This is a genomic window from Streptomyces sp. NPDC059895, from assembly GCF_042731035.1.
Taxonomy (GTDB): domain Bacteria; phylum Actinomycetota; class Actinomycetes; order Streptomycetales; family Streptomycetaceae; genus Streptomyces.
This window is the reverse complement of the sequence record NZ_JBHWKO010000028.1, coordinates 56096-113766: the sequence shown is the minus strand read 5'-3', so window position 1 is coordinate 113766 and position 57671 is coordinate 56096. Positions and strand designations below refer to the sequence as shown.

Sequence of the window (57671 nt, the reverse complement as noted above, 5' to 3'; positions counted from 1 at the left end):
GGGCGCCGTGCGGGCCCCGGCGACGGGGGGGCCGCCGGGCCCCTCTCGCGTGTTCGCCTACAGCGCGCCGAAACCCACCTTGCGCGGGGCCGGCTCGCCCAGCTCGACGTAGGCCAGGCGGTCCGCCGGGACCAGGACCTTGCGGCCGTGCTGGTCCACGAGGCTGAGCAGCTGCGACTTACCGGCCAGGGCCTCGGCCACTACCCGCTCGACCTCCTCGGGAGTCTGACCGCTCTCCAGAACGATCTCGCGGGGCGCGTGCTGCACGCCGATCTTGACCTCCACGGCTATGTCCCTCCGACGGTCAGTGGTGCGCGGGCGTCCGCGCCGTACGCTGCACACATTAGCCCGGTGAGGGGACGGACACGGCATGGCCGTCCACGCCACGAGCGAACAACGGGCGGGAACAAACAGCCGGCACGCGGCAACGGCTCAGTGCTGATCGGTGCCGTGCAGCGGGAAACCGGCGATGCCGCGCCAGGCCAGCGAGGCCAGCAGCTGCACCGCCTGGTCGCGCGGGACGCTGCGGTCGCTGTGCAGCCAGGAACGGGCCACCACCTGGGCGAGTCCGCCGAGACCCGAGGCCAGCAGCATCGACTCCGCGCGCGAGAGACCGGTGTCCTCGGCGATCACGTCGCAGATCGCCTCGGCGCACTCGTTGGTGACCTTGTCGACGCGTTCGCGCACCGCGGGCTCGTTCGTCAGGTCCGACTCGAAGACCAGCCGGAACGCCCCTCCGTCGTCCTCGACGTACGCGAAGTAGGCGTCCATCGTGGCGCGGACGCGCTGCTTGTTGTCCGTGGTCGACGCGAGCGCGCTGCGGACCGCCTGGATGAGTGACTCGCAGTGCTGGTCCAGCAGGGCGAGGTAGAGATCGAGCTTGCCCGGGAAGTGCTGGTAGAGCACCGGCTTGCTGACACCGGCGCGTTCGGCGATGTCGTCCATCGCGGCCGCGTGGTAGCCCTGTGCGACAAAGACTTCCTGGGCGGCGCCCAGCAGCTGGTTCCGTCGGGCACGGCGCGGCAGGCGCGTGCCTCGCGGGCGCGCCGCCTCAGTTTGCTCGATGGCTGTCACGCCGCCTCCCAAAGTCGTCCTCTTGCGGTGTGCCGCCGCGCCGCCATCGTACTTTTCGGTAACCCTGCTGTGCGCGGTGCGAGCGCAGAATTTCACGGACCGGACGGTGACAAAAGCCGTACGCAAGGTTTCAAAGCGGGGCGTTGTGGGCAGAATGCGGCCCCGTCCCAGGTCGGCGCGGGGTGGCGCGGCCGTGGATGGCCGTCGGTCCCCGGCGGTTCTGGGCCACTGTCTCCCGGTCCCTGACTCCGGGTCACCGTCCGTCAGCGGTAGTCGTCCTCGTCGAGCGAGACGACACGGGCCTGTTCGACGAGGTCGGCCTCGTTCGCCCGGGCGGGATCCACGCCCTCCAGGGGATCGTCGCGCTCCGGTGCGACGTCGGTGTGCTGCTGGGCGGCATCGTTCTCCGGGGCCTCGACGTCGAACTCCGCCGCTTCGTCCTCCGTGAACGTCTCGGGTTCGGTGGGGTCTATGGCCATGGCGGGCTCCCTTCCTACGAACGTCCCTGAAGATGCAGGGGCCACAGCGGGTGCCCTCTGTACGAGCCTAGGAGACACCCTTTTCGGACGCTATGCGATGTGCCCGGATTCCGTGCGGCCATCCGGACCCGGGTCATGGCTGTGACGCCGAACACACGGGCCCCGACGTGATCACCTCGTAACATTGCCGCATGTCTTCGACCGAGCTGCCGTCCGTGCCGCCCACCGACGTGCTTCCGGAGGCCGCGTCCGTCCGGATCGCCGAGGGCGAGCGGCTCCGGTCGGTCGGACTGCCGGGCGTCACCCTGAAGGTCCGCAGCAGGCCGCCCGCGCGCGAGGGGCTCGAACCGGCGCTGTACGTGCACGGGCTGGGCGGTTCCTCGCAGAACTGGTCCGCGCTGATGGCACTGCTCGACGGGGTCGTCGAGAGCGAGGCCGTCGACCTGCCCGGCTTCGGCGACTCGCCGCCGCCGGACGACGGCGACTACTCCGTCACGGCACACGCGCGTGCCGTCATCCGCTACCTCGACGCGTCCGCGCGCGGGCCCGTGCACCTCTTCGGCAACTCCCTCGGCGGCGCGGTGTCCACGCGCGTCGCCGCGGTCCGCCCCGACCTCGTCCGCACGCTCACGCTCGTCTCGCCCGCCCTGCCGGAGCTGCGTGTGCAGCGCACCGCGGTGCCGACGGGACTGCTCGGCCTGCCCGGGGTGGCCACGCTCTTCAACCGGTTCACCCGCGCGTGGACGGCCGAACAACGCGTCCGTGGCGTCACCGCCCTGTGCTACGGCGACCCCGGGCGGGTCTCGCCGGAGGCGTTCCGCCACGCGGTGGAGGAGATGGAGCGGCGGCTGCGGCTGCCGTACTTCTGGGACGCGATGACACGTTCCGCGCGCGGGCTGGTCAGCGCCTACACCCTGGGGGGCCAGCACGGGCTGTGGCGCCAGGCCGAACGCGTCCTCGCCCCCACTCTCCTCGTGTACGGCGGCCGCGACCAACTCGTCGGCTTCCGCATGGCCCAGCGGGCCGCACGGGCGTTCCGCGACTCCCGTCTGCTCACCCTGCCGGACGCCGGGCACGTGGCGATGATGGAGTATCCGGAGACGGTCGCGACGGCGTTCAGGGAGCTGCTGGCGGAGACCGGCGCGAGGACGCGTCCGGGAACCGGCCGGGACCGTGAAACGTTGTCCGAGCGGACCGGCGGGTCCGCGGACGCGGGGAGCTGAGGGGGGTCGTGGGACGCCACAGCCGACGGGGGCCCGCGCCCAAGAGCGCGTCGCAGAGCGGTTCGGGGGGTGCCTCACCCGCACCGGGGGCTCCGGCCGGGGACAGGGACACGGTGCGGGACAGTCGTGGGCGGGGGACCGCGGACCGGCCCGCCGACGGCACGCCGCCACACGGCACGCCCCGGCTTCCCGACGGGACTCCGCCCGGTGGTGTGCCCCGGTTCCCCGACGGGACTCCGCCCGGTGGTGTGCCCCGGGTCGCTCATGGCACTCCGGCCGGTGGTGTGCCCCGGGTCCCCGGGGGGCCGCCGGCCCAGGGCACGCCGAGGCTCTCCGGCGGGACGCCGGCTCACGGCACCCCCGGGGTCGTCGACGGCACGCCCGCCCGCGGCATGCCGAGGCTTCCCGACGGGACGCCCGCCCGTGGCGTCCCGCGGGTCCGTGGCGGTCATCCCCAGCAGCGTGAGACCGGGGGAGGCTGGGGCGAGCTGGGCGGGGGGCGCACGGCCGGTGATGCCGGGCCCGTGATCCCCCGTCAGCGGCCGGCGACCTCGGGCGGGCCGCGTCAGGAGTACCTCGACGCCTTCGCCGAGGACGGGGACGTCTCCGCGCGTCGCAGGCCCGTGCCCGTCGCCGCGTCCGCGCGCGCCAAGGACCCGTACGGCACCGACACCGACACCTTCAGCCCGCGGGATCCGGACGGCCGCCAGGACCCGGACGGCCGCCGGGATCCTCGCGGCTCCCTGGACCCGGACGACCCCCGGAGCCACCTCGGCGTGTCCGCTTCCGTCGCCGGTCCGGACGCGGACCGCCGCCCGGCCGGCGCCGCCGACGGCGCGCCCCCCACCGGTGAACCCACGACCGCCGCGAAGGGCGGCAGGGGGCGGGCGTTCACCGGGGTCGCGGCCGCCGCCGTCACCACCGTGCTGGCCGTCGTGGTGGCCGGGCAGGTCGCCGACTCGCGTGGGGGCGGGGACTCCGTCCGGTCGCAGTCCGCAGCCGACAAGGCCGGCCGTGACGTCCGTGACTCCTCCGGGCGCGGGGACGACCGGCCGAGCCCCTCCGCGTCGGCCGTGGCGGCACCGCTGACGTACGAGCAGAAGATGGCCCGGAAGTACGAGATCAGCGCCACGCTCGAAGGGTCGGGGACGTTCGAGGCGGTGCCGGGTGTCGACAAGGCGCCCGGCACCGGGCAGAAGTACACCTACCGCGTGGACGTCGAGGAGGGGCTGGGGCTCGACGCCGAGCTCTTCGCGCAGGCCGTGCAGACGACGCTGAACGACGACCGCAGCTGGGCGCACAACGGCGCGCGCACCTTCGAGCGGATCTACTCGGGCGATCCCGACTTCGTCATCACGCTCGCCAGCCCCGGCACCACCGCCGACTGGTGCGCGCGATCGGGCCTGGACACCACCGTGGACAACGTCTCCTGCGACTCGGCCGCCACCCAGCGCGTGATGATCAACGCCTACCGCTGGGCGCAGGGGTCCGAGACCTACGGCGACGCGATGCACTCCTACCGGCAGATGCTCATCAACCACGAGGTCGGCCACCGGCTCGGCTACGGCCATGTCACCTGCGACAAGGACGGGGATCTCGCGCCGGTCATGCAGCAGCAGACGAAATTCCTCGAGCACGACGGGATCAGCTGTCTGCCGAACGCCTGGCCCTACCCCGAAAGCTGACGAACGGGCCCGCCGTCCCGTCCGGCGTCCGCCCGGGCGGACCGAGGGCGTGACGTTTCGCGTTCGTGCGATCTCTTAGCGCGACGAAACGCGGCCCGCACGGGAAAGTTACGACCGTTCACCCCTTTTGGTGGCGCGACGGACAACCGTCCGTCGTGCCACCGCCTTGTCCGCATACGTTCTTCCCGCTGCGAGCCGCCGGGTCAACGGCGGCTCACCAAACGGGAGATCGGGGGTGCACGCGTGCGCATCGGACTGCTTACGGAGGGTGGCTATCCGTATGTGAACGGTGACGCCGGACTCTGGTGCGACCGGCTCGTGCGCGGGCTCGGGCAGCACGAGTTCGACCTCTACGCGCTCAGCCGCAGCGAGAGCCAGGAGGCCACCGGCCGGGTCGGACTGCCGCCGAACGTCGGCCGGGTGCATACCGCGCCACTGTGGAGGGCGCGCGACGACGGAGCGGCGCACGGCCGCCGCGCGCGCCGGCGCTTCACCGAGTGCTACGGCGAACTGGTGAGCGTCCTGTGCGAGGGAAGCCCCGCCGATGCCTCGAACGCCTCGCATGCCTCGAACGCCTCGGTGGACCGTTTCGCTTCTCAGGCGGACCGTTTCGGCAGTGCGCTGTACGGCCTCGCCGACCTCGCCCGCGACGAGGGCGGGCTGGTTGGCGCCCTCCGCTCGGAGAGCGCCGTGCGGACGTTGGAGCGCGCCTGCCGTGCGCCCGGCGCGCTGCGCACGGCGCGTGAGGCGCGCGTACCCGATCTGCTCGCCGTCGCCGCACACCTGGAACGCCTTCTGCGCCCCCTCTCGTTCGACTGGTACGCGGACCGCGGCGCCGACGGCCTCGGCTCCGTCGACCTGTGCCATGCGGCGTCGGGCGGTGCCGCCGCCCTGCCGGGGCTCGTGGCACGGCACTTCTTCGGGGTGCCCCTGGTGGTCACGGAGTACGGGGTGCGGTTACGGACCCACTACCTGAGCTCCGGTGCCGGGGCGGACGCCACGGGCTGCGAGGCCGCCTCGTCGCCGGCCGGCCCGTCCGCGGAACCGACCTCCGCCGTCCGCGCGCTGCTCGCCGCCCTCCACGGGCGGCTCGCCGCCGAGGTGTACCGGCAGGCGGCCTGTGTGACCTCCGGGAACGCGCACGCCCGTCGCTGGCAGGAGCGGTGCGGGGCCGACCGCACCGCGCTGCGCACCGTGTACCCCGGCATGGAGGCCGCCCGCTTCGCCGAGGCCGGCGACTCCCCGGACGGTGCCGACCCGCGCACCCTGGTCTGGATCGGCCGTGTGGAACCGGCCAAGGACCTGGTGTCCCTGCTGCACGCCTTCGCGCAGGTCCACACGGAGGAACCCGGAACCAGGCTGCGGATCATCGGAGCGCCGGCCGGGCCCGAAGGGCAGGCGTACCTCGGCCACTGCCGGATGCTGGCCGCGCAGCTCTTCCCCGACGAGGCGGACGGACCGCACGCCGTCGGGGACAACCCCGTCTCCTTCGAGGAGATCGGCGGCCCGGAGGCGCCCGGCCTCGCGGAGGCGTACGCGGCGGGTGCCGTCGTCGTTCTCTCCAGCGTCGTCGAGGGCTTCCCGGTCGGCCTGGTCGAGGCGATGTTCTGCGGCCGCGCGACGGTGTCCACCGACGTCGGGGCGATCGTCGAGGTCATCGGCGGTACGGGACTGGTCGTCCCACCGCGCAACCCGCGAGCACTCGCGAACGCGTGCGTGGCGCTGCTGCGGGACCCCGAGCGCCGTGCGCGCCTGGGCGCGGCCGCCCGCGCACGCGCCCTCGAACTCTTCACGGTCGAGCAGAATCTCGCCGCCTTCCACGGCATCTATCTGGAGACCGTCGCCCGCAGCCCGGTCCGTCGGATCGTCCTCGACGAGGCCGGCGAGCCCCGGCCCTTCGCCGCCCCGGCGGAGTCATGGATGCCGGGCCCCTGGACCGGACCCCGCGCACGGAACCAGGCCGGGCCCGGAGCCGCACGGGTGGCGGGAGCGTCGGGAGGGGACGCGCCGCCGGTGCGCGCTGCCTCACCGGCGTCCGGCCACTCACCGGTGCGGGCGGCGTCGGCGGTGCCTTTCGTGGCGTCGGGCGGTACGAGGGAGGGAGCGCGATGAGCGGCCTCGGTGAACTCTTCGGTGAACTGGACCGGCCCGGGACGCCGGGCAGCCCAGGAGCCTGGGACGAGCGGTCGGAAGGGTGGCTGGCGGGGGACAGCCGCGGAGTGGGGGAGCGCCGCGGAGTGGGAGAGCGTCCTCGGCCGGGGGGCCGTGAGCAGGCGGGCGGTGACACCGACCCCGGTGAGGGCCATGGCGATGTGCACGGCGAGGGACATGGTGAGGGCCACCGTGAGTGGCACGGTGGGGGCCACCGTGAGGGGGAGGAACGGGGGAGTGCCGGGGCCGGGGCCGGGGCCGGGGGCCGGAAGAGGGGCGTCGGCGCGCCTTCCTCCCCCCGAGCCGAAGCGGCGGCCCCCCGCGGCCCGGGTGCGCCCCGCCGAGCCGCCGCGGACCCCGTGAAGGTCCTGATGCACCGCCACCGCGCACTGTGCGAACGGGCCGTCGACCCCTTGGAGATCGCGGCCGCCCTGGAGGCCCACGGCATCACCGACCGGACCGCCGCCCGCTTCCGGCACCGGGACGTCTTCTCCCTCGCGGAGGAGATGTACGCCCGCGTACCCCGCGACGGCGACACGCCACCGCCACCGGCAGCGCCCGAGGCGCTCCCGAGGGCGCGCGCCGACTGGGCGCTGCTCACCCTGCTGCCGGGCGCCCTGTGCGCGGCGACGGTCGCGGGCGCACGCCTCACGCAGGGCCAGACGCGTTCGTCCGTCGTGGCCGCGGGCGCCCTGGCGGTGGTGCTCGCCCTGGGCGCGGCCCTCCGCCGGGGCCCGCTGGGTCCGCCGGACCGTCCGGACCCCGGCCCGCACCGGGCCGGCGGCTGGACCTGCTGGCTCCTCGCCTACGCGGCCCTCGGCGACGGCCTCCTGCGTGCCGCCGCCGACGGCGGGCCCGACGGCCTCCCCACCGGTGCCGCCGACGGGCCGTGGCCCCTCACCGCCGCACCCCTGGTCGCCCTCGCCCTGGCCTGCGCCCCCGCCGCCTGGTGCGCCCACCTCCTCGCCGTACACGCCCGGCGCCGCCTGAACGCCAGTCGCGGCCTGGAGGAGTTCGCCGCCTCCGTCCAGCCCCTGCTGCTCGGCACGTTCGCACTGTTCCTCTGCGCGCTGGCGGCGCTCACGGGCCTCTGCGCGACCGCCCTGGGCGAGCCCGCCGGTCTTGCGCAGGTCCTCACCCTGGGTGCGCTCCTCTACCTCGCACGCCTCCTCACCGTGCACGGCTTCCCCCACGCCCCGGCGCTCGCCCTCGGGGCCGTCGGCGCCGCCGAGGCGATCGCTCTGGCCTCCGTCTTCACGGCCCGGCTGCCCGGCTGCGGGTTCCTGGCCACCCCCGTCGACGCCCTCCTGGCCGCCTGGGGCCCGGCCGGCGTTCCCGCACTCTGCTGCGGAGCAGCCGCCCTGGCCCTGCTGGTCCACGCGACCCGCACACTCACCCGGGCCTCCGCCCACGCCCGCGCGGAGCAGCGGTGCTGACGCGCGGCCACCCGGCCGCGCCGCGGCAGCCGTCCTGGCCACGACCACCGCGCGCAGTGCCGCCCCCACCGTGCACGGACCGCACGAAGCCCGCGCTCCCCCACCCACGCAACACCCCCGAAGGAGAAACGAGATGACCACCTCCCGATCCGGAGCGACCGGAGCCACCGGGGCACCCGCGGTCGCGGGAGCCCTCGCGGTCACAGGAGCAGCCGAAGCGGTCGGGGCCCCGGAAACCGCCGCCTCGGTAACGGCCGCAGCGGCCGGAGTCACCGGAAGACGCGAAGTGACCAGGGCGGTCGGAGTGACCGGAGCCACCGGATCGGCCGGAGCCACCGGATCGGCCGGAGCCACCGGATCGGCCGGAGTACGCACCCCGGAGGCCGCACGATGAGGGTCCTGCTGATCGGAGCCAACGGTTACCTCGGCCGCTTCGTCGCCGACCGTCTGCTCGCCGACCCGGCCGTCCAGCTCACCGCGCTCGGCCGCGGCGACGACGCCGACGTCCGCTTCGACCTCGCGACCGGCAGCCCCGGCGCGCTCACCCGCTTCCTCGACGCGGTGCACCCCCAGGTCGTCGTCAACTGCGCGGGCGCCACCCGCGGCGGTGCCCGCGAACTCACCCGGCACAACACCGTCGCCGTCGCCACCGTCTGCGAGGCCCTGCGCCGCAGCGGCTGCGGCGCCCGTCTCGTCCAGATCGGGTGCGGCGCCGAGTACGGCCCGAGCCAGCCCGGTTCCTCCACGGCCGAGGACGCCGTGCCGCGCCCCGGCGGCCCGTACGGCGTCAGCAAGCTCGCCGCGACGGAACTGGTCCTCGGCTCGGGCCTGGACGCCGTCGTCCTCCGCGTCTTCTCCCCGGCCGGCCCCGGCACCCCCGCCGGCTCCCCGCTCGGGCGGCTCGCCGAGGCGATGCGCCGCGCCATGCAGTCCGGCGACGGCGAACTCAAACTCGGCGGCCTGGGCGCCCAGCGCGACTTCATCGATGTCCGCGACGTCGCCCGCGCCGTGCACGCCGCCTCGCTCTCCGCCGCGCAGGGCGTCATCAACATCGGCTCCGGCCGTGCCGTCCGCCTGCGCGACGCCGCCGGGATCCTCGCCCGCGTGGCGGGATACGGCGGCGCCCTCCACGAACTCGACGGTCCGCCCGGCGCCCACCTGCGGCCGGCCATCGGCCACCCCCGCGCCGACTCCGACCACGCGGCCCCCGTCGCGTACCCGTATCCGGACGGCTGCGGCAGCTGGCAGCAGGCCGACGTGCGCACCGCACGCGACCGGCTCGGCTGGCGGCCCCGGATCAACCTGGAGGAGTCCCTCGCCGACATCTGGATGGAGGCGGCGTGCCGTATCTGACGGGAACCCCGGCGGGTACCGCGCACGCCGGTACCACCGACGTCCGCACCGGCTTCGGCGTCCCCGGCATCGCCCACCCCCTCCTCGCGCCGGCCGAGTGGGGCGAACTCGCCCGTCCCGGCCGGCCCCTGCACTGGGTCGTCCTCGACGTGGCCGACGGACCCGGCACCCGCCCCGACCCGCACTGCCTGCAAGCCGTCGGCCGACTCCGCGCCGCGGGCGTCCGCGTCCTCGGCCGCCTCGACCTCGCCCGCGGTGCCCGCGCCCTCCCCGAAGTGATCTCCGATGCCCAGCGGTTCCTCGACTGGTACCGCGCCGACGGCTTCCTCCTGGACCGTTGTCCGGCGGACCGCGCGGACCTTCCCGGGGTCCGCCGCATCACCGGCACGCTGCGCACGCTCCACCGGGAGCCCCACCTCGTCCTCGGCCACGGCACCCACCCGTACCCCGGCTACGCCGAGAACGCCGACCAGCTCGTCACGTTCTCCGGATCCTGGAGCGACTACCGCTGGTCGCAGGTGGCCGAGTGGACCGCGGCCCATCCGCCCGAGCGCTTCTGCCACCTCGTGCACGGCGTTCCCCGCGGTCATCTGGAGGAGGCGCTGCGCATCGCCCGCTGGCAGGGCGCGGCGACGATCTGGTTCACCGACCGCACCGACCGCACCGACCGCGGCGGCTTCTTCGACCCCTGGGAGACGATGCCCGGTTACTGGGACGAAATCGTCTCGCGCATCGGAATGGGTGTCTCGGAATGAAGATGGCCATGGCAGTGTTACGGAGAGAACAACCGTAGTGATTGACCGACCAACGGAGTCCCCGTGTCGTTGCCACCCCTGGTCGAGCCCGCCTCCGAGCTCACCGTAGACGAGGTCCGCCGGTACTCCCGCCACCTGATCATCCCCGACGTCGGGATGGACGGGCAGAAGCGGCTGAAGAACGCCAAGGTGCTGTGTGTCGGCGCCGGCGGCCTGGGCTCGCCGGCGCTGATGTACCTGGCCGCGGCGGGCGTGGGCACGCTCGGCATCGTGGAGTTCGACGAGGTCGACGAGTCGAACCTCCAGCGTCAGATCATCCACAGCCAGGCCGACATCGGCCGCTCCAAGGCCGAGTCCGCTCGCGACAGCGTCAAGGGCATCAACCCGTACGTCGACGTGATCCTTCACGAGGAGCGGCTCGAGGCCGACAACGTGATGGACATCTTCAGCCAGTACGACCTGATCGTCGACGGCACGGACAACTTCGCGACCCGCTACCTGGTCAACGACGCGTGCGTACTGCTGAACAAGCCGTACGTGTGGGGTTCGATCTACCGCTTCGACGGTCAGGCCTCCGTCTTCTGGTCGGAGCACGGCCCCTGCTACCGCTGCCTCTACCCGGAGCCCCCGCCCCCCGGCATGGTCCCCTCCTGCGCCGAGGGCGGCGTCCTGGGCGTGCTGTGCGCGTCCATCGGCTCCATCCAGGTCAACGAGGCCATCAAGCTCCTCGCCGGCATCGGCGAACCACTGGTCGGCCGTCTGATGATCTACGACGCCCTGGAGATGCAGTACCGCCAGGTCAAGATCCGCAAGGACCCGAACTGCGCGGTCTGCGGCGAGAACCCGACCGTCACCGAGCTCATCGACTACGAGGCCTTCTGCGGCGTCGTCTCCGAGGAGGCCCAGGAGGCGGCCGCCGGCGCGACGATCACTCCCAAGCAGCTCAAGGAGTGGATCGACGACGGCGAGAACATCGAGATCATCGATGTCCGCGAGCCGAACGAGTACGAGATCGTCTCCATCCCGGGCGCCAGGCTCATCCCGAAGAACGAGTTCCTCCTGGGCACCGCCCTGGAGGGCCTGCCCCAGGACAAGAAGATCGTCTTGCACTGCAAGACGGGAGTCCGCAGTGCGGAAGTCCTCGCGGTGCTGAAGTCCGCGGGCTTCGCGGACGCGGTCCATGTCGGCGGCGGTGTGATCGGCTGGGTCAACCAGATCGAGCCGAGCAAGCCGGTCTACTGACCCGACCTGCCTGTCCGGACGGCGGGGGCCTCGCGCACCACGGGTGCCCGGAGTCCCCGCCGCCGTCATGAGCAGACGGTGCCGTCCTTCGGCACCGTGCCGTTCAGCAGGTAGCCGTCCACCGCCGAGTCGACGCAGTCGCTGCCGCTCCCGTACGCCCCGTGGCCCTCGCCCTTCCAGGTGAGCAGCACACCGACGTCCTTGCCGAGCTCGTCCGCCATCTTCCGCGCGCCCTCGTAGGGCGTCGCCGGGTCCCCGGTGTTGCCGACCAGCAGGATCGGCGCCGCGCCCGGCGCGCTCACCTCCGGGTCGTCGAACTGCCCCGCCACCGGCCAGTCGTGGCACCAGCCCGCCGTGTCCCAGCCCAGGAAGGCGCCGAACACGGGCGAGATCTGCTCGAACTCCGCAAGCAGCTTCTTCGTCTCCTCCACCGTCGGCCGCTGCTTGTCGTCCAAGCACGATATGACCCGTTGCGAGTGGGTCGTGGTGCCGTAGTGCCCCTGGGTGTCCCGCTCGTTGTAGGCGTCGGCGAGCGTCAGCAGTTCGGAGCCGTCGCCCTGTTCCGCCGACTCCAGGGCGCTGGTCAGGCTCGGCCAGTGCTGCTCGCTGTACAGCGGCAGGACGATGCCGGTCACCGCGAGGGTCTGGGTCAGCTTGCGCCCGGACGACGTCGGCAGGGGCTTGGTGTCGATCCGCTTCAGCAGGTCCGCGATCTTCGCGCTGCCCTGCTCGGGGTCCTGGCCGGTCGACTTCAGGTAGTTGTCGAGTGCCAGCTGGAAGCCCTTCGTCTGGTTCTTCGCATGGCCCACCGTGTCGGCGGCCGGGTCGACGACCGCGTCGAGGATCAGCCGTCCCACGTTCTTCGGGAAGAGGTGGGCGTAGACGCCGCCCAGTTCGGTGCCGTAGGAGATGCCGAAGTAGTGCAGCTGGTCGTCGCCGAGGACCTGGCGCATCAGGTCCAGGTCGCGTGCGGTGTCGGTGGTCGAGACGTGCGCCAGCAACGGGCCGGCCGCCTTCTCGCAGCCCTCGCCGAAGTCGGTGGCGTCCTCGAGGTAGGCCTGCTCCTCGGCCGAGGTGTCCGGGGTGGAGTCGACGGACTCGGCAGCCTGGATCTCCTTGTCGCTGCGGCAGCGGACGCCCTCGCTGGCGCCCACCCCCCGTGGGTCCCAGCTGACCAGGTCGTAGCGCTCGCGCAGCGAGGAGACCGTGGAGCCGTAGGACGGCAGGGTGGAGACGCCCGAGCCGCCCGGGCCGCCGAAGTTGAACAGCAGTGAGCCGATGCGCCGGTTCTCCGAGCCGCTCGTCCGCGCGCGGATCATCGCCAGGTCGATCGTCTCGCCGCCCGGCTTCGACCAGTCCAGCGGCACCTTCAGCGTCGCGCACTGCCATTCGCCGCTCGGCGCGGGGGAGTCGGCGCTGTCCTCGCACTGCCCCCAGTCGAGCTTCTGCCCGGTCAGCGAGGCGGGCAGCGCGGCTGCCGTGCCCGCCGTGTTCGAGGAGTCGGCCGACGGCCGCGCGTCCGTCGTGCTCCCCTTGCCGCCGCCCCCGTCCGACGTGCCGCTGCTGCAACCCGCCACCAGCAGCGCGGCAGCGGTGCCGAGTGCCGTCCACTGTACGAATCGCGCCATGTGCACTCCCCCTAGCGGACCGTCCGCATCGGGCGGCGGACGGCTGTCAGGCCATAGTAGGCGGATCGGCCCGCGACTGCCGGAGCCTGTGGATAACCCTCTGACCTCGGCTTTTGTCATGCCACGGATGTGATCGAAGGGCCTCCGGCGGGCCGGTCCCGCGGCGGGTCCCGCGGTCAGGTGTCCTCCGGCAGCCCGGCAGCCCGGCAGCCCGGCAGCCCGGCAGCCCGGCAGCCCGGCAGCCCGACGGTGCGGCAGCTCGGCAGCTCGGCAGCTCAGCAGCTCGGCAGCTCGGCAGCTCGGCAGCTCGGCAGCTCGGCTGTCCGGCGGTGCGGCTGTCCGGCGGTGCGGCCCGGTGGTCTCAGGAGCAGACCGTCCCGGCGGCCGGCACCTTCCCGTTCAGCAGATAGCCGTTCACGGCCGCCTGCACGCACGTGTTCTTGCTGTCGTAGGCGCCGTGCCCCTGGCCCCGGTACGTCAGCTCGACTCCGACGCCCTCGCCCAGCGCGGCCACCATCTTCCGCGCGCCCTCGTACGGGGTGGCCGGGTCGCCGGTGTTGCCGATCACGAGGATCGGCGCCGCACCGGGCGCGGACACGTCGGGATGGTCGGCGGCTCCCGGCACCGCCCAGTCGGTGCAGCTGAGCATGGACCAGGCCAGGAAGTCCCCGAACACGCTGGACGCGGCCCGGAACCGGGGCAGCTCGCGCTGCACGTCGGCGACGGAGTACCGGGGCCTGTCGTCCGAGCAGTTGATGGAGATGTTGGCCGCGGTGATGTTGCTGTACTCGCCGTTCTCGCTGCGGCCGTTCATCGCGTCGGACAGCAGCATCAGGATCCTGCCGTTACCGGCGTACGCCTCCTCCAGTCCCTCGGTGAGGTACTGCCAGAAGTCCTGTGAGTACAGCGACTGGGCGATGCCGTTGGTCGCGGCGGTCTGGGTCAGTTCACGCGGGAAGACGCCCGGGATCGGCTTGCGGTCGAGATCGCCGAGCAGCTTGGCGATCCGGTCCTTCACCTCCTGGGCCGTGTCCCCGACGGGGCAGTCCTCGACCTTCGACGTGCAGTCCTCGGCGAAGTTGTCCAGCGCCCGCTGGAAGCCCCCCGCCTGTCCGAGCGAGCCCTGCTCGGGTGTCTGCGTGGGGTCGACGACCGCGTCGAAGACGGCACGTCCCACGTTCTTCGGGAACAGGTGGGCGTAGACGCCGCCCAGTTCGGTGCCGTAGGAGATGCCGAAGTAGTGCAGCCTGTCGTCGCCGAGGACCTGGCGCATGAGGTCCATGTCGCGGGCCGCGTCGGTGGTCCGCACGTGCGGCAGGATCTCCTTGGAGTTCTTCTCGCAGGCGTCGTTGAACTTCTTGGTGTTGTCCGCGAGGGCCGTGCGCTCGGCGCTGTCGTCCGGTGTCATGTCCTGCTGGAAGTACGCGTCGAGCTGCTGGTCGTTCTCGCAGCGGACGGGTGCGCTGCGGCCGACCCCGCGCGGGTCGAAGCTCACCAGGTCGTACCGGGTGCGCAGGGCCGCGTAGTCCTCGCCGAACGCGGGCAGCGTGGTGACACCGGAGCCGCCCGGCCCCCCGAAGTTGAAGATCAGCGACCCGATCCGCCGGCTCTTGTCGCCGCTGGTTCCGGCCCGGATCAGTGCGATGCTGATGGTGTCCCCGTCGGGATCGTCCCAGTCCCGGGGCGCTTTCATCGTCGCGCACTGCCACGCGTCGCCGTCCGGCAGGGGAGAGGGCGCGCTGCCGCCGCCCTCGGCCTGGGACGGGGCCGGGCAGTCCGTCCATTCCAGCTTCTGCGCCGTCAGGTCCTCGTCCTCGGTGTCGTCGCCGCAACCGGCCGCCAGTGAGCACAGCAGGACGGCCGTGACGGCCAGGGCGAGAGCACGCGGGCGGGAAGGGTTCGGCATGATCCCATCCTGGGGCCGTGCCCGCCCGCGCGCGCGGGGCGCGGTCCGTACGAGGTACGGCCGCCGTGGCCCGTCTAGAGGGCGCCCTTGCGGGTCAGGTGGTTGAAGGCCAGCCAGCCCGGCAGGACCGGCAGCCACAGCGTCAGCAGCCGGTACAGCAGTACGGCGGGAGCGGCGACCTCCTTGGGGAGGCCGACGGCGATCAGACCGACGGTGAGGGTCGCCTCCACCGCGCCGACACCGCCGGGCGTGGGGGCGGCGGAGCCGAGCGCGTTTCCGGCGAGGAAGACGACGGCGACGCCGGCGATGCTGATCGACGTGGTCTCGTCGCCGAACGCGCGGATCGACGCGTCCAGGCACATCACGAAACAGGCGGTCAGCAGCAGCATGCCGCCGATGCCGGTGACCAGCTTCTGCGGCCGCTGGAGCACGTCCAGCATGCGCGGCACGACCCCCGCGAAGAGCGACCTCACGCGCGTGACGACGAACTTGCGCAGGAACGGCACCGAGGTCACCACGAGCACGAGCACGGCCACCGTCAGCAGACCCGCGATGACCGTGCGGGACGGCGACAGCGACGGCGTCTTCTCCGTGCCGGTCAGATAGCCGAAGGACAGCAGCATCAGGATGTGACAGCCGAGCCCGAACAGCTGAGAGGCGCCGACGCTCGCCACCGCGAGCCCCGGCCGGACCCCGGCGCGCTGGAGGAAGCGCGTGTTGAGCGCGACCCCGCCGACCGCGGCGGGCGCCACGATCTTCACGAACGACCCGGCGACCTGCGCGGCCACGGTCCGCGGGAAGGGAACCCGCTCCGGCACGAACCCCAGCAGGCTCATCGCCGCGGCGATGTAGCTGAGGGCCGAGAACAGCACGGCCGCGGCGACCCAGCCCCACTCGGCGTTGGCGATGAGCGGACCGAACTCGATGTGCGTGAGCTGGGTCAGCAGGAAGTACGCGCCGATGGCGCCGGCGATGAAGCTGATGAGGGTGCGTGGCCGCACCCGCTCCAGCCGGGCCGGCTCGACCGGCGCCTGCGGCCGGATCCGCAGCACCGCGTGCCGGATCTGCGTCAGCAGGTCCTCCTCGCGGGCCTCCTCCAGCGCCTCGTCGATGGCCCGCTTCTCGGCCCGTGCCTCGGCGCGTTCGGCCTTCTTGCCGGGCTTGTCGAGAGCCGGCTCCGCATCGGTCCCGGCGGCCTCGTGGCGGGCCTGCTTGGCCTGCCGGGACGCCTCCAGCACCGCCTCCCGCTCGCGCTCCGCGCGCTCGCGGCCCAGTCTGCGCAGCGTCGCGCGCGTGGAGCGGCTGAGCGCGATGGGTTGCAGCATCGGCAGGCAGTCCGCCACCGCGTCGGGCCCGAGCACGCTCACCGCCGAGGCGACCGCGCGCTCGGCGCCCACCCGCAGCCCCAGCGTCACGAGCAGCTGGGAGGTGTCCATGCGCAGCAGCAGGTCACCGGCCGCGATCTCGCCGACGCGCAGGTCGGTGAGGACCACGGTGCCGGAACGATCCACCACAATCGCGTCGCCCACCAGCCTGCGGTGCGCGATACGCCGGGACTGCAGGGCGCGCACCTGGTGCCAGGTGTCGTGCAGCAGATCGTCGGTGATCTCCTCGTCCGGAAGTGAGTCCAGGGTGCGGCCGCCGGTGTGCTCGTAGACCAGCATCACGGCGTCGGGGCCGAGCTCGGAGGTCGCGATCAGCTTGGGCGCGTTCGCGCCGGCGGCGATGGCGGCGTAGGCCAGCAGCGCCTCCTGCTCCAGCGCCTGGCGCAGCGACTGCAGGCTGCTGCGGGTGGCGAAGCCGCGCAGGGTGAGGTTGCGCCACGCGCGGTAGAAGAAGCCCTGGGCCTGTTGCTCGCGGTCGACCACCGTGACGTCCAGCGGAGGGCCGTCCTCCAGGGTGACGAAGTAGCGCCGGCCCCGGTCGCCGGCCTCCGCGGCGTCCGAGACCTCCTTGCGCGCGGCGCTCACCGGGCGGAAGCCGACGTGCCGCAGCCCCGCCATCAGCGTCCGTCCGGTGGGGCGGACGTTGGGCGAACCGACCGCGTACAGCGTTCCGTAGGCCACCGTCCAGCCGATCAGCACCGTCAGGATGATCGAGAACGGGGTCGTGTAACCGGTGACGAGCATCGAGAACGCGTCGAGGAGCAGCACGATCCACAGCACCGCGCGCCAGCGGGGTCTGCGCGACATGCCGACGGCCGTCATGTACGCGATGACCGGGGCGAGGTAGCCGTGCACGGGGTCGGTGAGGGCGTGGATGTCGCCGGGGGAGGGCTGGGTGAGTGCCTCCTGGATGGAGTCCGGGGCCGCCTTGGCCACCCAGAGGTCGGTGGCGAGGGTCACTCCGTGCGCCAGGACCGCCGCGAGGACGCCGTCGGCGATGCGCAGCCCGTCCCGTTTGATCAGCCGCTCGATCGCGAAGGCCACCGGCACGAGCAGGATCGCGATGCTGGACGCCAGCCCCGCGATCTTGATGAGCAGGTCGGGCGCCTGTCCGGTGCCCTTGTTGATGTCCTGCTCCAGGCCGGACGTCGTCCCGTGCGCGAACGCGGCGATGGCCAGCAGCACGACGACGCCGAGCACGCCCACGAGCAGGCGCATCAGGTCGGACGGACGGTGCACGCGCGCGGGGAGCAGCGGTTCGTCGCCCTCGACCTCGTCGATGGTCGTCACCTCGACGAGTTCCGCGTCCTGGTCCGCCGCGTCGGCGGGATCCGGGCGCGACGCAGCGTCAGAGGTGCCCTCCGCGTCCTCGGGATGCACACCCTGCTGCTTCATCGTCTCTTCTTGGTCTCGTATCACCGGTCACCGCCCGCACGATGGTGGCATGCCGCACCGACACACAGGGGCATCAGGGTGCAAACGCGGGGGCGGACAGTCTGCCCGAAGCACCGCCCGGGGGCGAGGCTCACGCACCGTCGCGGACCCGTCGCATTGTCGGTGGGGTGGGGCAGGATGGGGCGGATGAGCGAGCAGAGCCTTCCGGACGGCGCCCGCCCGGACCACGCCGTCGGGCCGCCGGAGGACGCGGGGACGCGGCGCGGGCACGCGGAGACAGCGCGCGAGTACGCGGACGCGCCGCCCGAGTACGCGGACGCGCTCCCGGAGTACGCCGAGCGGGTCCTCGACGTCGTCGAGCTGATCCCGCCCGGGCGGGTCATGACGTATGGCGACGTCGCCGAGTGGCTCGCGGAGGGCGGCCCCCGGCAGGTCGGCCGGGTGATGGCTCTCTACGGGGGAGCCGTCCCCTGGTGGCGCGTGGTCCGCGCCGACGGGGTGCTGCTGCCGGGCCACGAACTGCGGGCCCTCGACCACTACCGCACCGAGGGCACGCCTCTCAAAGAGGCGAGCGGAGCCACCGAGGGCCATCTGCCGCGCCTGGACATGAGACGCGCGCGATGGGACGGCGGTGAACGAGCGGAGGGTCACACCTGACAGCTTCCGCCATCGGACCCGCCCAGTGGGACCCTGTTGCCCGTACGGGGGAAACAGGGCACGTCCGTGACATGGCGTACGTTCGAAGGGCGAGGGATTCGCGGGGCCCATGTGCCCCACGTGCCTCGCGGGTCGTGAGGGAAGAAGCGGAAGCAGCCCTTCCGGGCAGCCCGTCGGCGTAGCGTCGCCGTCACGCCTCCCCCTCACCTCTCGGCCACCGCTCTGCCCGAGCGGCCGTCTGTCAGCCAGCACACCCACCAGGACCGGCGAACCACGTGAGCTCCTCTTCCTCCACCAGGCGCCTGTCGCCCCCGCGCGGGCGACAGGGGAGCCGTGGCGCTTACCGGCTGGTTCGGACCCCGCCGCAGCGGGTGGATCCCCCTCGTCTGGACGCGGCGCAGCGCTCCGTGGTTGACCACGCCGCCGGGCCGCTGCTCGTCCTCGCGGGTCCGGGCACCGGGAAGACCACCACCCTCGTCGAGTCGGTGGCCGCCCGCGTCGCCCGCGGCGGAGACCCCGCGCGCATCCTGGTGCTGACCTTCAGCCGCAAGGCCGCCGTCGAACTGCGCGACCGGATGGCGCTGCGCATGGGCGCCGCCCGCGCGCCCCGGGCGACCACCTTCCACTCGTACTGCTACGCCCTGGTGCGCGCCCAGCAGGACAGCGACCTGTTCATCGAACCGCTGCGGCTGCTCTCCGGTCCCGAGCAGGACGTGGCCGTCCGCGAGCTGCTCGCCGGCCAGCTCGACCTGCAACGCCTCGGCCTCGCGCACGTGCGCTGGCCGGACGACCTGCGCGCCTGCCTCACCACGCGCGGCTTCGCCGACGAGGTCCGCGCGGTGCTCGCCCGCAGCCGCGAACTCGGCCTCGACCCGGACGCCCTGGACGCCTTCGCCCGCCGCATCGGCCGGCCCGACTGGCGTGCCGCGGCCTCCTTCCTCGCCGAGTACCTCGACGTCCTCGACCTGCACGGCGTGATCGACTACGCGGAACTCGTCCACCGCGCGGTCCTCCTCGCCCGCCGCCCCGAGACCGCCGAGCGGCTCGCCGCGCAGTACGACGCCGTCTACGTCGACGAGTACCAGGACACCGACCCGGCCCAGGTACGGCTGCTGCACGCGCTCGCCGGCGGCGGCCGCACCCTGGTCGCCTTCGGCGACCCCGACCAGTCCATCTACGCCTTCCGGGGCGCCGACGTGAACGGCATCCTGGAGTTCCCGCGCGCCTTCCCGCGCCCCGACGGCCGCCCCGCCCCCGTCGAGGTGCTGCGCACCTCCCGCCGCTCCGGCGCTGCCCTGCTGGCCGCCACCCGGCTGCTCACCCCGCGCATGCCGCTGACCCGCCTCCCCGCGGAGAAGGTCCGCGCCCACCGCGACCTCGCCCCGGCGCGTGACGGCGGACGCGTCGAGGTGTTCACCTACCCGACACCCGGCACCGAGCTGGACAACATCGCCGACGTCCTCCGCCGGGCACACCTGGAGGACGGTGTCCCCTGGCGCGAGATGGCCGTCCTGGTCCGCGCCGGCGCGCGCACCATCCCGGTGGTCCGCCGCGCCCTCACGGCCGCCGGCGTCCCCCTCGACATCGACGGCGACGACCTGCCCCTGCGCCACGAACCGGCGGTGGCGCCCCTGCTGACGGCGCTGCGGGCGGTGGCCACGGCGGAGGCGGTGGTCACGGCGGAGGCTGCCGCGGTGGGGGCGGAGGCGGTGGTCACGGCGGAGGCCGCCGCGGAGGCTGTGGCCGCAGAGGAGACAGAAGGGGTGGTTGCGGCGAAAGACACAGAAGCCGCGAACCCCTGCTGGCTCGACACCGAAACCGCTCTCACGCTCCTCGCCTCCCCGCTCGCCGGCATGGACGCCGCGGACCTGCGCCGCCTGGGGCGCGCCCTGCGCGAGGAGGAACGAGCCGCGGGCAACCCGCTCCCGCCCCCCTCCGACGAGCTGCTCACGCGGGCACTGGCCGAACCGGAGCGCCTGGTCACCCACGATCCCGCGTACGCGCGCGGTGCCCAGCGGCTCGGCGGGCTGCTGCGCAAGGCGCGTGAGCGCCTCGCGGGCGGCGGCACGGCCGAGGAGGCGCTGTGGGACCTCTGGGAGGGCACGCCCTGGCCCGGGCGCCTGGAGCGGGCCGCCCGGCGCGGCGGCGCCGCCGGCCGCAACGCCGACCGGGATCTCGACGCCGTGTGCGCCCTGTTCGCCACCGCCGCGCGCGCGGAGGAGCGCACCGGAGGCCGGGGGGCCCTGAACTTCCTGGCCGAGATCGAGGCGGAGGACATCGCCGCCGACACCCTCGCCCGGCGTGCCGTGCGCCCCGACGCCGTCCGCCTGATGACCGCGCACCGCGCCAAGGGCCTGGAGTGGAGCCTGGTCGTAGTGGCCGGCGTCCAGGAGGGGCTGTGGCCAGACCTGCGCCGCCGCGGCTCCCTGCTGGAGGCGGACCGCATCGGCCGCGACGGGCTCGCCGAGCCGCTCACACCGGGCGCCCTGCTCGCCGAGGAACGCCGCCTGTTCTACGTTGCCGCCACGCGCGCGCGTGACCGCCTCGTCGTGACGGCGGTGAAGGCGCCCGCCGAGGACGGCGACCAGCCCTCCCGGTTCCTCACCGAACTCGGCGTCGAACCCAGGGACGTCACGGGCCGCCCGCGCCGCCCCCTGTCGGTCGCGGCACTCGTCGCCGAACTGCGCGCCACGACCGTCGACCCGGCGGCGTCCGCGCCCCTCAGGGAGGCCGCCGCACGCCGTCTCGCCCGCCTGGCCGCCCTCACCGACGAGGACGGCCGGCCACTGGTGCCGTCGGCGCATCCGTACCGCTGGTGGGGCATGTTCGAGCCGACCGAGAGCAAGGTGCCGCTGCGCCACCGCGACCAGCCCGTCGTGCTCTCCGGCAGCGCCCTCGACCAGCTCGCCAACACCTGCGCCCTGCAGTGGTTCCTGGGCCGCGAGGTGAAGGCCGACGCGCCCGCCACCGCCGCCCAGGGATTCGGCAACGTCGTGCACGTCCTCGCCGACGAGGTCGCCTCCGGGCACACCCCCGCCGATCTCGACGTCCTCATGGAGCGGCTGGACTCCGTGTGGAACGCGCTCGCCTTCGACGCGCCCTGGAAGTCGGCGCAGGAGAAGGACAACGCGCGCGTGGCCCTCGAACGCTTCCTGAAGTGGCACGTCATGGACCGCACGGGCCGCACACCGGTGGCGAGCGAGCACGACTTCGACGTCACCCTCGAAGCGGGCGACTACGAGGTGCGCATCCGCGGCCAGATGGACCGGGTCGAGGCGGACGCCGACGGCCGCGCCTACGTCGTGGACTTCAAGACCGGCAAACAGGCGCCCACCGCGCGCGAGGTGGAGCGCCACCCCCAGCTCGCCGTCTACCAGCTCGCGGTCCGCCAGGGCGCCGTCGACGAGGCCTTCGACGGCGTCCGCCCGGAGCCCGGCGGTGCCGAACTCGTCCAGCTGCGCCAGGGCGCCGCCAAGCGGGACGGCGGCGAGAGCCTGCCCAAGGTGCAGGCCCAGGAAGCCCTGGAGGGGGCGTCGGGGGAGTGGATCGGCGACCTGCTCGCCACGGCGGCCGGCAAGGTCCTCGACGAGCAGTTCACCCCGACCGCCGGTCAGCACTGCACGCACTGCGCCTTCCGCGCCTCGTGCAGCGCCCGGCCCGAGGGGCGGCACGTGGTCGAGTGACCTGGCGGACGCGGTACGCGGACCCGCGGCACCTACGGTGTGACGGACCGCACCCCACGCGCTGACCTGCGCATCCTCCACCCCGCCGGGGTGATTTGTCACCGACTGTCAGTGCCCGCCGCTAGCCTCTCCGTCATGCCCGCCCGTATCACCGATCCCGAGCAGCTCAAGGAGCTCCTCGGGATCCCCTTCACCCCGGAGCAGACGGCCTGCATCGTCGCGCCGCCCGCCCCGCAGGTGATCGTGGCCGGAGCGGGGTCGGGCAAGACGACCGTGATGGCCGCGCGCGTGGTGTGGCTGGTCGGCACCGGCCAGGTCGCGCCCGAGCAGGTCCTCGGCCTGACCTTCACCAACAAGGCCGCCGGCGAGCTCGCCGAGCGCGTCCGCAAGGCCCTGGTCAGGGCGGGCGTCACCGACCCCGACGCCATCGACCCGGACAACCCGCCCGGTGAGCCGGTGATCTCCACCTACCACGCCTTCGCGGGCCGTCTGCTGACCGACCACGGCCTGCGCATCGGCCTGGAACCGACGTCCCGTCTGCTCGCCGACGCCACCCGCTACCAGCTCGCCGCGCGCGTGCTGCGCGAGGCGCCCGGCCCCTACCCGGCGCTCACCCGGTCCTTCGCGGACCTCGTCAGCGACCTCCTCGCCCTCGACTCCGAACTCGCCGAGCACCTCGTCGACCCCGACGACCTGCGCGCCTGGGACGCCGCACTGCTGCGCACCCTGGAAGGCGCCAAGCTCACCAACGCCGACCTGCGCAAGGTGCCCGAGGCGGCCGCCGCCCGGCGGGAACTCGTCGACCTGGTGCTGCGCTACCGGGCCGCCAAGCGCGCCCGCGACCTGCTCGACTTCGGCGACCAGATCGCCCTCTCGGCGCGCCTCGCACGGATCACCGAGGTCGGCCGCGTCCTGCGCGACGAGTTCCGCGTGGTCCTGCTGGACGAGTACCAGGACACCTCCGTGGCCCAGCGCGTCCTGCTCGCCGGTCTCTTCGGCGACGGCACCGGCCACCCGGTGACGGCCGTCGGCGACCCCTGCCAGGCGATCTACGGCTGGCGGGGCGCCTCCGTCGCCAACCTCGACGACTTCCCCGAACACTTCGCCCACGCCGACGGCCGCCCCGCCACCCGACAGGCGCTCAGCGAGAACCGCCGCAGCGGAGGCCGCCTCCTCGACCTCGCCAACGGTCTGGCCGAGCCGCTGCGCGCCATGCACGCGGGCGTGGAGGCCCTCCGGCCCGCCCCCGGCGCCGAACGCGACGGCGTGGTCCGCTGCGCCCTGCTGGCCACCCACGCCGAGGAGATCGACTGGATCGCCGACTCCATCGCCCACCTGGTGGACACCGGCAAGGCGCCCGGCGAGATCGCCGTCCTGTGCCGTACGGCCGGCGACTTCGCACAGATCCAGGGCGCGCTGGTGGCCCGGGACGTCCCCGTCGAGGTGGTCGGCCTCTCCGGGCTGCTGCACCTGCCCGAGGTCGCCGACCTCGTCGCCGTCTGCGAAGTGCTCCAGGATCCCGGCGCCAACGCCTCCCTGGTCCGCCTGCTCACCGGCCCGCGCTGGCGCATCGGGCCACGCGACCTCGCCCTCCTGGGACGGCGGGCGCGGCTGCTGGTGTCCCACGCGCGCGGGGACGCCGCCGACGACCCGGACCGGCGGCTCGCCGAGGCCGTCGAGGGGACCGACCCGTCCGAGGTGATATCGCTCGCGGACGCCCTGGACACCTTCCTCGAGTCCCCCCTGTACGGCGACGACGGCACCGGTGACGACGACGGGCTGCCCTTCTCCCCGGACGCCCGCGTGCGCTTCGCCCGGCTCGCCGCCGAACTGCGCGACCTGCGTCGCTCCCTCGCCGACCCGCTGATGGACGTCCTGCACCGCGTGCTGGCCGTCACCGGCCTCGAGGTGGAGCTGTCGGCGTCCCCGCACGCCTTGGCCGCCCGCCGCCGCGAGACCCTGTCGAACTTCCTCGACGTCGCCGCCTCCTTCGCCGCCGGCGAGAGCGAGGCGAGCCTGCTGGCCTTCCTCGGCTTCCTGCGCACCGCCGCCCAGTACGAGAAGGGCCTCGACAACGCCCTGCCCGGCGGTGAGAACACCGTCAAGGTGCTCACCGCGCACAAGTCCAAGGGCCTGGAGTGGGACGTCGTCGCCGTACCGGGCCTGGTCACCGGTACCTTCCCCAGCGCCCAGGGCCGCGAGAAGTGGACCGCCCAGGCCCGGGTGCTGCCGCACGGGCTGCGCGGCGACGCCGACACGCTCCCCGAGATCGAGACCTGGGACTCGCGGGGCATGAAGGCCTTCCACGAGTCCATGAAGGACCACCAGCACACCGAGGAGCTCCGCCTCGGCTACGTCACCTTCACCCGCCCCCGCTCCCTGCTCCTCGGCTCCGGCCACTGGTGGGGCCCCTCCCAGAAGAAGCCCCGCGGCCCCTCCGCCTTCCTCCAGGCCCTCCACGAGCACTGCGCGGCCGGCCACGGCGAGATCGAGGTCTGGGCGGACGAACCGGAGGAGGGCGCGGAGAACCCGGCCCTGCACCGGGCCACCGCCGACCAGGTCTGGCCGCTGCCCCTGGACGACGCGGCCCTGGCCCGCCGCCGCGCCGCCGCCGAGACCGTCCTCGCCCACCTGGACGCCCTCGCCGCCGCCGAGGACGGCCACCCCGCCGCCGCCCACGGCCCCGGAACCCTCGACGACCCGGACTGGCCCACACTCGCCGACGAGGACGAGCCCGCCCACGACGGTCCGCCACCCCTGGAATCCCCGTACGACGAGCCGTTCCCGCACGCGCCGTTCATGGACGAGCCGTTCCCCGAGGACCCGGCCTCCGACGAACCGCCGTACGACGACGACCTCTACGAGCCGCCCCACGACCCCTACGAGCCGCCCCACGACCCGCTCGACGACGGACCGTCGAACAGGCCGCCCCACGAGAGGCCGCCGTACGGCGAGCCGCCCCACGACGAGCCCGACCCCTTCGACGACGACCGGTCCACCGGCGCCGCCTCCCCGGAGGAGCCGCCCGCCGGCCGGGGGCACGCGTGGACCCCCGCCCGCCCGACCGTCCCGCACCAGGCCACGGCACCGGAGCCGCCCCTCGGGCGCCCCCACCCGCCCGAGCCCCGGCACACCCCCGGCACCTCCCTCACCCCCGAGGAGGCACGCGCCGTCGCCTCCTGGGACCGGGACCTCGACGCGCTCACCGGGGAACTCCTGCGCACCCGGCAGAGCGTCACCGACGTACCCCTGCCCACGACGCTGACCGCGTCGCAGCTGCTGCGTCTCGCCGCCGACCCCGACAGGTTCGCTCAGGAGCTCGCGCGGCCCATGCCGCGCCCCCCGCAACCCGCCGCCCGCCGGGGCACACGCTTCCACGCGTGGGTGGAGGCCCGCTTCGAGGAGCTGACGCTCCCCCTGCTGGAGCCGGAGGAACTGCCCGGCCAGGACGCGGAGATCGCCGACGAACGCGATCTGGAGGCACTCAAGGAGGCCTTCGAACGCACCGAGTACGCCCGCCGCACCCCCCACCGCGTCGAGGCGCCCTTCCAGCTCGTCCTCGCCGGACGTGTCGTACGCGGACGCATCGACGCCGTCTACAAGGAGGGCGACGGCGCGACGGCGACGTACGAGATCGTCGACTGGAAGACCGGCCGGAGCCGCACCGCCGACCCCCTCCAGCTCGCTCTGTACCGTCTCGCGTGGGCCGAGCAGGAGGGCGTGCCCGTGGAATCCGTCACAGCGGTGTTCCTCCACGTGCGCACCGGCGAGACCGAACAGCCCGAGCACCTGCCCGATCGGGCCGCGCTGGAGCGCCTGTTGACGGGGGAGGAGGCCTCCGCGGACGCCCGCGGGGCGCCCGGCGTGCAACAAAACCGTGCGGAAGGGCCCGGCGAGGATGCCGGCCCGGGCCGATAGGCTCGTGACCATGAGCCATCCCGTTGACAGTGAGGTCAGCGCCGTCCGCACGTACATCGAGCGCAACCGGGCCGCCTTCCTCGACGACCTCACCGAGTGGCTGCGCATCCCGTCGGTGTCGGCCCAGCCCGACCACGCGCCCGACGTACGCCGCAGTGCCGACTGGCTCGCCGGCAAGCTCAAGGAGACCGGCTTCCCGACCGCCGAGGTCTGGCAGACCCCCGGCGCGCCCGCCGTCTACGCCGAATGGCCGTCCGAGGACCCCGGGGCGCCCACCGTCCTGGTCTACGGCCACCACGACGTGCAGCCCGCCGCCCGCGAGGACGGCTGGGACGGCGACCCCTTCGAGCCCGTCGTCCGTGACAACCGCCTCCACGCGCGCGGGGCGGCCGACGACAAGGGCCAGGTGTTCTTCCACACCCTCGGCGTCCGCGCCCACCTCGCCGCCACCGGCCGCACCACCCCCGCCGTCACCCTCAAGGTGCTGATCGAGGGCGAGGAGGAGTCCGGCTCCCCGCACTTCCCCGCCCTCGTCGAGGAGCACGCCGAGCGGCTGGCCGCCGACGCCGTGATCGTCTCCGACACCGGCATGTGGTCCGAGGACACCCCCACGGTGTGCACCGGCATGCGCGGCCTCGCCGAGTGCGAGATCCGGCTGTCGGGCCCCGACCAGGACATCCACTCCGGCTCCTTCGGCGGCGCCGTGCCCAACCCGGCCACCGCGGCCGCCCGCCTCGTCGCCGCCCTCCACGACGAGCACGCGCGCGTGGCCGTCCCCGGCTTCTACGACGGCGTCGTCGACCTCACCGACCGTGAGCGCGAGCTCTTCGCCGAGCTGCCCTTCGACGAGCGGCAGTGGCTGCGCACCGCCAGGTCGCACGCCGTCCACGGCGAGGCCGGGTACACCACCCTGGAACGCATCTGGGCCCGCCCCACCGCAGAGGTCAACGGCATCGGCGGCGGCTACCAGGGCCCCGGCAGCAAGACGATCATCCCGTCGTCGGCTTTCGTGAAACTGTCCTTCCGGCTGGTCGCCGGGCAGGACCCCGACCGCATCGAGAAGGCCGTCCGCGCCTGGGCCGACGAGCAGGTGCCCGCCGGGATCCGGCACGAGATCACCTTCCGCCCGGCCACCCGCCCCTGCCTGACACCGCTGGACCACCCGGCCCTGCGGTCCGTGGCCCGCGCCATGGGCCAGGCCTTCGAACGGCCCGTCCGCTTCACCCGCGAGGGCGGCTCGGGCCCGGCCGCCGACCTCCAGGAGGTGCTCGGCGTCCCCGTGCTCTTCCTGGGCATCTCCGTCCCCTCGGACGGCTGGCACGCCCCGAACGAAAAGGTCGAGCTGGACCTCCTCCTCAAAGGCGCCGAGACCGCCGCCCACCTCTGGGGCGACCTCGCGGAGACCTGGCGCCATGCGCCCTGACGTCCCCGCTCACCGCGGAGCGACCCACCGCGCGGGGCACACTGGAGAGACCGCCCCGCTCCACGACACCGCACCCGACCCGGTCGCCCTCCGCCGCCCGTCCCGCTGAACCGCCCGCCGAAAACAACCGTTCCACCGGGGGAGTTGGAAGCACCCGTGACCACCTGGACCGACCAGAACGCCGACCGACCCATCTCGCTCACCGCCCCGAGCGGCATCGACCGGGCCGCCCACCACCGGCTCGACGAGGCCTGGCTCGCCGCGGCGTGGAGCCACCCCACGACCCGCTGCTTCGTGGTCTCCGGCGGCCAGGTCCTCATCGACGAGACGGCGGACGGCCGCACCGAACTCGTCATGACGCCCTCCTTCGAGGCCCCCCTGACCGAGGCGCACCGCTACTTCCTCGGCATCGACGAGGACGGCGTCAGCTACTTCGCCCTCCAGAAGGACGCCCTGCCCGGCCGCATCGACCAGTCCGCCCGCCCGGCGGGCCTGCGCGAGGCGGGCCTGCTGCTGTCGCCGCGCGACGCCGGACTGATGGCGCACGCCGTCGGACTGGAGAACTGGCAGCGCACCCACCGCTTCTGCTCCCGCTGCGGAGAGCGCACCGTCATCGCGGCGGCCGGCCACATCCGCCGCTGCCCCGCCTGCGGCGCCGAACACTACCCGCGCACCGACCCGGCCGTGATCATGGCTGTCACCGACGAGGACGACCGGATCCTGCTGGGCCGCCAGGTCCACTGGCCGGAAGGCCGCTTCTCGACGCTCGCCGGCTTCGTCGAGCCCGGTGAGTCCATCGAGCAGTCGGTGCGCCGCGAGGTCTTCGAGGAGGCCGGCATCACCATCGGCCAGGTCGAGTACGTCGCCAGCCAGCCCTGGCCCTTCCCGTCCAGTCTGATGCTGGGCTTCATGGCCCGCGCCACCTCCACCGACATCGACGTCGACGGCGACGAGATCCACGAGGCCCGCTGGTTCTCCCGGGACGAACTGAGCGCCGCCTTCGAGTCCGGCGAGGTCCTGCCGCCCTACGGCATCTCGATCGCGGCCCGCCTGATCGAGCTGTGGTACGGCAAGCCCCTGCCGACCCGCAGCTTCGTCTGACCACGACGAAGGGGGGCCGCCCCACCGGGACGGCCCCCCTTCACGGCTGTGTCGCCGACGGCCTACCGGTCGCCGCTCACACGCCGACCTTCTGCTTCACCTGCGCCAGCGACGGGTTCGTCAGCGTCGAGCCGTCGGCGAAGAGCACCGTCGGGACCGTCTGGTTTCCGCCGTTCGCCTTCTCGACGAACGCGGCCGACTCGGGGTCCTGCTCGATGTTGATCTCGGTGTACGCGATGCCCTCACGGTCCAGCTGGCTCTTCAGCCGGCGGCAGTAGCCGCACCACGTGGTGCTGTACATCGTCACAGTGCCCTGCATCTCGCTCGCGCTCCTCTGGCAGCTCGGGAAGGTCGTCCGAGAAAGGAACGCACGCGGCCGGGCCGCCATTCCCGCCCGGGGCACACGCCTGACGTGACGCTCGCCGCACCGGCCCGCGTGACACCTGCCGCATGTGCCCGCGTGACACCCGCCGCATTAGTACGACGAAAGGTGCCCGCCTGTGGACAACCGGCTCGTCCGTCTCGGGCGACCTGGCAGCATGGCTGTGTGACAGCAGCAACGCACTCCACCCTCTTCCCGCAGGTACCGGACTCGGCCGACGCGGTGCTCGAAGGGCTCGACCCCGAGCAGCGCGAGGTGGCCACCGCCCTGCACGGCCCGGTGTGCGTGCTGGCCGGAGCCGGTACCGGCAAGACCCGGGCGATCACCCACCGCATCGCCTACGGCGTGCGCGCGGGCATCCTGCAACCCTCCAGCGTGCTCGCGGTCACCTTCACCAACCGCGCCGCCGGCGAGATGCGCGGCCGACTGCGCCAGCTCGGCGCCCAGGGCGTCCAGGCCCGCACGTTCCACTCGGCGGCACTGCGGCAGCTGCAGTACTTCTGGCCGAAAGCGATCGGTGGCTCCCTGCCCCGGCTCGTGGACCGCAAGATCCAGCTCGTCGCCGACGCGGCGGCCGTCTGCCGCCTGCGGCTCGACCGCGGCGAGCTGAGGGACGCCGCCGCGGAGATCGAGTGGGCCAAGGTCACCCAGACCGTCCCCGCGGACTACCCCTCGGCCGCGGCCGAGGCGGGCCGCGAGGCCCCCCGCGACCCCGCCGAGATCACCCAGCTCTACGCCGCCTACGAGGACCTCAAGCGCGAGCGCGCCGTCATCGACTTCGAGGACGTCCTGCTGCTGACCGTCGCCGTCCTCCAGGACCGCCGCGACATCGCCGAGCAGGTCCGCGCCCAGTACCAGCACTTCGTCGTCGACGAGTACCAGGACGTCAGCCCCCTCCAGCAGCGGCTGCTGGAGCTGTGGCTCGGTGAGCGGGACAGTCTGTGCGTGGTCGGCGACGCGAGCCAGACGATCTACTCGTTCACCGGAGCCACCCCCGACCACCTCCTCGACTTCCGCACCCGCCACCCCGGCGCCACCGTCGTCAAGCTGGTCCGCGACTACCGCTCCACGCCGCAGGTCGTCCACCTCGCCAACGGCCTGCTCGCCCAGGCCCGCGGCCGCGCCGCCGACCACCGCCTGGAACTCGTCTCCCAGCGCGCCCCCGGTCCCGAGCCGGTCTACGCCGAGTACGCCGACGAACCCGCCGAGGCCGAGGGCGCCGCCCGCCGCATCCGGGAGCTGCTCGACGCCGGCGTCCCGGCCGCCGAGATCGCCGTCCTGTTCCGCACCAACGCCCAGTCCGAGACCTACGAGCAGGCCCTGGCCGACGCCGGCATCCCCTACCAGCTGCGGGGGGCCGAGCGCTTCTTCGACCGGCCCGAGGTACGCAAGGCGATCACCGCGCTGCGCGCATCCGCCCGCTTCGGCCGCAACGACACCCTCCTGGAGGACACCGTCGACCTGCCCTCCCAGGTCCGCGCCGTCCTCTCCGGCGAGGGCTGGACCTCGCAGCCGCCGGCCGGCTCCGGCGCCGTCCGGGAGCGCTGGGAGTCGCTGGCGGCCCTCGCCGACCTCGCCCAGGACTTCGCCGCCGCCCGCCCCGGCGTCACCCTCGCCGACCTGGTCACCGAGCTCGACGAGCGGGCGAACGCCCAGCACGCGCCGACCGTCCAGGGCGTCACCCTCGCCTCGCTGCACTCGGCCAAGGGCCTGGAGTGGGACGTCGTGTTCCTGGTCGGCGTCGCCGAGGGCATGATGCCGATCACCTACGCCAGGACCGACGAGCAGATCGAGGAAGAGCGCCGCCTCCTCTACGTCGGGGTCACCCGGGCCCGCGAGCGCCTCCACATCTCCTGGGCCCTCTCCCGTGCGCCCGGCGGCCGTGCCAGCCGCCGTCCCAGCCGCTTCCTCGACGGGCTGCGCCCCGGCTCCGGCCCCGCCGCGGGCCGGACCGGGACCGCCGTCGGCGGGGGCGTCGAGCGCGGTCACCGCAGCGCCAGGACGAGCGCCCCCGCCGTACCGCGCCGGACCCACCGGGTGCCGGCCCGCTGCCGGGTCTGCGGACGCACCCTGACCGACGCCGGCGAGCTGAAACTGATGCGCTGCGAGGACTGCCCGTCCGACATGGACGAGGGACTGTACGAACGGCTGCGGTCCTGGCGCGCCCTCCAGGCGCGACGCAACGGCCAGCCGGCCTTCTGCGTCTTCACCGACAAGACACTCATGGCGATCGCGGAGGCGGTTCCCGAGGAGGTGGGCGAACTCGCGCGGATCCCGGGCGTCGGCATGCGCAAGTTCCACCGCTACGGAGCCGATGTCCTGGCCATCTGCGCAGGCCAGGACCTGGGAGCGGAGGCCGTGGGCGACTGATCCGAACTCGTCGAAAAAATAGTTTGCGCATGCCCCGGCAATCCCCATAGGTTCTTAGGCACGAGAACAGAGGCCTTCTCGAAGGCCCTGATCCCGTGCTGTACTTACATATCCGTCGGACTGGACTCATCCCCGGTCCCCCGAGACGCCGAGAGGAGGCGATTCCAGTGATCATCATCAACGCCGGTTCCATCAGCACCGCCAAACTGACCGATCCCTCGATCGTCTCCCTGTGCATGCTCGGCGGCTCCAACCTGGGCACCGGTCTGTCCGGCATTCGTGCCGACCGGCCGGCGTCCTCCTCCGTTGCCCCCGCGGGCCTTCTTGTCCGCGAGCGCAGCGAGCGACCGACCAAGGCACTGGAAGCGGCAGTAGCGGCACAGGCGAAGGCCTATGCCTTTACGGCAACCGGTGCCGGATACCGGAAGCAGACGACGCAGCACCACCTGATGTGGGCCTTCCGTGGGCCACAACCCTGGAGTGATCCAGCCTGATCTTCGATCAGGCCGGCGCCTTCAGGGCCGCGGAACCCCATCCGGGATCCGCGGCCCTTCTGTTTGTCCTCCAACGGGGACGACGGAGCGAGGGGGCCTCGGGACAAGAAAAGAACCCGGTACCCAGCCGCCACCCGGCCCAACAGGGCCGGAACGACCAGACGAGGAAGACGAACCGTGCAACTCGAAGCGCACGCCCCGTCCGTACCGCCTTCCGAGACGATCCCCCCGCCCGGCCCCACGGAGGACTCCGCCTTGACCCCGCTCACCGCGCTCACCGCGCTCGACGACGCCATCGAAAACCTCGGCGTACCCGTCCCCTGCCGCTCCTACGACCCGGAGGTCTTCTTCGCCGAGTCCCCGGCCGACGTCGAGTACGCCAAGTCCCTGTGCCGCACCTGCCCGCTGATCGAGGCCTGCCTCGCCGGCGCCAAGGAGCGCCGCGAGCCCTGGGGCGTCTGGGGCGGCGAGCTGTTCGTCCAGGGCGTCGTCGTCGCCCGGAAGCGGCCGCGTGGCCGCCCGCGCAAGAACCCGGTCACGGCATGAACACCGCAGGAACGATCGACCGCCCCCTCACGCACGACCCCAAGAAGCAGGCCCCGATGAAGCCGTCCACCAACGAGCCCGCAGGCTCCGCGACCGAAGACGTCACCACCACCGGCGCGATCGACTCGCGTCAGAACAGGACCCGAGAGATGCAACTCATCCCAGAAGCCCTGGCACGTGCGCATATGCACGAGCGACTGCGTGAGGCCGAGCGGGAACGCCGGGCCCTGCGCCTGGCGACCGCCCGCCGGATGCAGCGCCGAGCCGAGCGCGCCTCGCTGCGTGCCCGCCGGGCGCTCGCCATGGCCGTGATGCAGTAACCCCTCCCACCTGAAGCGGTGGCCTCCCGGCAGGGAGGCGAAGCTCTCCTCGCGGGGGCCGGTCCGTCCGAACGGACCGGCCCCCGCCGTGTGTTGCCCCCGGCGATCCACCGGCCGCGACTCGTCGTCCGACGGCGACGAGTCCTCCCGGAGGCAGCGACCGGCGTCTTCCCGGCGGAGCCCCGCCCCCTCGTTCCCGCGGGCGGTTCACGCCTCCGCCACGGACTCCTCCGCCACGGACTCCTCCGCCACGGACTCCTCCGCCACGGACTCCTCCGCCACCAAGTCCCCCTCGGGCACGAACCCCGGGAGCCACTCCTCCAACTCCTCGCGCAGCCGCACCGTCGCACCGAGCTGGCACAGCACACCGATGGTGCTCAGCGTCACCCGGTGAATCAGGAGGTACGCCGGGGGCAGGTTCAGCTGCTTGCCCAACTGGTGGGCGGGCGAGCGGGGATCGGCGATCCTGGCCGCCTGACTGCGCATCCAGTCACGGGTGAACGTGAACTCCTCGACCCGCGCCGGCTCGATGATCGGCAGCAGATAGTCGAGGACCGCGTCCGGGTCCAGCTCGATGGACTCCTTCACGAAGCCCTCCGCGCACAGAAGGGCGTAGACCGCGTCCGCCTCGCCGTCGAGCGTCATCCGCAGGGACTCGCCGATCGGCCGCGGCAGGCCGCCCGAGAGCCGGTCGACCGTACCGAAGTCGAGAACGCCCAGACGCCAGTCGTCCTCGCCCCCCGGGCCGCCGGGCAGCAGGCGGAAGTTGCCGGGGTGCGGATCGGCGTGCAGCAGACCGGTGCGCGCCGGACCGGAGAAGAGGAAACGCGACAGCAGCTGACCGGCCCGGTCCCGCTGCTCCCGCGTGCCGCCGGAGATCACCTCGGACAGCGGCACACCGTCGATCCACTCGGTGACCAGGATCTGGTCGCACTGGTGGACCACCGCGGGCACCACGACGTCGGGGTCGTCGGCGAACTCCTCCGCGTGCGCCTGCTGGGCCCGCGCCTCGAGGCCGTAGTCCAGTTCCTCGGAGACACGGTCCCTCAGCTCGGTGATCAGCGGCTTGACATCGATGCCGGGCACCAGCGGGCCCAACAGCCTGGCGAACCGGCTGAGTTGTGTGAGGTCGGAGAGGAGGGCCTCGCCCGCCCCGGGGTACTGGACCTTGACCGCGACCTCCCGCCCGTCGTGCCACACCCCCCGGTGCACCTGGCCGATCGAGGCCGCCGCGGCCGGTTTGTCGTCGAACTCGAGGAACATCTCGGGCCAGTCCTCGCCGAGGCGTTCGGCGAGCACCGAGCGCACCGTGCGGGTCGGCATCGGCGGGGCCGCTTCCTGGAGTTTGGTGAGGGCCGCCCGGTAGGGGCCGGCGATCTCCTCGGGCAGGGCGGACTCGAAGACGGACAGGGCCTGCCCGAACTTCATCGCACCCCCCTTCAGCTCGCCCAGCACCTTGAACAGCTGCTCGGCCGTGCGCTGTTGCAGCTCACGGCCGACGATCTCCGCGGACTCGCCCACGATCCGCTTGCCCAGCCCCCAGGTGGCCCGGCCTGCGAAGCCGAGCGGGAGCGCGGCGAGCTTGGCGGTCCGGGTGACCGCCTTCCGGGGAAGATCAGACATGCGCCCTCCAAGTCCCAGCCGGCCGCGCCGCGTCCGTCGTACGGCCCGAGTCCTTCGAATGCCGTTGCTCCGCCATTGTCTCGCGCGATCCCCCTTCCTCGGAGGGGTGTTCCACTCTGCCCTTCCCCCCGGCCCCGCAGGGGCACGTGGAGTGGCCGGGCACCGGTCGGGCGTGCCACTGGAGCGTGGGCGGCGAGACCTCCCAGCGTGCCCCGACGCTCGACGGGAGCCCGCCGTCGAGGAAGGTCAGCGCGTGGGCGGCCGCCAGTGCGGCGACCGTCGTGGCCAGCGTCAGGTCGCAGGCCGGGGCCGGGCGGCGCCTCCCGGAGTGCCACTGCGCGACCAGCCGCGGCCAGGTCGGGTCGCGGTCGGTGCGCGCCCGGTGCAGACAGCCGGCGCAGCCCGTCTCACCGGGCAGTACGAGCGGACCGACCACGCCGGTCGCCTCCACCACGCCTGCGTGGAGATGGGGTGTTCCCGAGGCGACCAGGGGTTCGGTGGCCGCCGGCGGGGGCGCGTGCACGGACACGTCGTCCCGGGGGGCGAGGATCACCAGGGAGAAGCCCGGGTCGTGCGTCCCGGCCGGTGACCGCGCGCCGGCGCGGGGCGGTCGGCCCGGAGCGGCCCGGTGCACCGCGCGGCGGGCCGCCTCACCCCGGCGCTCACCGACCGCCTCGGCGGGCAGGCCGCCCGGGGCGACGTCCCCCGGCTCCACCCGGCCCTCGTCACGTACGTCCACCTCACCGACACCGGCCCCCGACAGCAGGGAGGCCAGTACCGCGCCCACCCGGCCCGCGCCCCGGACCTGCACCCGCAGCCGGCGCCGGGTGGCGAGCCGCCCGAACGCCTCGCCCGGCTCCGACGTGGTCAGCGACAGCGAGGCGAGGTCGGGGCGGAGCCGGTCGAGGACGTCCCGGCTCTCCCGCAGCGCGTCGGCGTCCGGTCCGCCGCCGCGCGCGTCGTCCAGCAGACCCGCCTGCGCCAGCCGCTCCACCAGCCGGTCGACCCGGCCGTCGGGCAGATCCCTGTGACGCCCCTCCTCGCGCAGGAGCGCGAGCCCTCGGGTGCCGTCCAGCAGGTTCAGGAAACCGGCCGTCGCCGCGTCCAGCGGGCCGAGCGTCATCGCGTGCGCCGGTGCCATGCCGAACTGCACGGTGTTCAGGTCGCGCCAGCCGCGCCGCAGCGCGGGCTTCACCATCGGATGCATCGAAGACCCCCGTCCGCCTGGAACTTCCCCGTACGCCGGCGGAGCGGGGGCGTGGGGGCGACCTCGCTCCGCCGACGAGTGCCAGCATGCCGGGCCCCGCCTACGGGCGCCGAAAGTTGTCCACAGGCAGACGGATTCGTCGTACAAATCAGTCGTTTGTGGCGGACACCGGGCCGCGCGGACGCCAGGCAGGGATGGAGCATCGGAACCGACCGTCCCAGGGGCGGGACTTCCGCCGTGTGCAGCGGGTAACGTCTTGGCGTGCCCGCCGACCCACCGCACCGCGCCGGAACGCCACAGCGCAGCACGACGAGCCAGCCGCCGAGCGGCCATGGGGCGAGCGCGATCGAGGTGCGCAGGAGCGCCCGCCGACGCCGCACGGTCTCCGCGTACCGCGAGGGCGATCGCACCGTCGTGCTCATCCCTGCCCGGATGTCCGAGGCCGAGGAACAGCGCTGGGTGAGCGTCATGCTCGACAAACTCGCCGCCCAGGAGAGCCGGCGCGTACCCGGCGACGCGGAACTGGCCGAGCGCGCCGGTCGACTGTCGGCCCAGTACTTCGGCGGCCGGGCCCGCCCCGCGTCGGTCCGCTGGGTCACCAACCAGAACACGCGCTGGGGCTCGTGCACCCCCGCGGAGGGAAGCATCCGACTGTCGCACCGGCTGAAGGGCATGCCCGAGTACGTCATCGACTACGTACTCCTCCACGAACTCGCGCATCTGCTCGTGCCCGGCCACGGCCCCGATTTCTGGCGGCTGCTGGAGGCATACCCGCGCACCGAGCGGGCCCGCGGCTATCTCGAGGGCGTGGCCGCCGCCGCGCGTCTGCCGCATCCGCCCGGCGCCCGCGACGAGTGAGGGCGGCCACGCGGATCGTCCGGACCCTCTCGCGAGGGTTGTGTACCGGGTCTGTACCGGCATCGTCCGATGTCCGAGTTTGCCGTTAGCCTGGCGCGACGCACTCGCAATCGGGATGGGGGACGGTCGTTACGCATGCCCAGGGAATTCCAACGCGGCCACAAGGCCAGGATCAGTGACCTCACCGCGGGCACCGATCTGTACGTAGGCGTGCAGATCTCCGCCCCCGGCCTGACCTTCGACATCAGCTGCTTCGGCCTCGACGCCGACGAACGGCTCTCGGACGACCGGTACTTCGTCTTCTTCAACCAGCCGAAGTCCCCCGAGGAGTCCATCCAGCTCCTGGGCGCCCAGGCCGGTGACACGGAGTCCTTCCGCGTCACCCTGGACCGGATCCCGCCGCAGATCCAGAAGCTGTCGTTCACCGCGACCATCGACGGCGCCGGGCAGATGTCGCAGATCGACCCCGGATACATCCGGATCGTCGCGGGCGGCGAGGAGGTGGCCCGGTACGCGTTCGACGGCGCGGAGTTCTCCACCGAACGGGCCGTGATGCTGGGCGACTTCTACCTGAAGGACGTGTGGCGGTTCGCGGCCGTCGGACAGGGCTTCGACGGCGGTCTGGAGGCGCTGCTGGGGAACTTCGGCGGAGAGGTCCTGGAGGAGCAGGCGCCCGCCGTCCCGCAGCAGCCGCAGGCCGGTGCCGCCCCGGGCTTCGCCCCGCCGCCCCAGGCCGCCGCCCCGCCCGCCTTCGGCGCCCCCTCCGCCCCGACGCCCGCGCCCGCCCCCGCCCCGGCTCCCGCGCCGCAGCAGCCGCAGCCCGCGGCGCAGGGCTTCGCCCCGCCGGCCGCGACCCCGCAGCCGGCCCAGCCCGTGCACACCGCGCCGACCATCGTCGCGCCCGTGACCCCGCCCGGCGATGTCCAGGTCCCGCCGCCGGGCCCGGCCCCCGCGCCCTACGGCCAGCCCGGCCAGCAGCCGCCGTACGGCCAGCCGCCCCAGCAGCAGCCCTACGGCCAGGCCGCCGCGCCGACCGCCCCGCCACCGCCCGGCTACGCCCAGCCCCAGGCACCCCAGGCCCCGCCCGGCTACGGGCAGCAGGCCCCGCCGCCGGGCTACGGCCAGCAGCCCCCGTTCGGACAGCCGCCGGGCCAGCAGCCCTACGGTGTGCCGCCGCAGGGCGCGCCCCAGGGCGGCGCCGGGGTGACCGCCGCGCTCCAGCAGTTCAAGGAGACGCCCACCGGGCAGCGCTGGACGCAGCAGAACCGCAAGATGGTCCGCGTCGACCTCGGCATCGGCGGCCAGCCCGTGCTCGCCCGCCAGGGCAGCATGGTGCTCTACCAGGGCAAGGTCGACTTCAGCTACAAGGGCGCCGGGTTCGCCGGCCGGATCGTGGGCAACGCGACCGGCCAGGAGATGCAGCTGATGCGCTGTACCGGCCAGGGCCAGGTGTTCCTCGCCGAGGACTCCACCATGCTGCACCCCATCGAGCTCCAGGGCGACGGCATCTGCGTCTCCGCCGAGAACGTCCTCGCCTTCGACGAGAGCCTCCAGTACGAGGTCCGCCGCATCGAGGGGCACGGCATCCCCGGCGGAGCGCTCTTCACGATGCAGTTCACCGGCACCGGCACGATCGTCGTGAAGACGCACGGCGCGCCCGTCGTCCTGCCGGTCACCCCCACCACCTTCGCCGACTGCAACGCCGTCGTCGCCTGGTCGGCCGCCTCCCAGGTCGTCGTCTCCAGCCAGGTGCGGATGCGCCGCAACGCCTACCCGGGCGACACCGGCGAGAGCGTCAACCTCCAGTTCCGGGGCGCACCCGGCAACTTCATCGTCGTCCAGCCGTACGAGGTCTGAGGGAGCCCGTCATGAACCAGCCGCTCGCGGGCTACGCCCCGGCACCCGTCACCGCCCGGATGGAGAACCACGGCAACCACATGCTGAAGGTCGCCCTCCAGACCGGCAACGACCTCTTCGCGCGCGTGGGCTCGATGGTCGCCTACGAGGGCTTCATCCAGTACGAGCCCAACCCGCCGGCCGTGCGCCAGATCGCGCGCGACTGGATGACCGGCGAGGGCGCGCCGCTGATGAAGTGCTCCGGCGACGGACTGCTCTATCTCGCCGACTACGGCGCGAACGTCGTCGTGATCAACCTCAACGGCGACGGCATCTCCGTCAACGCCACCAACCTGCTCGCCTTCGACGCGCACCTCACCTGGGGTGTGGAGCGGGTCAAGGGACTGGCGAAGTTCGCCGGACAGGGCCTGTGGAACACCAAGATCTCCGGGCAGGGCTGGGTCGCGCTGACCTCCCGGGGCAAGCCGATCGTCGTCGACTGCGGCGGCGGTGAGAACGAGACGTACGTCGACCCCGACGCGCTCGTCGCCTGGTCCCCGAACCTCAAGGTGAAGGGCAAGCGCAGCTTCAAGGCGCAGTCGCTCCTCGGCCGGGGCAGCGGCGAGGCCTTTCAGATGGCCTTCTCCGGCGAGGGCATCGTCGTCGTCCAGCCCAGCGAGGACAGCACCGACCGCCTCCGAGTCCGGGGCTGAGGGGGAGCCAGAGTCACCATGCAGAGCCCGCTTTTCGCCTACAACGACCAGCAGACCCAGGAGCGCTGGAGTCTGCAGAACAAGCAGATGCTGCGCGTCGTCCTGGAGGGGCACGACGACATCCTCGCCCGCAAGGGCACGATGGTCGCCTACCAGGGCCTCGTCGAGTTCGACGCCGAGTTCCAGAGCAACGGCCAGTCACGCGCGCGTGCGCGCACCGGCGAGGGCCTGGACCTGATGCGGTGCCACGGCCAGGGGACCCTCTTCCTCGCCAACCTGGCCCAGCACGTCCACCTGGTGGACGTGGACCAGGACGGCCTGACCGTCGACAGCAGCTACGTGCTGGCGATGGACTCCTCGCTGCACCACGAGGTCATCGCCGTCGACAGCCTCTACGGCATCTCCGGTTCGGGGAAGTACCAGCTCAACATCACCGGCCGGGGCCGGGTCGCCCTGATGACCTCGGGCGCCCCGCTGATGATGCAGGTCACGCCCGACAAGTACGTCAACTGCGACGCCGACGCGATCGTCGCCTGGTCCACCGGGCTGCGGGTGCAGATGCAGGCCCAGACGCACTCCTCCGGGGTGTGGCGGCGCCGCGGCAACACCGGTGAGGGCTGGGAGCTCAGCTTCATGGGCACCGGCTTCGCCCTCGTCCAGCCCAGTGAGCTGCTCCCGCCGCAGAACGCCCAGATCGGCTCGGGCATCGCCGCCCAGTACGGCATGGGTCAGCAGGGGGCGCGCGGACAGAACCAGGGCAACGTCTGGAGCTGACCGCCCGCGGAGCACACGCGTAAGGGGCGACCGTCCAAGAGGTCGCCCCTTACTCACGCGTCGGACCGAAGGCGCGCGCGGGTGGCTCGCAGCAGTCGTACGACGGAGTCGTCCGCCACGTCGGCGACCTCCGCGTAGGCGAACCAGCGCAGGTCGAGGGACTCGTCACTGATGGCCTCCACGGCCCCGGCCGGAGCGAGCGCGGCGTACTGGACGTCCAGATGCCAGGCGCAGGGCGTGCGGTGCCGGTCCAGTCGCACCGGGCCGCCCGGCAGCAGGGCCAGCCCCGGGATGCCGGACTCCTCGGTCGCCTCGCGCAGGGCGGCGGCCGCCAGTGTGTCGTCGGCCGGCTCGCAGTGGCCGCCCATCTGCAGCCACATGCGCATCTTCTTGTGGAGGGTCAGCAGAACGCGTCCCCGCTCCGGGTCGATCACCAGGGCGCTCGCCGTGATGTGCCCGTCCTCACAGGCCTTCCACATGCCGTCCGGGTGGCTCTCGAGGTGCTCCAGGTAGGTCTGGCGCAGCTCCTGCTGGTCCTCGTAGCCCTTCAGCACGAGGACCGCGTCGTCGTGGAGGCTCACTCGGTGTCGTCGCCCCTGCCCTGCTCGTCCTTCTTCTTCAGGTCCGGCTTCTCGCCGGTCCCGCCGCTCGCCGCCTCGCCGAGCATCTTGTCCCACTCGGAGAAGTCCATCTGCTCGCGGTGCACGAAACCGTCGGGGTCGTCCAGGTCGGCGGCCGTCGGCAGCATGTCCGGGTGGGCCCACAGGGCGTCACGGCCGTCGACGCCGCGCGCGTCCGTCAGCGAGGCCCACAGCCGCGAGGCGTCGCGCAGACGGCGCGGGCGCAGCTCCAGACCGATCAGCGTGGCGAACGTCTGCTCCGCCGGGCCGCCCGAGGCGCGGCGGCGGCGCAGGGTCTCACGCAGCGCGTCCGCGGAGGACAGACGCGGCTTCGCGGCCGCGTGCACCACCGCGTCCACCCAGCCCTCGACCAGTGCCAGCGCCGTCTCCAGACGGGCCAGCGCGGCCTTCTGCTCGGGGGTGTCCTCCGGCTGGAACATGCCCTGCTGGAGCGCGTCCTGCAACTGCTCGGGGTTCTGCGGGTCGAACTGGCCGACCACGTCCTCCAGCTTCGCGGTGTCGACCTTGATCCCGCGCGCGTAGCCGTCGACCGCGCCGAACAGGTGCGAGCGCAGCCACGACACGTGCGCGAAGAGACGCTGGTGGGCGGCCTCGCGCAGGGCGAGGTACAGCCGCACCTCGTCCTTGGGCACGCCCAGGTCCTTGCCGAACCCGTCGATGTTCACCGGGAGCAGCGCGGCCTTGCCGGACGGGCCCAGCGGCAGACCGATGTCGGTCGAACCGACGACCTCGCCCGCGAGCACGCCGACGGCCTGCCCGATCTGCGAGCCGAACATGGCGCCGCCCATCGAGCGCATCATGCCGATCAGCGGGCCGGCCATGGCCTGCATCTCCTCCGGCAGCACATCGCCCATCGCCGTGCCGACGCGCTCGGCGACCGGGTCGACCAGCTCCTTCCACGCGGGCAGCGTCGCCTCGACCCACTCCGCGCGCGACCAGGCGACGGCCGAGCCGGCACCGGACGGCAGGGACGTCACGTCGTCCAGCCACAGGTCGGCCAGGCGGACGGCCTCCTGCACGGCGGTGCGCTCGGCCGGGCCGATGCTGGAGTCCTTGACGCCGTCGGAGGTGCCCTGCGACACCGTCTGGCGGGCGATCTGCTTGGCCATGTCCCAGTTCACCGGGCCGCCCTCGTAGGAGAGCATCTGGCCCAGCTGCTGGAACGCGGCGCCCAGGTCGGTGGGGTTCAGCGAGCCGAACACGGCAGCGAGCGGGTTGTCCGCGCCCGGGCCGCCGAAGCCTCCGGCGCCGGCACCGAAACCGAACGGGTTGGCCGGTCCCTGACCACCGCCGCTCTGCGGGTCCTTCTTCTTGCCCTCGTCGCCGTCTTCCGGCTCCTCCGGCGGAAGGCCGAATCCGAATGGGGTGTCACTCACGGGGTTCCTCGGCTGGTAAGGCCACCGGCTCTCGTCCGGCGGCGCGGCTGCCCTGCAACACCACCCAGCGTAGACACCCCGGCTCGATCGGGCCTCGGTGCTTCGCCGACTCTCGGCCTGCGGCAGGATGGATGCCACCTGGTACGCACGCGTCATCGCGCTCGTATGGAAAACAACCGCTGGAGACACCTGGTGAGTTCCCCAGATCCGCAGGTTCGCGCAGCGCGAAACCACTCGACCCCGGTCGGCGGGCGAGGGCCCGTCGTGGCCGTCACCGGCGCCGCGACCGGGGTGGGCGCGCTGCTCACCGAGCGCCTCGCCGCCTCGGACGAGATCAAGCAGGTCGTCGCCATCGACGAGCGACGGGGGGAGTGCGACGCGGCGCGGTGGCACATCCTCGACGTCCGCGACCCGGCGATCGCCGACAAACTGCGGGGCGCGGACGTGGTGGTCCACCTCGCGCTCGACCTCGACCTGGGGAGTGACAGCGCCGCCCGGACGGCCTACAACGTGCGGGGAACGCAGACGGTGCTGACCGCCGCCGCGGCCGCCGGGGTGCACCGGGTGGTGCTGTGCACCTCCGCGATGGTCTACGGGGCGCTGCCCGACAACGAGCTGCCGCTGTCGGAGGACGCGGAGCTGAAGGCGACGGCCGAGGCGACCGGGGTCGGCGACCTGCTGGAGATCGAACGGCTGGCGCGGCGCGCTCCACGGGCGCATCCGGGGCTGAACGTCACCGTGGTCCGGCCGGCGGTGCTGGTGGGCGGCACGGACACCGCCCTGACCCGGTACTTCGAGTCGCCCCGGCTGCTCGTCGTCGCCGGATCGCGGCCGGCCTGGCAGTTCTGCCACGTCGAGGACCTGTGCGGCGCGCTGGAGTACGCCGTCCTGGAGAAGGTCGACGGGGAACTGGCCGTCGGGTGCGACGGGTGGCTGGAGCAGGAGGAGGTCGAGGAGCTCAGCGGGATCCGGCGGATGGAACTGCCGTCCGCGGTCGCGCTGGGCGCCGCCGCCCGCCTGCACCGGATCGGGCTCACGCCGTCCCCGGCGGGGGACCTGGCGTACACGATGTACCCGTGGGTGGTCAGCGGCAGCCGGCTCCACGACGCCGGGTGGCGGCCGCGGTGGACCAACGAGGAGGTGCTCGCGGAGCTGCTGGAGGAGGTGTCCGGCCGGCACACCGTGGCCGGGCGGCGGCTGGGGCGCAAGGACGCGACGGCCGCCGGTGCCGCGGGAGCGACCGTGGCACTGCTGGGCGCGGCGGCGGTCGTGCGCCGGGCCCGGAAGGCCCGGCGGCGGTGAGGGAGGGGCGCGGGCGCACCCCGGGAGCCCGCTGACGGCTCCCGGGCTTCCGGTCTCCGTCTCCCGGTCTCCGTCTCCCGGTCTCCGTCTCCCGGTCTCCGGTTCTCGCTCTCCGGTTGGCGGCTCCTGGTCTCCGGTTCTCGGCTCCCGGCACCCACGCGCGCGTGCCGGGCGATGACGCTATTCCCCCTCGTCCCCGGCGTGCGGCACGATGAGGGCATGGCACCGAGTAACGATCACCCCGGCGAGCAGCCGGCGCAGGACCCCGTCAAGCTGATCGCGATCCGTGAGACGGCGCTCTCCGTGGACGAGGTGTTCACGGCCGTCGGCGACGACGCGGCCGGCGGGACGGCGCTGTTCGTGGGCACCGTGCGCAACCACGACGGGGGTGCCGACGTCGACGCGCTCGGGTACTCCTGCCACCCCAGTGCGGAGGCGGAGATGCGGCGGATCGCGGAGAAGGTGGCCGCCGAGTATCCGGTGCGGGCGCTCGCCGCCGTGCACCGGGTGGGGGACCTGGCGGTCGGCGACCTCGCCGTCGTCGTCGCCGTGTCGTGCCCGCACCGGGGAGAGGCCTTCGAGGCCTGCCGCCGGCTGATCGACGACCTCAAGCACGAAGTGCCCATCTGGAAGCACCAGACGTTCTCCGACGGAACGGAGGAATGGGTGGGCGCCTGCTGAGAACCGGGCGCCCTGCCCTGCGACGGCCTCCGGTTGCGTAACCGACCCCCTGGCACGAGCGTTGTCCGTACGGATGGTTAATCTGCTGATCAGTCAGTTGCGGTCGCTCGATTGGGGTTGGGAGGTCGGCATGGCGGTGCTCGCCTGGTTGCTGATTCCGCTGATGGCTGCGGTCGGTGCCGGTCTGTGGGGCAGCTGGGCCCACCGGACGCGCAAGGTCCGCGGCGACGGTCCCGAACTGGACGGGTACGCCAGGTTCCGCGCGGCGATGGAGAAGCCCTCCTCCCGCACATGACCCGGGCGGAGCCCCTGACGGTGCGCTGACAGAGGCGTCCCGTACTGTCGAGGCATGCCACGCCGCACCGCGACGATGCTCGCCTCCACCCTGATGCTGATCGCACTCCTGTGCGTGGGAGTGCTCGTCAAGGCGCCGTACTCGGAGATGTCCCCGGGGCCGACGGTGAACACTCTGGGCGAGCACGACGGCGAGCCGGTGCTGCAGATCTCGGGCCGGAAGACCTATGCGACGACCGGCCACCTCAACATGACCACCGTGCGGGTCACCGGCGCCGACTACCGGATGAACCTCGTCGAGGCGGTCTACGGCTGGCTCGCCCACGACAGCAAGGTCGTACCGCACGACACGCTGTACCCGGACGGCGAGACCGAGGAGGAGTCCACCCAGGAGAACGCCGAGGAGTTCAGCCAGTCCCAGGAGAGCGCCAAGGTCGCCGCCCTGAAGGAGCTGGACATCCCGGTGCAGTCCTGGGTGATCGTCTCCACCGTGGTCAAGGGCTCGCCCGCCGAGGGCGAGCTGCACGCCGGTGACGTCATCAAGACCGTCGACGGCACGGACATCAAGGCGCCCGAGGACGTCGCGAAGCTGGTCACGATGCACAAGCCGGGCGAGAAGGTCGTCTTCGGGATCGTGCCGGCCGCGGCCCAGGCCGCCGCCGAGAAGGCGAACAGGACGGCGACCGAACTCGAGTCCGTCACGATCACCACGGCCAAGTCCGACGACGAGGGGGAGGACCGGGCCATCGTCGGGATCTCCGCCGGGACCGACCACACCTTCCCCTTCACCATCGACATCAAGCTCGCCGACGTCGGCGGGCCGAGCGCCGGCCTGATGTTCGCGCTCGGCATCTACGACAAGCTCACCCCGGGCAGCCTGACCGACGGGAAGTTCGTCGCCGGCACCGGGACGATCGACGACGACGGCACGGTCGGCCCGATCGGCGGCATCGAGATGAAGACCGTCGGCGCCCGCGACCAGGGCGCCCGGTACTTCCTCACGCCCGCCGACAACTGCGCGGCCGCCGCCGAGGACACCCCGAGCGGGCTCACCCTCGTCAAGGTCGGCACCATCGACGACGCCCTCGACGCCCTGAAGGACATCCGCAGCGGCGACACCGCCGACCTGCCGAAGTGCACGACGAAGTAGCCGCCCGTCCGCACGGCCGCCCGGCGGGGCGGGCCGCGCGGGTCCTCCGCCCTACTCCTCGAAGGTCGCCGACAGCGCCTCGGCCAGGCCCGGGACCAGACCGGCGCCCGTGAGGACCTCCGTCGAGGCGTCCTTCTCGCGCAGGCGCAGCGCCGACTCACGGCTGCCGTCCCGCAGCACTGCGACCGTCATCCGGACCTCCTGGCGCTCGGGGTGGTCCGCGACCCAGCGGGCCAGCTCGGCCTCGCTCAGACCCTGAGGGACCTGCGCCTCGGCGGACGGGGGCAGCATCAGGCGCTCCACGGTCAGGGCGCAGCCGGTCACCGCGTCCGGCCAGGCGATCGTGGCCAGGAACTCGTCGAGCGGCTTGTCCGTTGGCACTTCATCCTGCTCGATCGGGGTGAGGCCGGTGGTCTCGGACTCTTCCAGACCGAGCTGGGCGGCGAGCGAGGGTTCCTGGACCCGCAGCCGTGCGGTGTCTACGAGGGCGAAGAGGCGTGCGGGCTGGTCCCAGCCGAGGCCGGAGGCGTACTCGTCGATCTCGAGCACGGCCCGGGTGAGCGGGTTCGCTGCCATGGGAGTGTTGGACATGGTCACAATCCTGCCTCGTTCCCGGCCGGAATCGGGAACCGAGTAAACGGTGAGTAAGTTGCATAGGTGTGGGCCCACGATCACGGGGGGCCACCCACGGTCCACGAACACGCGGGCCTGACGGACTCAACAGCGACTTTCGAGGTGCGCACCTTGGCTTTCCAGATGCCGGACCGCGGCGGAGGCCCGACGGGGCCGCGGATCAGAGCGGGCCGCCCGTCCCGGCGCGTCCGGACCCTGCTCATGACACTGGGCGTCCTTGCCGTGCTCGGCATGGCGTTCACCATGTTCGCCGGGTTCTGGACGGACTGGCTCTGGTACCGGTCGGTGAACTACTCGTCCGTGTTCACGACGACGCTGTGGACCAAGATCGGGCTGTTCTTCGTCTTCGGTCTGCTGATGGCCCTCGCGGTCGGTTTCAACATCTGGCTGGCCCACCGGCTGCGCCCGCCGCTGAGCGCCATGTCGATGGAGCAGCAGAGCCTCGACCGCTACCGGATGGGCATCGCGCCGTACAAGAAGTGGCTGCTGCTCGGGATCACCGCCCTGGTGGGCCTGATCGCCGGCGCCTCGGCGTCCGGCCAGTGGCGGACCTGGCTGATGTGGGTCAACGGCGTGCCCTTCGGCCAGAAGGACCCGCAGTTCGACCTCGACGTGAGCTTCTACGCCTTCGACCTGCCCTGGTACCGGTTCCTGCTCGGCTTCGGCTTCGCCGCCGCGATCCTCTCCCTGATCGCCGCCGCGCTCACCCACTACCTGTACGGCGGGCTGCGCGTCACCAGCCCCGGGGCGCGTGCGACGGCCGCGGCCACCGGGCACCTGTCGGTGCTGCTGGGCATCTTCGTCGCGCTGAAGGCGGTGGCGTACTGGCTCGACCGGTACGGCCTGGCGGTGAAGTCCAGCGACTTCAAGGCCACCGACAACTGGACCGGCCTGCGGTACGTCGACGCCAACGCCTATCTGCCGGCCAAGACGATCCTGTTCTGCATCGCCGTCATCTGCGCCCTGCTCTTCTTCGCCACCTTGTGGCGGCGCACCTGGCAGCTCCCGGTGATCGGCTTCGGCCTGATGGTGCTCTCCGCGATCCTGATCGGCGGCCTCTACCCGGCGATCGTGCAGAAGTTCCAGGTCCAGCCGAACGAGCAGGCCAAGGAAGCGCCGTACGTCGAGAAGAACCTCAAGGCGACGCGTGAGGCGTACGGCATCGACGGCGCCGAGGTCACCGAGTACACGGGGACGAGCAAGACCGAGGACAAGACGCAGCTGCGCGACGACGTCGACGCCGCGGCGAGCATCCGCATCATGGACCCGAACATCGCGTCGCCGACGTTCCAGCAGCTCCAGCAGATGCGCAAGTACTACGCCTTCCCGGACAACCTGGACGTCGACCGCTACAGCGTGAGCGGTACCGACCAGGACACGGTCATCGGTCTGCGCGAGCTCAACCTCGCGGGCGTGGACAAGCAGAACTGGATCAACAACCACTTCCGCTACACCCACGGCTACGGCGTGGTCGCGGCCAAGGGAACCACGGCCGACTCCGAGGGCCGCCCGGCCTTCACCGAGTCGAACCTTCCGTCGGAGGGGGTCCTCGGGCAGTACCAGCAGCGGATCTACTACGGCGAGAAGACGACCACGTACTCGATCGTCGGCGGCCCCCAGAAGGAGATCGACTACTCCGACGACGAGGGCGAGAAGACCACCAGCTACACCGGCAAGAGCGGGGTCAACCTCTCCAACCCGGTCAACCGCGCCGCGTACGCGGTCGCCTTCGGCGAGCCGCAGATCCTGTACTCGGGAGCGATCGGCGACGGTTCGCGGATCCTGTACAACCGCACGCCGAAGGAGCGCGTGGAGGCGGTGGCCCCGTGGCTCACCATCGACGGCGACGCCTACCCGGCGGTCGTGGACGGCAAGATCCAGTGGATCGTCGACGCGTACACGACCACCAACGGGTATCCGTACGCCTCCCGTACGACCCTCGGTGACACGACGGCCGACTCGCTGACCGCCACCAACAACAACCGCGCGGTCGTGGCCCAGCAGAACCAGGTCAACTACATCCGCAACTCGGTCAAGGCCACGGTCGACGCCTACACCGGCGAGGTCAAGCTCTACCAGTGGGACACCGAGGACCCGGTCCTGAAGACCTGGATGAAGGCTTTCCCCGGCACGGTCGAGAAGAAGTCCGCGATCTCCGACTCGCTGATGGCCCATCTCCGCTACCCGCAGGACCTGTTCAAGGTCCAGCGCGAGCTGCTCACCCGCTACCACGTCAAGGACGCGACGACGTTCCTCAGCGGCAGCGAGGTGTGGCAGGTGCCGGACGACCCGACCAACAAGTCGGGCGACGCGGTGCCCCCGTACTACCTGAGCATGAAGATGCCGGACCAGGAGGCGCAGGCGTTCTCGCTGACGACGACGTTCACGCCCAACGGACGGGACAACCTCAGCGCGTTCATGGCGGTCGACTCCGAGGCGGGCACGCCCGACTACGGCAAGATCAGAGTGCTGAAACTACCGACCAGTACCACCGTCGACGGCCCCAAGCAGGTCCAGAGCCAGTTCAACTCCGAACAGGACATCGCCGAGTCGATCAGGCTGCTGAGAGGCGGCGACTCCGAGGTCGAGTACGGCAACCTGCTGACGGTGCCGCTCGACGGAGGACTGCTCTACGTGGAGCCGGTCTACGTACGCGGTGGCGGACTCAAGTACCCGCTGCTGCGGAAGGTGTTGGTGACCTACGGAGGCAACACGGCCTTCGAGGACACCCTTGACGAGGCCCTCAACAAGGTCTTCGGCACCGAGGGCACGACACCGACCCCGCCGGCGGACGACGGCGACACCACGACCCCGCCGCCGACGTCCGGCAACGCGACGGTCCAGGAGGCGCTGAAGGACGCCCAGGAGGCCTTCGCGGCCGGCCAGGAAGCCCTGAAGAAGCCCGACTGGGAGGCGTACGCCAAGGCCCAGAAGGAGCTGGAGGCCGCGCTCGAACGGGCCGAGGAGGCGCAGGCCGAGGCGGACCGGAGCAGCAGCAGTGGCAGCGGCAGCAGTGGTGGCAGCGGCAACAAGGCCACCAGCAGCCCGAGTCCGAGCGCGAGCACGAGCACGAGCGCGAGCGGCGGAACCGGCAGCAGCGCGAGTCCGAGCAGCAGCCCCAGTCCTGCCAGCAGTCCCAGTGGCTGATCGAGACGGCTGATCGAGACGGTGGATGGAGGCGGCTGATCGAGACAGCTGACCGAAACGGCTGATGGAAAAGGCCCGGCCCGCGCCGTGGTACGGTTGTGGAACACGGCGCGGGGTGGAGCAGCTCGGTAGCTCGCTGGGCTCATAACCCAGAGGTCGCAGGTTCAAATCCTGTCCCCGCTACTTGAAAGCGAAGGCCCGGATCCTGAAAAGGATCCGGGCCTTCGTGTTGTGCGAACGCATGTGCTCGCCGCGGGGATCGTCGCGCCGCCTCGGGGAGTTGGGCGAACTGTGTTTGACTTGTCTCTCTGTGGGCATGTCGACAAAACGCTGAAGTGACCTCACGGGCTGCGGCATACAAGGTGTACCCGGGTTGCAGGTGGTGCGACGATGGACGTTATGGGGGACAAGGCAACTCTGTTCGAGACAGGGCGGTTTGTGCAGCCTTCCAGTGAGGAAGCGACCCCGGACGAGGCTCCGGACGACAGCCGGCACGACAGCCGGGACGAGACGGGGGAGGCCGTCGAGGAGGCCCGCCGACGGATGGCCGCCGAGGCCGGCGACGTCGAGGCGATGAGCGTCCTCGGGGCCATGCTGCTGCGCCGCGGCGATCTCGACGGTGCCGAGCCGCACCTGCGCGCCGCCACCGCGGCCGGTGACCGGGCCGCCGCCAACAACCTGGGTGTCCTCCTCCACCAGCGCGGGTACGCCGACGACGCCGCCGGATGGTGGCGGGTCGCCGCCGTCGCCGGCTCCGCGGCCGCCGCGCACGCGCTGGGCCGGTACCACCGTGAGCGCGGGGACGAGCCCGCGGCCGAGTACTGGCTGCGCCAGTCCGCCGAACAGGGGCACGTGCTCGGCGCGTACGCCCTCGCCGATCTGCTGGAGCACCGCGGGGACCGCGGAGCCGAGCGGTGGATGCGGGCCGCGGCCGAGCGGGGGCACCGGGAGGCGGCGTACCGGCTGGCCCGCGCCCTCGACCGGCGGGGGATGGAGAACTCCGGCGGTGACAACGGTGTCTCCGCGGCGGCGGAAGCGGAGGCGGAACAGTGGTACCGGCAGGCCGCCGCGCGCGGCCACCGGCGGGCCGCCCTGCACCTCGGGGCGATCCTGGAGCAGCGGGGCGACATCCAGGAGGCCGGGCGCTGGTACCTGACGTCCGCCAAGGACGGCGAGCCGCGGGCGGCCTGCGCGCTCGGCTTCCTGCTGCGTGACGCCGGCGACACCGAGAACGCCGCCGTGTGGTGGCTGCGGGCCGCCCAGGACGGCGACGGCAACGCGGCGAACGCGCTGGGCGCGCTGTACGCCGAGCGGGGCCAGACCCAGACCGCCGAGCGCTGGTACCGGACCGCGATGGACGCCGGTGACGACAACGGCGCCTACAACCTGGGGCTGCTCTGCGCCGAGCAGGGCCGTACCGCACAGGCCGAGCAGTGGTACCGGCGCGCCGCCTACGCCGGGCACCGGGAGGCCTCCAACGCCCTCGCCGTCCTGCTGCTCCAGGGCGGGGACACGGCCGGAGCCGAGCCCTGGTTCTCCAAGGCCGCCGAGGCCGGCAGCGTCGACGCCGCGTTCAACCTGGGCATCCTGTTCGCGGGACGGGGGGACGACGCCGTGGCGCTGCGCTGGTACGAGCGGGCGGCGGCGGCCGGGCACACCGAGGCCGCGCTGCAGGTCGGGATCGCCCGGCTGCGGGTCGGCGACGAGTCGGACGCCGAACGGCACCTGCGGTGCGCGGCCGGCGGCGGGAGCGCGGAGGGGGCGTACCGGCTGGCCACCGTGCTCGACGCGCGCCGTCCGCCGACGCCCGCGCACGAGCTCGGGGAGTCCGTGCACGAGAAGACCGAGTGCGAGGAGTGGTACGAGCGGGCGGCCTCCCAGGGGCATCGGCGGGCACAGGTGCGGGTGGGCATGCTGGCCGCCGCGCGGGGCGACGTGATGGAGGCGGCGCGCTGGTACCGGGCGGCCGCCGAGGCCGGGTCGCGCAACGGCGCCTTCAACCTGGGCCTGCTCCTGGCGCGGGAGGGGAGCGAACCGGAGGCGGCGGTGTGGTGGGCGCGGGCCGCCGACGCCGGCCACGGTCGGGCGGCGTTGCGCCTCGCCCTCGTCTACGCGCGTCGTGGGGAGCTCGCGGAGGGACAGCGGTGGGCGGACCGGGCGGTGTCGCTGGGACCCCGTGAGGTGGCCGAACGAGCGGCACGGCTGCGGGACGCGCTGCGCGAGGAACTGTCGGCCTAGAAGGGGCGCCTGTGAAGGGGCTCGTCGGTCTGGAGGGGGCTTGTCGGCTGGACGGGGCTCGGAAGGCCCCCTGAGGCGCCCCCGTCAGGGACGCCCCATCCGGTGTGACCGGGGTCGCCCGGAGGGTCCCCCGGTACGGATTTGCCACGTGCCGCCGTGTTGACGTAATGTTCCATTCATCGACGCGGGGTGGAGCAGCTCGGTAGCTCGCTGGGCTCATAACCCAGAGGTCGCAGGTTCAAATCCTGTCCCCGCTACTGAAGGCCGAGGGCCGGAATCCGAAAGGGTTCCGGCCCTCGGTGCATGTCGGTGCGTATGGGTGCATGGCAGTGAATGCCGGTGCGCGTTCGTGGCGCAGGTCTCACGGCCCACCCGGCGCAAGCGCAGCCCCGTCCTCGGGCAGACGGAAGCCCCGGCCCCCGTGGTGGGGTGCCGGGGCTTCCGGGAGTCCTGGCCGCTGCTGTGCCGGCCGTCCCGCGCCTGCGCGCGAGGGCCGCCCTACGCCGCCGCGCAGTTCGGGCAGATGCCGCGGTACGTCACCTCGACGTCCGAGACGGTGAAACCGAAGCGCTCGGAGTCGGGGAGGTCCGCCAGCGGGTTCCCGCTCGGGTGCACGTCCCGGATCGCACCGCACTGCGCGCACACCAGGTGGTGGTGCGGGCGGTGGGCGTTCGGGTCGTACCGCTTGGCGCGCTTGTCGGTGGCCACCTCGAGCACCTCGCCGAGCGTCACCAGCTCACCCAGCGTGTTGTAGACGGTCGCCCGCGAGATCTCGGGCAGCTTGGCCACGGCCCGTGCGTGCACCTCGTCGGCCGTCAGGTGGACGTGTTCGCCGTCGAGGACCTCGGCCACGACGCGCCGCTGCGCGGTCATCCGCCATCCGCGGCCGCGCAGCCGTTCCAGAAGGTCACTCATACGTTTCAGCCTAACAGCAGGGGGACCAGGTCCCGAATGGGTGTGACTTTGGAGCCTTGCTTGACTTAGACATTGTCCATTGTAGGATCGACCTCGACTTCGGCCAAGCGACAGGAAGCGGCAGAAGCCAGGACCAGGCAGAAGTGACGTAGGTGCCCAGAGCGAAGCTCCGGAGCGCAGGTGTGCGCCCCGGCCCCGTTCCACCGCCGCAGTTCCTGAGTTCCGTGATCCGCCCAGCCCCCTAAAGGATTACCCCCATGACCGAGAACCATGACGCGATCGTCACTGATGACAAGCCGGCGGAAGCAGGTAAGTGCCCGGTCGCGCACGGGCGTGCCGCGCACCCCACTCAGGGCGGCGGCAACCGCCAGTGGTGGCCGGAGCGCCTCAACCTGAAGATCCTCGCCAAGAACCCGGCCGTCTCCAACCCGCTGGGTGAGGAGTTCGACTACACCGAGGCCTTCAAGTCCCTGGACCTCCCGGCCGTGAAGCAGGACATCGCGGAGGTGCTGACCACCTCCCAGGACTGGTGGCCGGCCGACTTCGGCCACTACGGCCCGCTGATCATCCGTATGGCCTGGCACAGCGCGGGCACCTACCGCATCAGCGACGGCCGCGGTGGCGCCGGCGCCGGCCAGCAGCGCTTCGCGCCGCTGAACAGCTGGCCGGACAACGCCAACCTGGACAAGGCCCGCCGTCTGCTGTGGCCGGTCAAGAAGAAGTACGGCCAGAACCTCTCCTGGGCCGACCTCATGATCCTCGCCGGCAACGTCGCCCTGGAGACGATGGGCTTCGAGACCTTCGGCTTCGCCGGTGGCCGCGCGGACGTGTGGGAGCCCGACGAGGACGTGTACTGGGGTCCCGAGACGGTCTGGCTCGACGACCAGCGCTACTCCGGTGACCGTGAGCTGGAGGAGCCCCTCGGCGCGGTCCAGATGGGTCTGATCTACGTCAACCCCGAGGGCCCCAACGGCAACCCGGACCCGATCGCCGCGGCCCGCGACATCCGCGAGACGTTCCGCCGGATGGCGATGAACGACGAGGAGACGGTCGCCCTGATCGCGGGTGGCCACACCTTCGGCAAGACCCACGGCGCCGGCCCGGCCGACCACGTCGGCAACGACCCCGAGGCCGCCTCCATCGAGGAGCAGGGTCTGGGCTGGAAGAACACCTTCGGCACCGGCAAGGGCGGCGACACCATCACCAGTGGCCTCGAGGTCACCTGGACCAGCACGCCGACCCAGTGGGGCCACGGCTTCTTCAAGAACCTCTTCGGTTACGAGTGGGAGCTGACCAAGAGCCCGGCCGGCGCCCACCAGTGGGTCGCCAAGGACGGGGCCGGCGCGGGCACCGTCCCCGACGCCCACGACCCGTCGAAGAGCCACGCCCCGACGATGCTCACGACCGACCTGTCGCTCCGGTTCGACCCGGCGTACGAGCAGATCTCGCGGCGCTTCCTGGAGAACCCGGACGAGTTCGCGGACGCCTTCGCGCGGGCCTGGTTCAAGCTGACCCACCGTGACATGGGCCCGGTCGTGCGCTACCTCGGCCCGGAGGTCCCCTCCGAGACGCTGATCTGGCAGGACCCGCTGCCGGAGCGCACGGGCGAGCTGCTCGACGCCGGTGACATCGCCGCCCTCAAGGCCAAGATCGCCGAGTCGGGCCTCACGGTGTCCGAGCTGGTCTCCACCGCCTGGGCGTCGGCCTCCTCCTTCCGCGGCAGCGACAAGCGCGGCGGCGCCAACGGCGCCCGCATCCGCCTCGAGCCGCAGATCGGCTGGGAGGTCAACGAGCCCGACCGTCTGCGGTCGGTGCTGCGCACCCTGGAAGGCGTCCAGGAGTCCTTCAACGCCGCCGCCCAGAGCGCCGGCAAGCAGGTCTCGCTGGCCGACCTGATCGTGCTCGCCGGTGCGGTGGGCGTCGAGAAGGCGGCCAAGGACGGCGGCTTCGACATCGAGGTGCCGTTCACGCCGGGCCGGGTGGACGCCACGCAGGAGCAGACGGACGTCGAGTCGTTCGCCGCGCTCGAGCCGAAGGCCGACGGGTTCCGCAACTACGTCGGCAAGGGCCAGCGCCTGCCGGCCGAGTACCTGCTGGTCGACAAGGCGAACCTGCTGAACCTCAGCGCGCCCGAGCTGACGGTCCTCGTCGGTGGTCTGCGCGTCCTGGGCGCCAACTACCAGCAGTCCAAGCACGGCGTCCTCACCGAGACGCCGGGCGTCCTGACGAACGACTTCTTCGTCAACCTGCTCGACCTGGGCACGAGCTGGACGTCGACGACCGAGGACCAGACCGTGTTCGTCGGCAGCGACTCCGCCACGGGCGAGGTCAAGTGGACCGGCACCCGTGCCGACCTGGTCTTCGGCTCGAACTCCGAGCTGCGCGCGCTCGCCGAGGTCTACGCGAGCGACGACGCCAAGGAGAAGTTCGTGAAGGACTTCGTCTCCGCGTGGGACAAGGTCATGAACGCGGACCGGTTCGACCTGGTCTGAGCCGACGTCCCCGCCTGAGCGCGGGGCTCGTCCGGGCATGAGGTGAGCGGCGGGCCGGATTCCCTTCGGGGGGTCCGGCCCGTTCGCGTGTGCGTGTGCGCCCGTCCTCAGGCCGGCACCTGCTGCCGTTGCGGCACCCAGCAGCGGATGATGTCGCGGACCGAGACGATGCCGGCCGGCTCGCCGCGGTCGAGGACGACGAGGTGCCGGAAGCCGCCGTGCGTCATGGCGCAGGCCGCTTCCTCCAGGGTCCAGACCGGGGTGGCGAAGACGACGTCGGTGGTGGTGTGGGCGTGGGCGGGCTCGGTGTCCGGGTCCTGGCCCAGGCCGACGGAGTTGAGTATGTCGCGTTCGGTGAGGATGCCGATGCCGCCGGCGTCCGGGTCGTGGACCACGGCCGCGCCGACGCGGCGGGCGGCCATCAGGGCGGCGGCCTGACGGAGGGTGTGGGCGGGGCCGATGGTGAGGACCAGCGTGCTCATGGCGTCGCGGACGAGCATGGGTTCCGGGTCACCTCCTGGGAAACGCTGCGACCACCGGGACGGTCCAGCGATTCACAAGTTCACAATGCGGGGGTGGCCTCAGAGTCTCAGGTAAAGCGCGGGTCAACAAGAGGGCGCGCGCGGCCAATTGAGGGCGCGCGCGCTCATCTGTGAGATTCAGGCGCGCAGGCCGATATGCCCCAGCAGCTCGTCGTGGAGCAGGCCGTTGGACGCGGCCGCGTTGCCGCTGTGCGGGCCCGGACGGCCGTCGAGGCCGGTGAAGGTGCCGCCGGCCTCCGTGACGACGATCGCGTTGGCGGCCATGTCCCAGAGGGAGAGCTCCGGTTCGGCGCAGATGTCCACGGCGCCCTCGGCGACCATCATGTACGGCCAGAAGTCGCCGTACGCGCGCGTGCGCCACACCGCGCGGCTGAGGTCCAGGAAGCCGTCGAGCCGGCCCCGCTCCTCCCAGCCGCTCAGCGAGGAGTACGCGAAGGAGGCGTCCGACAGCTCCGCGACGCGCGAGACGTGCAGCCGGGTGGCGGAGGAGAGGCTGCGGCCGGTGTAGGCGCCGTGACCCTTCGCGGCCCACCAGCGGCGGCCCAGGGCGGGGGCGGAGACGACGCCCACGACGGGCTCGTAGCCGCCCTCCGCCGCCTCCATCAGGGAGATCAGGGTGGCCCAGACGGGGACGCCGCGGACGTAGTTCTTGGTGCCGTCGATCGGATCGATCACCCAGCGGCGGGGGCCGGTGCCCTCCACGCCGTACTCCTCGCCGAGGATCGCGTCGCGGGGACGGGCCCGCTGGAGGTGGCCGCGGACGACCTCCTCGGCGGCCTTGTCCGCCTCGCTCACCGGAGTCATGTCCGGTTTTGTCTCGACCTTGAGGTCGAGGGCCTTGAAGCGGTCCATGGTCGCGGCGTCGGCGGCGTCCGCGAGGACGTGCGCGAGGCGGAGGTCGTCGAGGTAGTCCGGCATGGGGAAACGGTATCCGCCGCGGGCGGGGTGGGGCCACGGGGGGGCGGACCGGACGGACCCGGCCGGCCGGACGGACCCGGCCCGCCCCCCTCGTGGCCCCACCCGCTCCGCGAACCCTTGACAGTGCGGATGCGCCCGTCAAATCTGGGCGCAGAGCCGCTCGCCCCAGGGAGGCGATGATGCCTGCAGCCCGGGAATCCCTGCTCGACGCCGCTTTCACGGCCGTCACGCGCCGGCCGTGGGCCGCCGTGCGGATGGTCGACGTCGCCGCGGCGGCCGGGGTGTCGCGGCAGACGCTGTACAACGAGTTCGGGAGCAAGGACGGGCTGGCCAGGGCGCTGGTCAGGCGGGAGGCCGACGGATACCTCGCCGGGGTCGAGCGGGCGCTGGCCGGGCACGGGGACACCCGGGACCGGCTCACCGCGGCCGCCGAGTGGACGGCGTCGGCCGCCCGGGGCAACGCGCTCGTACGGGCCATGCTCACCGGCTGCTGGAGCGAGCGTCTGCCGTCGCCGACGCTCTCGGCCGTGCCGTCCTCCACCTCCGTGCCGGCGCAGCGGCGGGCGGACGGGCCGCTGCCCTCACCCGGCGACCTCGTGACGACCGTCCGCGACCGCGCCGTGGCCGCGCTCGCCGGCGGCCCCGGTACGACGCCGGACACCACGGAGGTCGCCCGCTCCTGCGAGCTGGCCCTCCGCCTCGCCCTGTCCTGCGTGGCCGCGCCCCCCGGCGAGGGCGGGGTCGCCGACCTGGTCCGCGGCGCCCTGCACCGCCGGCCCACCGGCTAGCCGCCGGTCACACGGCCGTTCGCCGGCTCACCGGCTGCTCGCGGGTCACCGGCCGCCCCGCACATGTCAGTACACCCAGGTGCCTAGTGCGCCGACCCCGACAGCTGGAGTCCGATCACCCCGATGATCACCAGGCTGATCGAGACGAGCTTCAGGACCGACACCAGGTCGCCCAGGAAGATCATCCCGTAGATCGCGGTGCCGGCCGCGCCGATGCCGGTCCAGACGGCGTACGCGGGGCCCACGTCGAGTTTCTTGAGGGAGAGGGTCAGCAGGCCGAAGCTGCCGAGGGCGAAGACGCAGAAGGCGATCGTCGGCCACAGCCGGGTGAAACCGTGCGACAGCTTCAGGCAGACGGCGAAGCCGGTCTCGAGCAGTCCCGCGACGATGACCAGCAGCCACGCCATGTGCTGTCCTCCCGTATGTGCGGCTCGGTGCGATTATGCACTTACCGGACTCGGGTACCGACAAACAACGCGGAGGTCAGTCGCCTTCCGTGCGCTCCCGCGTGGACAGCAGCCGGCGCAGCGAGTACAGCCGCGCCGGGTCGGCGTGCCCCTCGGCCACCCAGGCGTCCAGCGCGCAGTCCGGTTCGTCGTGGCTGCACGCGCGCGGGCAGCCGGCCGTCCCCGGCTCCAGGTCGGGGAAGGCGTGGATCACCCGGGACGGGTCGATGTGGGCGAGACCGAAGGAGCGCACGCCCGGGGTGTCGATCACCCAGTCGTCCGTGCCCTCCAGGGGAAGGGCCAGGGCCGAGGTCGTGGTGTGCCGGCCGCGGCCGGTCACCGCGTTCACATGGCCCGTCAGACGGCGCCGTTCCTCCGGGACCAGCGCGTTGACCAGGGTCGTCTTTCCGACGCCGGAGTGGCCGACGAACGCCGTGATGCGCCCGGTGAGGTACTCGCGCACCCGGTCCGCCGCGTCGCCGTTCTCCAGT

The 57671-nt window shown here is 72.7% G+C and carries 45 protein-coding genes and 2 tRNA genes (1 of these 47 cut by a window edge); 30 read left to right on the top strand and 17 right to left on the bottom strand.

All coding sequences use genetic code 11. From position 1 onward, the window contains the following. Positions 1-57 precede the first annotated feature (57 nt). The 3 genes from ACFV9M_RS27670 to ACFV9M_RS27660 all read right to left on the bottom strand — a co-directional run bounded on the left by ACFV9M_RS27670 (position 58) and on the right by ACFV9M_RS27660 (position 1553). Positions 58-285 carry a DUF3107 domain-containing protein gene (locus ACFV9M_RS27670; protein WP_030784015.1) on the bottom strand — a complete coding sequence of 76 codons (228 nt, stop codon included), beginning with the start codon at positions 283-285 and terminating at the stop codon, positions 58-60. Between the two features lie 147 nt (positions 286-432). Continuing rightward, on the bottom strand, positions 433-1074 hold the full coding sequence (locus ACFV9M_RS27665; protein ID WP_385061927.1) for a TetR/AcrR family transcriptional regulator: 642 nt from the start codon (positions 1072-1074) through the stop codon (positions 433-435). 263 nt (positions 1075-1337) lie between these two features. Continuing rightward, on the bottom strand, positions 1338-1553 hold the full coding sequence (locus ACFV9M_RS27660) for a hypothetical protein (RefSeq protein WP_385061925.1): 216 nt from the start codon (positions 1551-1553) through the stop codon (positions 1338-1340). Positions 1554-1744: 191 nt separating this feature from the next. Between ACFV9M_RS27660 and ACFV9M_RS27655 the strand changes: the two genes are divergently transcribed. From ACFV9M_RS27655 to moeZ, 7 genes are all read left to right on the top strand, one after another. Continuing rightward, positions 1745-2776: an alpha/beta fold hydrolase gene (locus ACFV9M_RS27655; protein ID WP_385061924.1), complete on the top strand. Its 1032-nt coding sequence runs from the start codon at positions 1745-1747 to the stop codon at positions 2774-2776. A gap of 8 nt (positions 2777-2784) precedes the next feature. Continuing rightward, the gene (locus ACFV9M_RS27650; RefSeq protein WP_385061922.1) at positions 2785-4461 is read left to right on the top strand and encodes a DUF3152 domain-containing protein; all 1677 of its coding nucleotides are present in this window, start codon (positions 2785-2787) and stop codon (positions 4459-4461) included. 243 nt (positions 4462-4704) lie between these two features. Next, complete coding sequence (locus ACFV9M_RS27645) at positions 4705-6573, top strand: DUF3492 domain-containing protein (protein ID WP_385061921.1); 1869 nt, start codon at positions 4705-4707, stop codon at positions 6571-6573. After that, positions 6570-8048, top strand: a complete 1479-nt coding sequence (locus ACFV9M_RS27640; RefSeq protein WP_385061920.1) for a hypothetical protein — start codon at positions 6570-6572, stop codon at positions 8046-8048. Before ACFV9M_RS27645 ends, ACFV9M_RS27640 begins: the two co-directional genes overlap by 4 nt. A gap of 390 nt (positions 8049-8438) precedes the next feature. Then, entirely contained in the window at positions 8439-9401 is a 963-nt protein-coding gene (locus tag ACFV9M_RS27635) for an NAD-dependent epimerase/dehydratase family protein (protein ID WP_385061919.1), read from the top strand. Beyond that, positions 9389-10156 carry a spherulation-specific family 4 protein gene (locus ACFV9M_RS27630; RefSeq protein ID WP_385061917.1) on the top strand — a complete coding sequence of 256 codons (768 nt, stop codon included), beginning with the start codon at positions 9389-9391 and terminating at the stop codon, positions 10154-10156. The genes ACFV9M_RS27635 and ACFV9M_RS27630 overlap by 13 nt, the downstream gene beginning before the upstream one ends. Before the next feature lie 63 nt (positions 10157-10219). Continuing rightward, positions 10220-11398 carry an adenylyltransferase/sulfurtransferase MoeZ gene (moeZ, locus tag ACFV9M_RS27625; RefSeq protein WP_385061915.1) on the top strand — a complete coding sequence of 393 codons (1179 nt, stop codon included), beginning with the start codon at positions 10220-10222 and terminating at the stop codon, positions 11396-11398. Positions 11399-11463: 65 nt separating this feature from the next. Here the strand turns inward: moeZ and ACFV9M_RS27620 are convergent, their stop codons facing one another. The 3 genes from ACFV9M_RS27620 to ACFV9M_RS27610 all read right to left on the bottom strand — a co-directional run bounded on the left by ACFV9M_RS27620 (position 11464) and on the right by ACFV9M_RS27610 (position 17712). Continuing rightward, the gene (locus ACFV9M_RS27620; RefSeq protein WP_385061913.1) at positions 11464-13026 is read right to left on the bottom strand and encodes an alpha/beta hydrolase; all 1563 of its coding nucleotides are present in this window, start codon (positions 13024-13026) and stop codon (positions 11464-11466) included. A 361-nt stretch (positions 13027-13387) separates the two neighbouring features. Further along, positions 13388-14932 (bottom strand): alpha/beta hydrolase, encoded by a 1545-nt coding sequence (locus ACFV9M_RS27615; protein WP_385061911.1) that lies wholly within the window; start codon positions 14930-14932, stop codon positions 13388-13390. A gap of 74 nt (positions 14933-15006) precedes the next feature. Continuing rightward, complete coding sequence (locus ACFV9M_RS27610) at positions 15007-17712, bottom strand: YbhN family protein (RefSeq protein WP_385061909.1); 2706 nt, start codon at positions 17710-17712, stop codon at positions 15007-15009. A gap of 186 nt (positions 17713-17898) precedes the next feature. Between ACFV9M_RS27610 and ACFV9M_RS27605 the strand changes: the two genes are divergently transcribed. From ACFV9M_RS27605 to nudC, 5 genes are all read left to right on the top strand, one after another. Next, positions 17899-18369 carry an MGMT family protein gene (locus ACFV9M_RS27605; RefSeq protein ID WP_385061907.1) on the top strand — a complete coding sequence of 157 codons (471 nt, stop codon included), beginning with the start codon at positions 17899-17901 and terminating at the stop codon, positions 18367-18369. Between the two features lie 275 nt (positions 18370-18644). Continuing rightward, entirely contained in the window at positions 18645-22052 is a 3408-nt protein-coding gene (locus ACFV9M_RS27600; RefSeq protein WP_385061905.1) for an ATP-dependent helicase, read from the top strand. A gap of 135 nt (positions 22053-22187) precedes the next feature. Next, positions 22188-25970, top strand: a complete 3783-nt coding sequence (locus tag ACFV9M_RS27595) for a UvrD-helicase domain-containing protein (protein WP_385061903.1) — start codon at positions 22188-22190, stop codon at positions 25968-25970. 10 nt (positions 25971-25980) lie between these two features. Then, positions 25981-27393, top strand: a complete 1413-nt coding sequence (locus ACFV9M_RS27590) for a dipeptidase (RefSeq protein WP_385061901.1) — start codon at positions 25981-25983, stop codon at positions 27391-27393. A 156-nt stretch (positions 27394-27549) separates the two neighbouring features. Beyond that, positions 27550-28494, top strand: a complete 945-nt coding sequence (gene nudC / locus ACFV9M_RS27585; RefSeq protein ID WP_385061900.1) for an NAD(+) diphosphatase — start codon at positions 27550-27552, stop codon at positions 28492-28494. Positions 28495-28570: 76 nt separating this feature from the next. On the opposite strand, the gene ACFV9M_RS27580 is transcribed toward nudC, so the two are convergent. Beyond that, positions 28571-28813: a mycoredoxin gene (locus ACFV9M_RS27580; RefSeq protein WP_037937849.1), complete on the bottom strand. Its 243-nt coding sequence runs from the start codon at positions 28811-28813 to the stop codon at positions 28571-28573. 228 nt (positions 28814-29041) lie between these two features. On the opposite strand from ACFV9M_RS27580, the gene ACFV9M_RS27575 reads away from it, so the two are divergent. The 4 genes from ACFV9M_RS27575 (at position 29042) to ACFV9M_RS27560 (ending at position 32606) form a co-directional block, all read left to right on the top strand. Then, positions 29042-31246: an ATP-dependent DNA helicase UvrD2 gene (locus tag ACFV9M_RS27575; protein WP_385061898.1), complete on the top strand. Its 2205-nt coding sequence runs from the start codon at positions 29042-29044 to the stop codon at positions 31244-31246. A gap of 167 nt (positions 31247-31413) precedes the next feature. After that, positions 31414-31740 carry a hypothetical protein gene (locus tag ACFV9M_RS27570; protein WP_385061896.1) on the top strand — a complete coding sequence of 109 codons (327 nt, stop codon included), beginning with the start codon at positions 31414-31416 and terminating at the stop codon, positions 31738-31740. A 177-nt stretch (positions 31741-31917) separates the two neighbouring features. Beyond that, positions 31918-32286 (top strand): WhiB family transcriptional regulator, encoded by a 369-nt coding sequence (locus ACFV9M_RS27565; protein ID WP_385061894.1) that lies wholly within the window; start codon positions 31918-31920, stop codon positions 32284-32286. Beyond that, a complete protein-coding gene (locus ACFV9M_RS27560; RefSeq protein ID WP_385061892.1) occupies positions 32283-32606 on the top strand; it encodes a hypothetical protein in 324 nt (107 codons plus the stop codon). Before ACFV9M_RS27565 ends, ACFV9M_RS27560 begins: the two co-directional genes overlap by 4 nt. A gap of 207 nt (positions 32607-32813) precedes the next feature. Here ACFV9M_RS27560 and ACFV9M_RS27555 read toward each other — a convergent pair whose 3' ends face one another. Beyond that, complete coding sequence (locus ACFV9M_RS27555; protein WP_385061890.1) at positions 32814-34229, bottom strand: ABC1 kinase family protein; 1416 nt, start codon at positions 34227-34229, stop codon at positions 32814-32816. Further along, complete coding sequence (locus tag ACFV9M_RS27550) at positions 34222-35436, bottom strand: TOMM precursor leader peptide-binding protein (RefSeq protein WP_385061888.1); 1215 nt, start codon at positions 35434-35436, stop codon at positions 34222-34224. The genes ACFV9M_RS27555 and ACFV9M_RS27550 overlap by 8 nt, the downstream gene beginning before the upstream one ends. Before the next feature lie 261 nt (positions 35437-35697). Here ACFV9M_RS27550 and ACFV9M_RS27545 point away from each other — a divergent pair, with 261 nt between their 5' ends. From ACFV9M_RS27545 to ACFV9M_RS27530, 4 genes are all read left to right on the top strand, one after another. Then, positions 35698-36294, top strand: coding sequence for a M48 family metallopeptidase (locus tag ACFV9M_RS27545; RefSeq protein WP_385061886.1), 597 nt, complete (start codon positions 35698-35700; stop codon positions 36292-36294). A gap of 135 nt (positions 36295-36429) precedes the next feature. Beyond that, the gene (locus tag ACFV9M_RS27540) at positions 36430-38151 is read left to right on the top strand and encodes a TerD family protein (protein ID WP_385061884.1); all 1722 of its coding nucleotides are present in this window, start codon (positions 36430-36432) and stop codon (positions 38149-38151) included. A gap of 11 nt (positions 38152-38162) precedes the next feature. Continuing rightward, a complete protein-coding gene (locus tag ACFV9M_RS27535) occupies positions 38163-38843 on the top strand; it encodes an AIM24 family protein (RefSeq protein ID WP_385061883.1) in 681 nt (226 codons plus the stop codon). A gap of 18 nt (positions 38844-38861) precedes the next feature. Further along, complete coding sequence (locus tag ACFV9M_RS27530) at positions 38862-39617, top strand: AIM24 family protein (RefSeq protein ID WP_385061881.1); 756 nt, start codon at positions 38862-38864, stop codon at positions 39615-39617. A gap of 53 nt (positions 39618-39670) precedes the next feature. Here the strand turns inward: ACFV9M_RS27530 and ACFV9M_RS27525 are convergent, their stop codons facing one another. Beyond that, positions 39671-40198, bottom strand: coding sequence for an NUDIX hydrolase (locus ACFV9M_RS27525; RefSeq protein WP_385061879.1), 528 nt, complete (start codon positions 40196-40198; stop codon positions 39671-39673). Then, on the bottom strand, positions 40195-41634 hold the full coding sequence (locus tag ACFV9M_RS27520; RefSeq protein WP_385061877.1) for a zinc-dependent metalloprotease: 1440 nt from the start codon (positions 41632-41634) through the stop codon (positions 40195-40197). The genes ACFV9M_RS27525 and ACFV9M_RS27520 overlap by 4 nt, the downstream gene beginning before the upstream one ends. 192 nt (positions 41635-41826) lie before the next feature. On the opposite strand from ACFV9M_RS27520, the gene ACFV9M_RS27515 reads away from it, so the two are divergent. The 4 genes from ACFV9M_RS27515 to ACFV9M_RS27500 all read left to right on the top strand — a co-directional run bounded on the left by ACFV9M_RS27515 (position 41827) and on the right by ACFV9M_RS27500 (position 45061). After that, positions 41827-42936 (top strand): SDR family oxidoreductase, encoded by a 1110-nt coding sequence (locus ACFV9M_RS27515; RefSeq protein WP_385061876.1) that lies wholly within the window; start codon positions 41827-41829, stop codon positions 42934-42936. A 219-nt stretch (positions 42937-43155) separates the two neighbouring features. Beyond that, positions 43156-43617, top strand: coding sequence for a molybdenum cofactor biosynthesis protein MoaE (locus ACFV9M_RS27510; RefSeq protein ID WP_385061875.1), 462 nt, complete (start codon positions 43156-43158; stop codon positions 43615-43617). 73 nt (positions 43618-43690) lie between these two features. Then, entirely contained in the window at positions 43691-43912 is a 222-nt protein-coding gene (locus ACFV9M_RS27505; RefSeq protein WP_385061945.1) for a hypothetical protein, read from the top strand. Between the two features lie 54 nt (positions 43913-43966). After that, positions 43967-45061, top strand: a complete 1095-nt coding sequence (locus ACFV9M_RS27500) for a PDZ domain-containing protein (protein ID WP_385061873.1) — start codon at positions 43967-43969, stop codon at positions 45059-45061. 51 nt (positions 45062-45112) lie between these two features. Here the strand turns inward: ACFV9M_RS27500 and ACFV9M_RS27495 are convergent, their stop codons facing one another. After that, entirely contained in the window at positions 45113-45652 is a 540-nt protein-coding gene (locus tag ACFV9M_RS27495; protein ID WP_385061871.1) for a PPA1309 family protein, read from the bottom strand. A gap of 165 nt (positions 45653-45817) precedes the next feature. Here ACFV9M_RS27495 and ACFV9M_RS27490 point away from each other — a divergent pair, with 165 nt between their 5' ends. The 4 genes from ACFV9M_RS27490 to ACFV9M_RS27475 all read left to right on the top strand — a co-directional run bounded on the left by ACFV9M_RS27490 (position 45818) and on the right by ACFV9M_RS27475 (position 51336). After that, the gene (locus ACFV9M_RS27490) at positions 45818-48841 is read left to right on the top strand and encodes a UPF0182 family protein (protein ID WP_385061943.1); all 3024 of its coding nucleotides are present in this window, start codon (positions 45818-45820) and stop codon (positions 48839-48841) included. A gap of 109 nt (positions 48842-48950) precedes the next feature. Next, a tRNA-Met gene (locus ACFV9M_RS27485) sits at positions 48951-49024 on the top strand. Between the two features lie 207 nt (positions 49025-49231). Beyond that, the gene (locus tag ACFV9M_RS27480) at positions 49232-51079 is read left to right on the top strand and encodes a tetratricopeptide repeat protein (protein WP_385061870.1); all 1848 of its coding nucleotides are present in this window, start codon (positions 49232-49234) and stop codon (positions 51077-51079) included. A gap of 183 nt (positions 51080-51262) precedes the next feature. Further along, positions 51263-51336 (top strand) — tRNA-Met (locus ACFV9M_RS27475). A 241-nt stretch (positions 51337-51577) separates the two neighbouring features. Here ACFV9M_RS27475 and ACFV9M_RS27470 read toward each other — a convergent pair. Continuing rightward, positions 51578-51994 carry a Fur family transcriptional regulator gene (locus ACFV9M_RS27470; RefSeq protein WP_385061869.1) on the bottom strand — a complete coding sequence of 139 codons (417 nt, stop codon included), beginning with the start codon at positions 51992-51994 and terminating at the stop codon, positions 51578-51580. Positions 51995-52251: 257 nt separating this feature from the next. Between ACFV9M_RS27470 and katG the strand changes: the two genes are divergently transcribed. Beyond that, positions 52252-54486: a catalase/peroxidase HPI gene (katG, locus tag ACFV9M_RS27465; RefSeq protein WP_385061867.1), complete on the top strand. Its 2235-nt coding sequence runs from the start codon at positions 52252-52254 to the stop codon at positions 54484-54486. A gap of 107 nt (positions 54487-54593) precedes the next feature. Here katG and ACFV9M_RS27460 read toward each other — a convergent pair whose 3' ends face one another. Further along, the gene (locus ACFV9M_RS27460) at positions 54594-54986 is read right to left on the bottom strand and encodes a cyclic nucleotide-binding/CBS domain-containing protein (protein WP_385061866.1); all 393 of its coding nucleotides are present in this window, start codon (positions 54984-54986) and stop codon (positions 54594-54596) included. Between the two features lie 159 nt (positions 54987-55145). Next, a complete protein-coding gene (gene hisN, locus ACFV9M_RS27455) occupies positions 55146-55946 on the bottom strand; it encodes a histidinol-phosphatase (RefSeq protein WP_385061864.1) in 801 nt (266 codons plus the stop codon). A gap of 176 nt (positions 55947-56122) precedes the next feature. Here hisN and ACFV9M_RS27450 point away from each other — a divergent pair, with 176 nt between their 5' ends. Further along, positions 56123-56734 (top strand): TetR/AcrR family transcriptional regulator, encoded by a 612-nt coding sequence (locus ACFV9M_RS27450; protein ID WP_385061862.1) that lies wholly within the window; start codon positions 56123-56125, stop codon positions 56732-56734. Positions 56735-56817: 83 nt separating this feature from the next. On the opposite strand, the gene ACFV9M_RS27445 is transcribed toward ACFV9M_RS27450, so the two are convergent. Both ACFV9M_RS27445 and rsgA read right to left on the bottom strand, forming a co-directional pair. Beyond that, a complete protein-coding gene (locus ACFV9M_RS27445; RefSeq protein WP_385061860.1) occupies positions 56818-57141 on the bottom strand; it encodes a DMT family transporter in 324 nt (107 codons plus the stop codon). A 76-nt stretch (positions 57142-57217) separates the two neighbouring features. Then, a protein-coding gene (gene rsgA / locus ACFV9M_RS27440; protein ID WP_385061858.1) for a ribosome small subunit-dependent GTPase A crosses the window boundary here: on the bottom strand, positions 57218-57671 show its final stretch. It continues 557 nt past the right edge of the window; the window shows 454 of its 1011 coding nt (coding positions 558-1011); its start codon lies beyond the right edge, outside the window; the stop codon is at positions 57218-57220.

Coding starts and splice junctions, on each gene's coding strand:
- ACFV9M_RS27560 (WP_385061892.1), top strand. CDS start 32,283: ATGAACACCGCAGGAACGATCGACCGCCCCCTCACGCACGACCCCAAG.
- ACFV9M_RS27480 (WP_385061870.1), top strand. CDS start 49,232: ATGGACGTTATGGGGGACAAGGCAACTCTGTTCGAGACAGGGCGGTTT.
- ACFV9M_RS27660 (WP_385061925.1), bottom strand. CDS start 1,553: ATGGCCATAGACCCCACCGAACCCGAGACGTTCACGGAGGACGAAGCG.
- ACFV9M_RS27580 (WP_037937849.1), bottom strand. CDS start 28,813: ATGCAGGGCACTGTGACGATGTACAGCACCACGTGGTGCGGCTACTGC.
- ACFV9M_RS27640 (WP_385061920.1), top strand. CDS start 6,570: ATGAGCGGCCTCGGTGAACTCTTCGGTGAACTGGACCGGCCCGGGACG.
- ACFV9M_RS27500 (WP_385061873.1), top strand. CDS start 43,967: ATGCCACGCCGCACCGCGACGATGCTCGCCTCCACCCTGATGCTGATC.
- ACFV9M_RS27635 (WP_385061919.1), top strand. CDS start 8,439: ATGAGGGTCCTGCTGATCGGAGCCAACGGTTACCTCGGCCGCTTCGTC.
- ACFV9M_RS27510 (WP_385061875.1), top strand. CDS start 43,156: ATGGCACCGAGTAACGATCACCCCGGCGAGCAGCCGGCGCAGGACCCC.
- ACFV9M_RS27505 (WP_385061945.1), top strand. CDS start 43,691: ATGGTTAATCTGCTGATCAGTCAGTTGCGGTCGCTCGATTGGGGTTGG.
- ACFV9M_RS27555 (WP_385061890.1), bottom strand. CDS start 34,229: ATGTCTGATCTTCCCCGGAAGGCGGTCACCCGGACCGCCAAGCTCGCC.
- ACFV9M_RS27655 (WP_385061924.1), top strand. CDS start 1,745: ATGTCTTCGACCGAGCTGCCGTCCGTGCCGCCCACCGACGTGCTTCCG.
- katG (WP_385061867.1), top strand. CDS start 52,252: ATGACCGAGAACCATGACGCGATCGTCACTGATGACAAGCCGGCGGAA.
- ACFV9M_RS27450 (WP_385061862.1), top strand. CDS start 56,123: ATGATGCCTGCAGCCCGGGAATCCCTGCTCGACGCCGCTTTCACGGCC.
- ACFV9M_RS27535 (WP_385061883.1), top strand. CDS start 38,163: ATGAACCAGCCGCTCGCGGGCTACGCCCCGGCACCCGTCACCGCCCGG.
- ACFV9M_RS27590 (WP_385061901.1), top strand. CDS start 25,981: ATGAGCCATCCCGTTGACAGTGAGGTCAGCGCCGTCCGCACGTACATC.
- ACFV9M_RS27605 (WP_385061907.1), top strand. CDS start 17,899: ATGAGCGAGCAGAGCCTTCCGGACGGCGCCCGCCCGGACCACGCCGTC.
- ACFV9M_RS27460 (WP_385061866.1), bottom strand. CDS start 54,986: ATGCTCGTCCGCGACGCCATGAGCACGCTGGTCCTCACCATCGGCCCC.
- ACFV9M_RS27470 (WP_385061869.1), bottom strand. CDS start 51,994: ATGAGTGACCTTCTGGAACGGCTGCGCGGCCGCGGATGGCGGATGACC.
- ACFV9M_RS27495 (WP_385061871.1), bottom strand. CDS start 45,652: ATGTCCAACACTCCCATGGCAGCGAACCCGCTCACCCGGGCCGTGCTC.
- ACFV9M_RS27615 (WP_385061911.1), bottom strand. CDS start 14,932: ATGCCGAACCCTTCCCGCCCGCGTGCTCTCGCCCTGGCCGTCACGGCC.
- ACFV9M_RS27610 (WP_385061909.1), bottom strand. CDS start 17,712: ATGAAGCAGCAGGGTGTGCATCCCGAGGACGCGGAGGGCACCTCTGAC.
- ACFV9M_RS27620 (WP_385061913.1), bottom strand. CDS start 13,026: ATGGCGCGATTCGTACAGTGGACGGCACTCGGCACCGCTGCCGCGCTG.
- ACFV9M_RS27445 (WP_385061860.1), bottom strand. CDS start 57,141: ATGGCGTGGCTGCTGGTCATCGTCGCGGGACTGCTCGAGACCGGCTTC.
- ACFV9M_RS27530 (WP_385061881.1), top strand. CDS start 38,862: ATGCAGAGCCCGCTTTTCGCCTACAACGACCAGCAGACCCAGGAGCGC.
- ACFV9M_RS27550 (WP_385061888.1), bottom strand. CDS start 35,436: ATGCATCCGATGGTGAAGCCCGCGCTGCGGCGCGGCTGGCGCGACCTG.
- ACFV9M_RS27540 (WP_385061884.1), top strand. CDS start 36,430: ATGCCCAGGGAATTCCAACGCGGCCACAAGGCCAGGATCAGTGACCTC.
- ACFV9M_RS27490 (WP_385061943.1), top strand. CDS start 45,818: ATGCCGGACCGCGGCGGAGGCCCGACGGGGCCGCGGATCAGAGCGGGC.
- hisN (WP_385061864.1), bottom strand. CDS start 55,946: ATGCCGGACTACCTCGACGACCTCCGCCTCGCGCACGTCCTCGCGGAC.
- ACFV9M_RS27595 (WP_385061903.1), top strand. CDS start 22,188: ATGCCCGCCCGTATCACCGATCCCGAGCAGCTCAAGGAGCTCCTCGGG.